This is a genomic window from Rhizobium sp. YJ-22, from assembly GCF_029601685.1.
GTDB lineage: Bacteria > Pseudomonadota > Alphaproteobacteria > Rhizobiales > Rhizobiaceae > Metarhizobium.
Map to the genome: position 1 here is coordinate 210,225 of NZ_JARRIR010000002.1, position 57,671 is coordinate 267,895.

Here is a 57,671-nt window from a genome sequence, read left to right on the forward strand (position 1 = left end):
CGGTGAAGACGGTATCGACATTTTCCGCCTCGACACCGAAGGCGATGAATTTCGAGGCCTTGAGCTGGGCGGCGATGCGATGGTCGAGCAGGCCGCTATCGGCCTCCTGGCCGGCGACGATGCCGGCGATGGCGCGCAATACGTCGAAATCGATCGTGTTGCCGTTGAGGTCCATCGAGATGCTGGGCGCCTGCTTGTCGAGCGCCTGCCGTTCCAGACGGCCGTGCAGGATATCCTGGCCCGCGATGAATTCCAGCCGCTCGAAGCGCTGCAGTTCCGGCGTCAGGCTGACCAGCGCCGAAAATCCGACACTTTTCAGTTTCCGGATCGCCGGATCGACATTGCCCGACAGCCAACTCGCAAGTCCCGAAGGCTGATTGGACGCGACGAGCATCTCGCCACTGAAGGCCGCCTCGGACCCTAACGAAAGCATGCCCTTGGCTTCGATCTGGGTTCGGCCCGGCAGGGTGGCGACGGCATTGTCGACCGCCCAGCCGTCGCCGGCCGGGCGCACGTCCAGCTTCACGTCGCGGATGGTGGTATCGCCGATGACGATGGCCGGCAGGCGCAGATTGGCCTTGCCCGGCACCTGCGGCACGGGAACGGCCGCCAGCGTCTCCATGAACAGGCCCAGCCGCTCCTTGGCGGAAATCGAGGCATTGCGGCCCGTCTTGCCACGCTCGCCCTGATTGCCGAAGCGGTTGACGTCGATCTGCTGGCCCTCGGCGGTCAGCAGGAATTGCGCCTGCTTGCCGGTGTCGAGCGTCGCCTCGCCGGTAATGACGTAAGGGTCGTCAAGCGCGCCGACTTCCATGCGATAGGCCGGAACGCGCATGCTTTCATTGGTCAGTTCGAAGGAGCCGGTCAGGCGCGGCGGCGGCGTATCGGCCTTGTCGCGCTTGACCGCCGCTGCCTTTGACGTCGCCGACATGGAAAACGCGCCCTGATAGATCGGCCGGCTGTCGACCAGCTTCAATTCGCCGTCCAGCTCGATCTCGAAAGGCCGCGTCTGCGGCATGATCTTCGATTTCAGCCGCATGCCGGCGGCACCCGGCTCCGGCTGGCCGCTCACCAGCGAGAAAGCGCCCTTTTCGCCGTCCAGCGCGGCATTGCCCTCGATGCGCCACGGCCCGGCCAGCGATTTCGCCGACATTTCAGCCGAGAGATCGGAAATCAGGCGCGTACGCCCGGACTGATCGTCGATGAATTCGACCCGACCGCCGGTAACATGCACGTTTTCGAGAACGACCGAGCGCGCCGGAATATCGGCGCGGCTGCCGCGCATCCAGTCCAGCGTGCCGTCCTTCAGCAGGCGCACGCGCGCCACCGGCTCCTCGATGCGCATGTCGAAGATCAATGCTTCGCCGGAGAGAAAGGGCGCAAGCTCGGCATCCATGGAAAAACGCTCGACGCGCACCAGCGGCGTGCCGTCCGCTTCCTGGCCGACGCGAACGTCATGCAGGGTCACCGACGGAAATGGCAGCAGCCGGGCATCGACGGCGCCATGCACGACCACCTTCTTGCCGATGATTCGGCTGGCCTGCGCCTCAAAATCCTTGCGGAAATCGGTCCAGTCCACGAAGAGCGGCGCCAATAGCGCTGAAAACAGCACCACGACCAGCAAGCCGCCCAGAAAAACCAGAATCCGCCCTACCACCGCATCCTTACTCCGCTGCGCCCCCCGCAGGCTTTCGCGCACATGCCGCCACTTCGCCGACACCTTAGAGGGTTTCCGCTCTTCTTCGAAAGGCGAAAACGCTCTACGTCCTTGCAATACGCATTTCCGAGCGGAAAACCGCTATCCACTTTTCCTGAAAATGCTTTACCGGCAAAGCGCCGCGCACCAAAGCATGGTTTCAATCAAGATGGAAGATTTTTCCGGGGTTGAAGATATTGTCGGGATCGAGCGCACGCTTGACCTGGCGCATGAGATCGACGGCGCCGCCAAGTTCGCGTTCCAAATAGGGAATCTTGCCCTGGCCGATGCCGTGCTCGCCGGTGCAGGTGCCGTCCATGGCCAGCGCTCGCGTGTTCAGCCGGGCGACGAAGGCTTCGGCCTTGGCAAGCTCGGCCGGGTCGGTATCGTCGATCACCAGGCTGACATGGAAATTGCCGTCGCCGGCATGGCCGACGATCGGACCGGTAAGGCCATGGGCGTTGATGTCGTCCTCGGTCTCGGCGACGCAATCGGCAAAACGCGAGATCGGCACGCAGACATCGGTGGCGATGACATTGCAGCTGGAGCGAAGGCTCTTGGCGGAGAAATAGACGTCATGGCGCGCCTTCCAGAGTTTCGCCCGCGCCTGCGGATCGCTGGTCCAGTCGAACGCACCGCCGCCGCATTCGGCGACGACGGCGGAGAATTCCTCCGATTGCAGCTTCACGCTGTCCTCGCTGCCATGGAATTCCACGAACAACGTCGGCTGCTCGATCAACGACAAGCCGGAATAGGCGTTGCAGGCGCGGATCTGCAGCGCATTGACCAGTTCGATCCGGGCCACGGGAATCCCGAGCTGGATGGTCATGATGACGGCATTGGAGGCATCGCGCAGCGTCGGAAAACCGCACACACCGCCGGCGATGACGGCCGGAATGCCCTGCAGGCGCAGCGTCACCGAGGTCAGGACACCGAGCGTGCCTTCGGCGCCGACGAAGAGCCGCGTCAGGTCATAGCCGGCCGAGGATTTTCGCGCCCGCCGGGCGGTGCGGATTTCTTCGCCGCTGGCGGTCACGGCGGTTACCGAGAGTACATTGTCCTTCATCGTGCCGTAGCGCACGGCATTGGTGCCGGAGGCACGCGTCGAGGCCATTCCGCCGATCGAGGCGTTGGCGCCGGGATCGATGGGAAAGAACAGGCCGGTGTCGCGCAGATGGACATTGAGCTGCTCACGGGTGACGCCGGGCTCGACGGTGCAGTCGAGATCCTCGGCATTGACCGAGAGAATGCGATTCATCTTCGAGAAATCGATGGAGATGCCGCCGGAGGGCGCATTCACCTGTCCCTCAAGCGAAGAACCGGTGCCGAAGGGAATGACCGGCACCTTCAGGGCGGCGCAGCAGCGCACCACCTCTTTCACGTCATCGGCGCTTTCGGCGAAGACGACGCCATCGGGAAGCTGCGGGGGAATATAGGTCAGCGTGTGCGCATGCTGGTGTCGTATCGCCTCGCCGGTCTGGAAACGCTCGCCGAACTGCGCCTTCAGCTTCTCCATTGCCCGGGCGATACCCTCTTCGTTGCGCGTGCCCGCGCGCAGATCCTGCAGCGCCATGTGAACCTCTCCCCTGATAACATGATGAAAATCCCGGCGCATCGGCTGCGCCGGGATGGAGCGGACCGGTGGCGATCAGCCCTGGGTGATCGGGGCGATGGTGATTTCCACGCGCCGGTTCTGGGCCCGGCCGGCGGCGCTGGCGTTGGAGGCGATGGGCTGGCTGGGACCGAAGCCCATGGCCGAGACGCGACGCTGGTCGATGCCCTGGTCGCCGAGATAGTTGGCGACGGAATAGGCACGGCGCTGCGACAGATCCTGGTTATGCGCGAGGCTGCCGGTCGAATCGGTATGGCCGTTGACGTCGATCAGCGTGCGGTTGAACTTGCGCAGCACGACGGCGACCGAATTCAGCGTCGGGAAGAAGGCCGGGCTGATCGCATCCTGATCGGTGGCGAAGGTGATGTTGGAAGGCATGTTGAGAATGATGCGGTCGCCGGCGCGTGTCACCGAAATGCCGGTGCCCTGGAGCTGGGCGCGCAATTCCGCTTCCTGGCTGTCCATGTAATTGCCGATGGCGCCGCCGGCCAGGGCCCCGATACCGGCGCCGATCAGCGCCGCATTGCGCCGCCCGACCGGCGAACCGCCAACGGCAAGGCCGCCGAGCGCGCCGAGACCGGCGCCGATCATCGCGCCGCCGGCGGTGTTCGATACCTTCTGTTCGCCGGTATAGGGATCGGTCGTGGTGCAACCGGACAGATAGACCGCCGCAACGCCAACAATGGCCAGTTTCTTCAGCATCGGTAAGCCTGCTCCTTTGAGAGTCGAATTCAAAACCCTCATAGCATGAATCGCGGCAAATTCATGGGGGAGCGGCAAAATGCCGAACCGCCGTTTTATTCGGCGGCCGCGGCTGGCATTTCCGCATCATTGGCCGCCGTCGTCAGTCGCCCGGCATGGGCCATTTCGGCATGCAGGCGCTGCTCCTCGTCGGCATGCGGCTTGGCGAAACGGGCAATCAGCAGATAGGCGACCGGGGTGACGAACAGGGTCACCAGCGTCGCCATGCCGAGCCCGCCGACGATCACCCAGCCCAGCGCATTGCGCGCCTCGGCCCCCGCCCCATGGGCGAAGACCAGCGGCACACCGCCGAGAATGGTAGCGATCATCGTCATCATCACCGGCCGCAGCCGGATCGAGCAGGCCTTTTCGATGGCGACACGCACGCCCTCGCCATGGTCGCGAAGCTGGTTGGCGAATTCGACGATCAGGATGCCGTTCTTCGCCATGACCCCGACCAGCAGCACGAGGCCGATCTGGCTATAGATATTGAGGCTCGATCCGGTCAGCACCAGCGCAAAGACGGCGCAGGCCAGCCCCAGCGGCACCGTCGTCATGATGATGATCGAGCTCAGCACGCTTTCGAACTGCGCCGCCAGCACCAGGAAGATGATGGCGATGGCGAAACCGAAGGTCAGCGCCATGCTGGAGGAATTGTCCTGCAAGGTCGCCGCCTCCGCCAGCGGCAGGATGCGCGCCCCCGGCGGCAACAACGGCGCGGCGATGCGTTGTGCTTCGGCCAGTGCATCGCCCAGCGCCAGCCCCGGCGCCAGGTCGGCGGTGATCGCCACCGACGACAATTGCTGCTCGCGGGTCAATTGCGGCGCGACGGCGCGTTCATCGAGCGAGGCGATGGTTGCCATCGGCACGATCTTGCCGTCGCCGGTCTTGACGAACAGATTTTCGAGATCGGTCGGATCGTCGATCGGCCGTGTATTGGAGGTCAGAAGCACCGGATAGGCCTCGCCGTCGACATAGACGTCGACCACCGAGCGGCTGTCGAGCAGCGACTGGATGGCGGTGGACAGGCCGGCGATGTTGACGCCCATGTCGGAGGCGCGCTCGCGGTCGATGGCGACCGAAAGCTGGGCCTGCGTCGGCTCATTGGTCAGGCGCGGCTGGCTGAAGCTGGCGTTCTCGTCCATCGCCTGCACGACCTTCTGCGCCGCGGCTGTCAGCTTCTCGTTGTCGCTGCCGAGAATGGCGAATTGCAGGCCGCTGCCGGCGCCGCGAATGCGCAGGCTGTTGGACTGGATGACGTTGACGCGCAGACCCGGCACCAGCGCCGTGGCGGCATTGATGTCGGAGACGATGTCGCTCTGGCTGCGCTCGCGCGCATCCCAGGGGGCCAGCGTCAGCACCATGAAGCCGTTATTCGACTGGTTGTTCATACCCGAGATCGAATAGACGTTGCGGATTTCGCCAGAAGCGCGCAACGGCTCCAACCCCTCCTCCACGCGCTGCATCTGGTCCTGCGTATAGGCGAGGCTGACGCCCTGCGGCGCCGTCACCCGCAGCATGACCATGGCGCGGTCCTCGCGCGGCGTCAATTCGCTGGTCACCATGGTGAAGGCCAGCACCGCCGCGACAGCAAACACTCCACCGACAGCGATCACCACCACCGGCGCGTTGAGGCAGGCGCGCAGCAGGCGCAGATAGATGTCGGAGAACCGATCCCCGATCCAGCCGAGAACGCCGTGATGCTCGACCATCTCCCTGGTCAGCATGCGCGAGGCGAGCATGGGGCAGAGCGTCAACGCCACGATCGACGACAGGCCGACGGAAAAGGCGAGCACGAAGCCGAATTCTCGAAACAGCCCGCCCACCTGCCCCGGCAGGAAGGACAGCGGAATGAAGACAGCCGCCAGCGTCGCCGTCGTCGCGATCACCGCGAAGAAGACCTCGCGCGTGCCGAGAACGGCTGCGGCGCGCGGCTGCAATCCCTGCCCGCGCCGCCGCACGATGTTTTCCAGCACCACGATGGCGTCATCGACCACGAGCCCGGTCGCCAGCACGATGGCGAGCAGCGTCAGGATGTTGATCGAAAACCCCATCAGATAGGTGGCGGCGATCGTGCCGATCAGCGCCACCGGCATGGTGATCGCCGGAATGATCGTCGCCCGCCAGTCGCGCAGGAAGAGATAGATGACGACCACGACGATGATCGCCGAGAGGATCAACGCCAGTTCCACCTCATGGATCGCACCCTCGATGAAGGCGGCGTCATCGCTGGTAATGGCGATATGGACGCCCTGCGGCACGGCGGCGGAGAGCTCGTCGACGGCGGCGCGCACGCCGGTTGAAATATCGAGCGTATTCGATTGCGCCTGGCGGATGATGCCGAGGCCGATGCCGGTAACGCCGTTGGAGCGCAGCGCCGTCGTGCCGTCACGCGGGCCGAGCGTCACGCTGGCGACATCGCCGAGCCGCACCCGGTTCTGGATGATGAGGTTTTCGAAATCCTGCGGCTTGGTGAGGTTGGCGGTGGCGCGCACGACGATATCCTGGGTCGTGCTGGTGATCGAGCCGGCCGGCACATCCATGGAGGCGGTCTGCAACATGGTCGAGAGGTCGGCGACCGTCAGCCCGCGGCTGGCCAGCGCCGTCTGGTCGATATCGACACGAAAAACCTTTTCCTGGTCACCATAGAGCTGGACGTCGGCGACGCCGTCGACGGCGGCGAGACGGTCGGAAATTTGCTTGTCGACGAGCTGCGTCAGATCGTCCATGCTGAGCGTATCGGAGGTGACCGCAAGCCGCATGACCGGCTGCGAATCGGCATCCGCCTTGACGATCTGCGGCGCATCGACATTGTCGGGCAGTTGCGACTGGATGCGGCCGATGGCGTCGCGCACATCGCTGGCGGCGACCGCCAGATCGGTCTTGTCGGTGAATTCCAGCGTCACCCGGCTGGATCCGAAGGAGGACGAGGAGGAAATCGATTTCAACCCGCTGACCCGGGCGACGCCGCCCTCGATGATGCGGGTGATCTGCTGGTCGATGGTCTGGGGTGCCGCGCCGTCCAGCGTGGTGCGCACGGTGATCACCGGCTGGTCGGTATCCGGCAACTCGCGCACCTCGATGCCGAACCAGGCGGCAAGGCCGGCGACGACCATCAGCGTGTTGAACACCAGCGCCAGGATCGGGCGGCGGATGAACAGGGCGGTGAATCCCCCGGATTTTCCTTCCGTCGAGGCGCTCATGGGGTAGCCTCCGCCTGCTGGTTGGACGGCTGGCCGGAAATGCGCACACCGCCATTCTCGCGAATGCGCAACAGGCCTTCGATGGCGATGTTCTCGCCGGTCGCGAGATCGGCCTGCACCAGAACCGCTTCCGGATTGCGCTGGACAATGCCGACCCGGACCTTCTCCGCCTTGGCATCGGCGACGCGCCAAACATAGGAGCCTTGCGAATCCCACTGCACCGACAGCGGATCGACGGCCGGATAGCTCTGTCCGGCAAACTTCATGGCGACAGCGAAGGACATGCCCGAGCGCAGCCGGTCGTCGCCGTTGTCGATACGGGCGCGGACGCGGAAGGTGCGGCTGGCCGGATCGACGCGGTTGTCGATGGCATCGACCACGCCGTGGAAGATCTCGCCGCGATGGGCGATGGCGCTGGCCTCGACCGCGCCGCCAAGCGCGATCTGGCTGATGAATCGCTCCGGCGCCCAGAAATCGACGAGGATCTCCGAACGGTCGTCGAGACCGACCAGCGTCGTCGCGCTCGTGACATTGTCACCGATGCTGACCGGTACGATGCCGACGATGCCGTCAAAAGGCGCAGTGACAGTGCGGCGCTTGAGGTTGAACTCGGCCGTCTCGAGCGCCAGCTTCGCGGTATCGCGAGCGATCTCGGCGTTGGAGACGTCGAGGCGCGAGACGGTCGACTTGATGTTCTGATAGATCTTCAGCTTTTCTTCGGCATTCCTCAGCGCCACGCGCGCCTGGTCGCGGGCGATCACCTGCTCGTCGCTGTCGAGGCGCATCAGCACCTGCCCCTGGCTGACCTTGTCGCCGGACTTGATGCCGATCTCAACGATGGTGCCGGAGACCTGCGGCGTCACCGTCACCGAGCGGATCGCCTCGCCGCTGCCGATGGCGTTCAGCCGGTCGTTGACGATGCCCTGGCTCACCGTGCGCACGACCACCAGCGGCGTGCGGTCATCGCCATGCGCCTTGTGGCCGGCGCCGCCGGTTGCCGCCTCGGGCTTTTCCCGCGGCGCGACGGCGGCGATCATCGCTTTCGGCAAGCCGAGCTTTTCCAGCGTCGCAGCCGAACCCGGCGCGAGCCAGACCCAGGCGAGAACCCCGCAACAGAGGACGACGATGCTGGTCAGAAGCTGTTTCCAGATATGCATTCAATTCTCCAAGCTTCCGCGACCGGAAGAAACAGGCAAAAGACGGTCGCGGCAATAGCAGCGTATTATGGTGCCGGAATGATAGACGGCAAAGCAAGGGCTGTCGCCTTACGGAATTGTAATGTCGTCACGACTTGAAATCGGCCTGCGTCATCGCATCAAGTTTGCGTGAAGTCGTCCGCCAGCCAGACATGGTGTTTCGCCTTCGATCTTCGCGCCGTTATCGGGCATTACGGAATGAAAGAAGAACATGCGTTCTGGCCTTTCGGAACCGAATCACTACATTACGCCGCATGACCAACGGTTTTGACGATATTCCCTTCTTCGACGAGGAGCCGGACGCACCGCCGCACAAGGCAGCGCCTGCTCAGGGCGTCGGCACGCCGAGCGGCATCGCCGCGCGCGCCATGGCAGCGCGCGAACCGGCGCGCCCGCAGGGCGCCTATCTCTCCGGCCTCAATCCCGAGCAGCGCCGCGCCGTCGAGACCATGGACGGCCCGGTGCTGGTGCTGGCGGGAGCCGGCACCGGCAAGACGCGGGTGCTGACCACCCGCATCGCCCATATCCTGGCGACCGGCAGCGCCTATCCTTCCCAGATCCTCGCCGTCACCTTCACCAACAAGGCGGCGCGCGAGATGAAGGAGCGCATCGGCGTTCTCGTCGGCGAGATGGTCGAGGGCATGCCCTGGCTCGGCACCTTCCACTCCATCGGCGTCAAGCTTTTGCGCCGCCATGCCGAACTGGTGGGCCTCAGCTCCGATTTCACCATTCTCGATACAGACGACGTCATCCGCCTCATCAAGCAACTCATCCAGGCCGAGGGGCTGGACGACAAGCGCTGGCCGGCGCGGCAATTCGCCGGCATGATCGACGGCTGGAAGAACAAGGGCCTCGGGCCCGCCGATATTCCCGAGGGCGACGCCCGCGCCTTCGCCAACGGCAAGGGCCGCGAACTTTACGCCGCTTATCAGGCGCGGCTGAAGACGCTGAACGCCTGCGATTTCGGCGACCTGCTGATGCATCCGATCCATATCTTCCGCACCTATCCCGACGTGCTGAAGGATTATCACAAGCGCTTCCGCTACATTCTCGTCGACGAGTATCAGGACACCAACACCGCGCAATACATGTGGCTACGCCTGCTGGCGCAGCGGCCCAAGGGCGTGCCGCAGAATGTCTGCTGCGTCGGCGACGACGACCAGTCGATCTATGGCTGGCGCGGCGCGGAGGTGGACAACATCCTACGCTTCGAGAAGGATTTTCCGGGCGCTGCCGTCATCAAGCTGGAGCGCAATTATCGCTCCACCGCCCATATCCTCGGCGCGGCCGGCCATCTGATCGCCCATAACGAGGGCCGCCTCGGCAAGACACTGTTCACCGACCGCCTCGACGAAGGCGACGACAAGGTAATCGTCCACGCCGCCTGGGATTCGGAGGAAGAGGCGCGCGCGGTCGGCGAGGAGATCGAGCAGCTTCACCGCAAGCAGCACAATCTCAACGACATGGCGATCCTGGTGCGGGCCTCCTTCCAGATGCGCGAATTCGAAGACCGGTTCGTCACGCTGGGGCTGAATTACCGCGTCATCGGCGGCCCGCGCTTCTACGAGCGCCAGGAAATCCGCGACGCCATGGCCTATTTCCGCCTCGTCTGCCAGCCGGCCGACGACCTGGCGCTGGAGCGGATCATCAACACGCCGAAGCGCGGCCTTGGCGATGCCGCCGTGCGCGCCGTCCACGACCATGCCCGCAAGCGCGGCGTGCCGATGCTCGCCGCCGCCGGCGAACTGATGGACACGGACGAGATGAAGCCGAAGCCGCGCAAGGCGCTGTTCGATGTCGTCACCGATTTCCGCCGCTGGCAGAGCCTGCTCGAAACCACCTCGCATACCGAACTCGCCGAGCAGATCCTCGACGAGAGCGGCTACACCGCCATGTGGCAGAACGACAAATCGGCGGAAGCGCCGGGGCGGCTGGAGAACCTCAAGGAACTCATCCGCTCGATGGAGGCCTTCGAGAGCATGCGCGGCTTCCTCGAACACGTCTCGCTGGTGATGGATGCCGAGCAGAACGAGAATCTCGACGCCGTCTCGATCATGACCCTGCATTCGGCCAAGGGACTGGAATTCGACACCGTCTTCCTGCCCGGCTGGGAAGAAGGCCTGTTTCCGCACCAGCGCGCATTGGATGAAGGCGGTCGCGCCGGGCTGGAGGAAGAACGCCGCCTCGCCTATGTCGGCCTGACGCGCGCCAAGCGCCGCTGCCATATCTGGTTCGTCTCCAACCGGCGCATCCATGGCCTGTGGCAATCCACCCTGCCCTCGCGCTTCCTCGACGAACTGCCACCCGCCCATGTCGACGTCGCCGCCGGCGATACCTCCTATGGCGGTTACGGCGGGCGCGGCGGCTACGGCCAGTCACGCTTCGACAAGGCGGCCGATCCTTTCAGCAATTCCTATTCGACGCCGGGCTGGAAACGGGCGCAGGCCAACCGCTCCGAGGCCACCCGCGACAATTGGGGTACGCGCTCCGGCCATGCGGTCGAACGGATCGGCTATGGCGAAAGCGGCCCGCGCGGCCGCACCATCGAGGGCGAACTGGTCGCCAAGTCGACCAGCGAGACGCCGTCGCAATTCTCGGTCGGCGACCGGGTCTTCCATATGAAATTTGGCAACGGCACCGTCGCCACCATCGAAGGCAACAAACTGACCATCGATTTCGACCGTGCCGGCCAGAAACGGGTTTTGGAAGGGTTCGTCGAGCGGTCGTGAGCCCGCTTGATTTTGCGGCAATCTACCCACAATCGTCATCCTCGGGCTTGTCCCGAGGATCTGCCTTCATTAGCCAAACAATTGAGATATCAGACAATCTCTGATGTTTGCAGATGCTCGGGACAAGCCCGAGCATGACGGTGAAGAGGGGTGGTGCCAGTCCAGGCGAACCGCAAGGCCCGCCTGGAAAATCATCAACGCATGCGCCGTTCCGAGGAAATACCGCCGGACTTGCGGTCGTCGGCGGAAGCGGTCAACCCACCCCAGGCGGACATCTTCGGGACGATGATCATTGTATCCACCTGGCCGCTCTGGAAGGCGCGCAGGAAGCGCTTGTAGTCGGCGAAGGCGACGCAGCCGTGCGAATCGCCACGACGACGCAGCAGGTAGCTATGGGCCAGCAGGCCGACACGACCCTTCGGCGCGATGCCATTTGTCGGCGTCAGGCGAATGGCGGCCACCCCGTGGAACAGGCTTTCGCGCATCGACAGCTTGTAGGTGCCGGGCGGGGTCGGCCCGCGCATCGTCACATGGGTGTATTTCGGATTGTCGCGCATTTCGCCGATGCCGGAATGGGCTTCCAGCTTCTCGCCGTTCGGCATATGCACCACACCGGCGGAAATGTCGTAATAGGCCACCTTGCCGCCGCGACGGCGCGGGAAGGTGGGGATCAGCGACCGGCTCGAATCGTCATCCTCTTCCAGCGCCGAAGTCGGCTTGGCATAGGCAAGTTCGGTCGTCTTGGCCGGCTTGCGCTCCTCCGGTTCCGGCTTGGCCAGTGCGACGCGCAGTTCCGGTTTGGCGGCCGGCAGCGGAATCGATGCGGGGAGCGACTCGGTGGCTTCGGCAGCGGCGGCCTCGCGTTCCGCCATGACATAGCTGAAGGGCTTCGGCAGCGAACTGGCCTGCGCTGCGGTCGGCTCGACGAGCGCGCTGGCCAGGACCGGCTGGGCAGCGGCCTTTGCGTCGGCGGCTGCGAGAATCGCATCGTCCTTGCCGCGTGTCAGCGCCGCCATGGCCTTTGCCGGCTCGGCGGGGCGCGGCGGCGCGGCAGAGGCCACCATCGTCGACTTGGTGTGGAAAGCGCGAATCGCCTGCGCCGTCAGGCCATGGGCCTTGGTGGTCCCGGCCTTGTCCGGCGTCAGGCGGGCAAGCATGGCCATGCGTTCGCGCGAGGAGCGGATCGCCTCATCCGTCAGCCCGCTCTGGGCGATCTGGTCGACCAGCGGCAGCGGCGCGCGCGAAAATTTCGTCGGGCGGATGTTCCGCTCGCCGGGTTCGCCCCGCACGATCGGATTGAGCGCCAGCCTGGTTTCGAAACGGTTCCGGTCGCCCGATGCCGCCGCCGTGGTCAGGCTGTTCATCGTCGCCAGCGTGCCGACGATCCAGCAGACTGTGGCGGCCCCAACGCCGGTTACGACGAGGCCACGGAGGAGAGCGCGGGAGTTGCGCCGACGCGCCGGCTTTGCCTGGAACGACAAGGCGCGATGATTGGTCTGTGTGACGGCAGATACCATGTTACTCAATACCCAAACGCAAAACTCGATCCGGCGTCACCAGACATAGCCAAAAGGCCGGGAGCGGCAGCGAGCGAAGTGAAAGCTCTTCGCATCGGCTGGTGTGATGGTAAGGATGACAAACTATGGTAACCAATTCCTTTACGTTGTCCCGAAGCGGGCAATGGCCTTGCGGAAAATTTACTATGTCTCGTCAAAGTCTTTGCCTGGCAGCGCGGCAGAGCAGCCGCGACGGCACAAGCGGGAGCGCGCCCGGACAGCCTATGCTGGCGCGGACGAATTTCCTGTGGCGAGAACGGCAGATTCCCCCGGCCCCGCGCGCAAGTCCGACCCGGCGCGTAGACGCCGCACGTTCGGGACATTGCGTAAAATCAATACGATAGAATGGTTTCGCGGTTCACACGAAGCGCGAATGCCCCCTGATCGTCCTCAAAGCGTCTTCATGCAATCCCGATGCAAAACCGCTGTCGCGCTTTTGCTGGAATCGCTCCGGCATGATGGACGGCTCTCCGAACCGTCGGCGGCACCGGCAGTCCCACAGAAATATGGAAAGACTGCGGCAGAACGGTCACGCGAGGGAAAAAAGTTAACGCCGGCGTAAACCGGCATCACTTTCTCACTTGGCAATCGCAGGTGCTTGGGACAGCCAGTCGGTGCGCGATTCGTAGGCCGCGGCCATGTGCAGCACGGCGAGATCGGCGCGCGGGCGACCGATGATCTGGATGCCCGCCGGCAGCCCGTTGCTGCCGAAACCGGCCGGCATGGCGGCGACCGGCAGGCCGAGCATGCTCGGGCCGATGACCACTTCCATCCAGCGATGATAGGTATCCATCGCCTTCCCGCCAACGGTCTTGGGCCAGTCGAGCGTCACGTCGAAGGGGAAAACCTGCGCCGTCGGCAGCACGAGGAAATCATACTCCTCGAACAGGCCGCACATATAGCGATACCAGTCGCTGCGCACCGAGGAGGCTGCGAAGACCTGCGCAGCGGTCAGCGCATTGCCGTTTTCCACCTCCCAGATCATTTCCGGCTTCATGTTCGCCCGTCGCGCCGGGTCGGCATAATCGGCGGCCTGGCCTCCGGCGACAAGGAAATGCCGCAGCGTGCGCCAGCTATCCCAGACGCGGGCCATGTCGAAGCGATGGGTGACATCGCCGACGCGGCAGCCGATCGTGCGGAACACCTCGAGCGAATCGCGGCAGAGATCGAGCACCCCGTCCTCGAAAGGCAGGTAGCCGCCGTAATCGCCGAGCCAGCCGATACGGGCGCTGCTCATGTCGACATCGGGATCGAGGACGAAAGCCTCGTCCGACAGCGAATGCGGATCACGAATGTCATAGCCGGTCTGCACCGCAAGAAGGGCTGCGACATCGGCGACGTTGCGGGCCATCGGGCCGTTGACGGCGAGCTGGCCGAGGAACAGTTCGCGGCCCAGCGCCGGCACGCGGCCATAGCTCGGACGATAACCGACGACATTGTTGAAACCGGCCGGATTGCGCAGCGAGCCCATCATGTCGCTGCCGTCCGCCACCGGCACCAGCCGCGCCGCCAGCGCCGCCGCCGCGCCGCCGCTGGAGCCGCCGGCGCTCTTGCCGGTGTCGTAGGGATTACGGGTCGGGCCGAAGACCGGGTTGAAGGTATGCGAGCCCAGGCCCATTTCCGGCGTATTGGTCTTGCCGATGATGATCGCGCCGAGCGCGCGGATGCGCTCCACCTGGATATCGTCGAAATCCGGCACGAAATCGCGGTAGTTTTCCGAACCGAAGACGCAGGGAATGCCCTTGGCCGGCGCCAGATCCTTCACCGCATGCGGCAGGCCATGCATCCAGCCCTGCGAGCGGCCGGCGTCCAGTTCCGCGTCGCGTTCACCCGACTCGCGCATCAGTTCCTCGGCGTCGCGCAGGCTGACGATCGCGTTGATCTTGGGGTTGATGCGGCCGATGCGCTCCAGATAGGCCGCCATCACCTCGCGGCAGGATACCGTGCGATCATGAATGGCGCGGGACAATTCGAGGGCGGAAAGATCGGTGATCGCGGTCATGTCTGGTATCCTCGCTGCATGATTTCGTTCCCGCCCGAGCCTTAGCAGAGTTGAGCGGTTCCGCGAAAGGCCAAGCTTGATCCGGCGGCGCGAACTTGGCATCCTGCCGGCACGATCTTGCAAAGGGAACAGGCATTTGAAAGCGCTGCTGCTCATCGACATCCAGAACGGCTTCTGCCCCGGCGGCAACCTTCCCGTCGCGGAAGGCGACCGGGTCGTCGCCGTCGCCAACCGGCTGATCGACAGCGGCCGGTACGACCTGATCGTCGCCTCGCAGGACTGGCATCCGCCCGGCCATGGCAGCTTCGCCTCCGCCCATCCCGGCAAGCAGCCCTTCGAGATGGGCGAACTCTCCGGCAAGCCGCAGATGATGTGGCCGGATCATTGCGTGCAGGGCACGCGTGATGCCGAATTCCACCCCGGCCTGCATGTCGACGACGTCGACTACATTCAGCAGAAGGGTCAGAACCCGGCCGTCGACAGCTATTCCGCCTTCCGTGACAATGACCAGGCGGCATTGACCGGCCTTGCCGACTACCTCAGGGACAAGGGCGTCACCGAACTCGACCTCTGCGGCCTGGCGACGGATTACTGCGTGAAGTTTTCGGCCCTCGACGCAGCCGACATGCTGCCCGGCGTCAAACTTCGCTTCATCGCCGATGCCAGCCGCGGCATCGCGCCTGAAGGCGTCGCGGCGGCAATCGCCGAAATGCGCGCCCGTGGCATCGAGGTGATCAACAGCGATACCGCGCTCATCTCCTGATCCAACACGCGCCAAGCGGTTGCCTTTTTGCACTGCACAGTGTAAAAATCCCTCGCTTTTTAGGGAGGAAAGGCGTTGGCGGCATAGTTTATGCCGCAGTGCGATAAGACAGGAGCATGTCTGTGCGCGCCCGTCGAGGCGGGCAGGCTCCGGGGAGGCAGTATGGACATCATTCGCGGCATCGCCGCTCTGCGCGAGCGGCTGGCCGAACACCGTCGCGCCGGCCGCCGCATCGGGCTTGTGCCGACCATGGGATATCTCCATGTCGGCCATATGCAGCTCGTCGCCCGTGCCAAGGCCGAAAACGACATCAGCGTCGTCTCCATCTTCGTCAATCCGCTGCAGTTCGGCGCGAATGAGGATCTGGCGCGCTATCCGCGCGATCTCGACCGCGATGCCGCCATGCTGCGGGAGGCCGGCGTCGATTTCCTCTTCGCCCCCGACGTGCCCGACATGTATCCGAGGCCGATGGAAACCGTCGTCGACGTGCCCACGCTCGGCGCCGAGCTGGAAGGCGCGGTGCGGCCCGGCCATTTCGCCGGCGTCGCCACGGTCGTGACCAAACTGTTCAACATCGTCCAGCCGGACAGCGCCTATTTCGGCGAGAAGGATTACCAGCAGGTCGCCGTCATCCGCCGCATGGTCGAGGATCTGGCCCAGCCGGTGCGGGTCGTGCCGGTGCCGACCGTGCGCGAGGCGGATGGCCTCGCCTGCTCTTCCCGCAACGTCTATCTGAGCCCCGAGCAGCGCCGCGCCGCCGTCATCGTGCCGAAGACGCTGATCGAGGCCGAACGCCTTTATCGCGAAGGCCTGCGCGAAGTCGCCGCCTTCGAGGCGGCGCTGCGCGCCTTCATCGCCGCCGAGCCGCTGGCCGGGCCTGAAGTCGTCGCCATTCGCGACCCTGAAACGCTGAAGCCGATGGAGACCATCGGCGAGCGCCCGGCGCTGTTGGTGCTCTACATCCGCATCGGCCAGACCCGCTTGCTCGACAACGGCCTGATCGGCGCCGCCCAGAACATTCTCGGAAAGGCCGCATGACATGAGCGCAGTCGGACGCCAGAAGCGGGTCTCGCCCGCCGCCATCACCGCGCTCAAGGGCGAGCGCCCCATCGTCTGCCTCACGGCTTATACGACGCCGATCGCACGGCTGCTGGATCCGCATTGCGACCTGCTGCTGGTCGGCGATTCGCTCGGGATGGTTCTCTACGGCATGGAGTCCACCATCGGCGTCACCACCGAGATGATGATCGGCCATGGCAAGGCGGTGATGCGCGCAGCCACCCATGCCTGCGTCATCGTCGACCTGCCCTTCGGCGCCTACCAGGAGTCCAGGGAACAGGCCTTCCGCACCGCCGCCCGCATCATGATGGAAACCGGCTGCGACGGCGTGAAGCTGGAAGGCGGCGAGGAAATGGCCGAAACCGTTGCCTTCCTCGTGAAGCGCGGCATTCCGGTCTTCGGCCATGTCGGGCTGATGCCGCAGCAGGTCAGCGCCACCGGCGGCTATCGCTCGCTCGGCCGCACCGAAGACGAAAGCGACAAGATCCGCCGCGACGCCGCCGCCATCGGGCAGGCTGGCGCCTTCGCCATGGTCATCGAAGGCACGGTGGAGCCGCTCGCCCGCGAGATCACCGCAAACGTTGCCGTACCGACCATCGGCATCGGCGCTTCGCCCGCCTGTGACGGCCAGGTGCTGGTCTGCGACGACATGCTCGGCCTGTTCAACGACTTCAAGCCGCGCTTCGTCAAGCATTTCGCCTCGCTGGCGCCGCTGGTCTCACAAGCCGCCGAAGACTATGCCCGCGAGGTCAGGGGCCGCACCTTTCCCGCAGACGAACATACGTTCAAGCTGAAACGCTGACGCCTCTCGGCACAATCCCCGGTAAGCACGGCAAGCCGCTCCCCGCCGTTCCGGCAGGGAGCGGCCGTGTGCTGCTGTCGGCGAAAAATGCTGTATGGCGCAAAAACAAGCACATCGCTCAAAACTTAGACAGAAGCTTACAAAAGCGGTTGCGCTGGCGCAATAATAGGCACATAAGTTCGCAAATTGTGCAACTTCCGTATTCCGAGTCCATAAATAGATCGGAGACATAACCAAAAGCCGCCGCTTTTCAACGACGCGCTCGCCTTGAAGCGGCAGCCGTCGAGAGAAATCCTGCGGCCTGAACGAAAGGGGTGCCGGATGGCGACCGTTGACGAAAAGCTTGAACCGATCCTTGCCCAGGTCTTGCACCGCAACCCGGCGGAACCCGAGTTCCACCAGGCCGTGCGTGAGGTTCTGGAAAGCCTTGGCCTCGTCGTCTCCAAACATCCCGGTTATCTCAGCGATGCGCTGATCGAGCGCATCTGCGAGCCGGAGCGCCAGATCATCTTCCGCGTGCCGTGGGTGGACGATAAGGGCCAGGTGCGCATCAACCGGGGTTTCCGTGTCCAGTTCAACTCGGCGCTCGGCCCCTACAAGGGCGGCCTGCGCTTCCACCCCTCGGTCAATCTCGGCATCATCAAGTTCCTCGGCTTCGAGCAGATCTTCAAGAACGCGCTGACCGGTCTGCCGATCGGCGGCGGCAAGGGCGGCTCCGACTTCGATCCGAAGGGCCATTCGGACGGCGAGATCATGCGCTTCTGCCAGTCGTTCATGACCGAGCTCTATCGTCACCTCGGCGAGTATACCGACGTGCCGGCCGGCGATATCGGCGTCAGCGGCCGTGAGATCGGCTGGATGTTCGGCCAGTACAAGCGCCTGACCAACCGTTTCGAGGCCGGTGTCTTCACCGGCAAGGGTCTGAGCTATGGCGGTTCGCTGGTGCGTAAGGAAGCGACCGGCTATGGCGCCGTCTACTTCACCCGCGCCATGCTGTCGCGCAAGGGCACGGATTTCGAGGGCAAGAAGGTCACCGTCTCGGGTTCCGGCAATGTCGCGATCTACGCCATGGAACAGGCGATCAATTACGGCGCCAAGGTCGTGGCCTGCTCCGACAGCAGCGGCTATCTTGTCGACGAGAATGGCATCGATCTCGGTCTGGTCAAGGACATCAAGGAAATCCGCCGCGAGCGGCTTTCCGAATACGCCCGCACCCGCCAGACTGGCGTGCACTTCATCGCCTCCGGCAAGGGCTCGATCTGGGATGTGCCCTGCGACGTCGCCCTGCCCTGCGCCACGCAGAACGAACTGTCCGGCAAGGATGCCCGCACGCTGATCGCCAACGGCGTCATCGCGGTCGCCGAAGGCGCCAACATGCCCTCGACGCCGGAAGCGGTGCGCGCCTTCCAGGAAGCCGGCGTGCTGTTCGGCCCCGGCAAGGCCGCCAATGCCGGCGGCGTCGCCACTTCGGCGCTGGAAATGCAGCAGAACGCCAGCCGCGATAGCTGGAGCTTCGAGACCGCCCGCGAACGCCTCGGCCAGATCATGCAAGGCATCCATGACCGCTGCGCAGAAACGGCGGAGGAATACGGCGCAAAGGGCAATTACGTGCTCGGCGCCAACATCGCCGGCTTCATCCGCGTGGCGGAAGCCATGCGCGCCCAGGGCGTCATCTGATCGCCATTGGTTGACAGCGTATGGAACGGCCTCGGATTCATCCGGGGCCGTTCGGCATTTCAGGCAAAGGGCTTGAAGCGCGAAGCCAGGCAGAGTAATGGCAACGCCTTTAAATGTTTGCGCATTTCCGGACGGAAAACCGCTCCGCACTTCTCCTGGAAAATGCTTCAAAAGGCAAAGCGGATGAGCAGCAATTCGGATTTTGCGGAAGGCCTGCGCGGCGCTTTTCCGATCATGGCTTCGGCCGCGCCCTTTGCGGTGCTGTTCGGCGCGGTGGCGATCGCCAACGGCCAGACGGTGGCCGAGGCCGCGCTGATGAGCGCGACGGTGTTTGCCGGCGCCAGCCAGTTGGTCGGCATCGAGCTGTTCGGCCACAAGGTGCAGCCCTGGCTGATCGTGCTGTCGGTGCTGGCGGTGAATTTCCGCCACATCCTCTATTCGGCAGCCATCGCGCGTTTCATCAGCCATTTCACGCCGCTGCAGAAAATCATCGGCTTCCACCTTCTGACCGACCCGCAATTCGCCCAGAGCGTCCAGCGCGGCGAATCGGGCAAGAAGGTCAGCTTCGCCTGGTATCTCGGTTTCGGCGTGATGATCTTCGTGCCCTGGGTCACGCTGACCGTCGCCGGCGGCATCTTCGGCAGGCTGGTCGGCGATCCCAGGATCATCGGCATCGACGTGCTGCTGCCGATCTACTTCATGGAAATGGTGCTCGGCTTCCGCAGGAAGGCCGGTTTCCTGCCGATCGTCGTCGTCAGCGCGCTGGCTTCGGTGCTGGCTTATCGTTACGTCGGCTCGCCCTGGCATGTCAGCATCGGCGCCGTCGCCGGCGTGGCGCTGGCCGCCTTCCTGCCCTCCGCCACGGCAGGCGCCGAGGAGCCGGTCGAATGAGCACGTTCCTCAATACGGATATGGTGGCGCTGATCCTGATGTGCGCCGTCGCCACCTTTGCGACACGCATCGGCGGCTATATGCTGATGGCGCGGATGAAATCCATCCCGCCGCGCCTCGATGCGGCACTGAACGCCGTGCCGGCGGCGGTGCTGACCACGCTCGTCGCCCCCGCCTTCTATGCCGGCGAGATCGACATCAAGATCGCCATGGCGGTGGCGCTGGTCATCGGCCTGCGCTTTTCCGTCATGCCGATGCTGCTCGCCGGCTGGTGCATCGTGATGGTTTTTCGTCATCTTCTCTAAAAATTCGGACGGTGAAGGTTTCCCCTCGCCGGCCTTTTCATTTCAGATCAGCGGCCGCGTTGCCTGCGCCAGCCAGTCGCGCACATCCTTGCGCTCGATCAGCGGTGTCAGCGCCTCGCGCGTACGGGCGTGGTAGTCGTTGACCCAGTCGATCTCCTCACGGGTCAGAAGCTCAGTGACGATCAAGTCGCGGTCGATGGGGCAATAGGTCAGCGTTTCGAAGGACAGCATCGGCGCATCGCCGCCCTCGACCGCTTCCGCCTCGCGCACATAGATCAGGTTCTCGATGCGAATGCCGAAGCTGCCGGGCCGGTAATAGCCGGGCTCGTTCGAGAGGATCATGCCGGGCAGCAGCTCCTGCGTCGACAGCCGCGAAATCCGCTGCGGCCCCTCATGCACCGAGAGATAAGAGCCGACGCCATGGCCCGTGCCATGGGCGAAATCGGCGCCCGCCTTCCACAGGTTGATGCGCGCCAGCGGGTCGAGATCGCAGCCGCGCGTGCCCTTGGGGAAACGCGCCGTCGAAATGGCGATCATGCCCTTCAGCACCAGTGTGAAGAAGCGCTTGCGTTCGTAATCCACCACGCCGATGCCGACGGTGCGGGTGATGTCGGTGGTGCCGTTGACGTATTGCGCGCCCGAATCGATCAGGAACAGTTCGCCGCCATCGATAGTCCGGTCGGTCTGCGTCGTCACCCGGTAATGCATGATCGCCGCATGCTCGCCGGCGCCGGCGATGGTGTCGAAGGAAATATCCTTCAGCGGGTTTTGCATCGACTGGCCGACACCGGCCCTGATCTCCTCGAGTTGTTTCGTCGCATCGATTTCGGTGACCGAACCGGGCTTGACCTGATCGAGCCAGTGCAGGAACTCGGCCATCGCCGCCCCGTCCTGGAGATGCGCCGCCGCCGAGCCGTTGAGTTCGGCGAGGTTCTTGCAGGCGCGCGGGATTTTCGCCGGATCGTTGCCCTCGACGATCTCGCCGCCTTTGGCGCCAATCAGTTCGACGAGCGCATACGGCGTCAGGTCGGGATCGACGAGAATGCGGGCGCCACCGGCGGATTGCCGTGCCAGGGCGGCTTCCAGCTCGGAGGACGACCGTTGCAGGCAGAGCTGCGCCAGATAGGCTTCCGCCTCGATATTGGTCTTGCGCTTGTCGAGGAACAGGAGCGGTTTGCCGGAAGCAGGCAGAATGGCGCGCGCCAGCGGATGCGGCGTATGCGGCACGTCGCTGCCGCGAATGTTGAAGATCCAGGCGACCGAGGACGGATCGGTGATCAGCACGGCCGAAAGCTCCTTCGCTTCGAGATCGGCCTGGATGGTGGCGATCTTGTCCCTGGCCAGCACACCCGATTCGGAAATGTTCTGGATATGGACCGCGCCGAGCGGTTCGGCCGGGCGGCTGATCCACAGGCGGTCGAGCGGATTGTGATCGAGCAACACCAGCGTCCCGCCGAGTTCGGCCAGCGCCTTTTCGAGGCGGCGCACTTCGGCGCCGGTATGCAGCCAGGGATCGATGCCGAGCCGCATTCCCCTGGCTCCGTGCGCCTTCAGCCAGAGATGCGGCGGCTCGCCGACGAGATCGCCGCCGGTGAACACCGCGCCGTCCACCTGCTGCGCAAGCTGGGTAACGTAACGGCCATCGACGAACACCACCGCCTGTTTGCGATCGACCAGCGCGATGCCGGCAGAGCCGGTGAAACCGGTGAGCCACGACAACCGCTCAGACGAAGCTGGCACATATTCGCCCTGATATTCGTCGGCGCGCGGCACCAGAAACGCATCGATGCCAAGCGTATCGAAGCTTGCCCGCAGCGCCTCGACGCGTTCGCGCCCATATTGCGGCGTTGACGTGACTTCGAAGGATTGAAACATGGCGGCCATCCCGGTTCGCATGAAAATGTCGTCCACTTCTACTCTCCCGGCGCACCTCGAAACAAGGGATGCGCCCGGCGCATTTCCAGGAAATATAGGCGGCGGTTTTGCCGCCGGGACGACGACCCGCCCAGGCTTCCCGTTTCGGGCGAGAAACTAAGGCAACCGAACAACGTCCAATAATCGACATATGCGGATGCCGCATGGCACCCATGAGCAATCGGCTCTGTTTCGGTTTTTGAAAATAAGTATAGTGCCGGCCAACGAAGCGGTTTCGAACGAAACCAAGTCGAAAGAAAATGAAAGAGCTGCTTGCTCGAAACGAAATGTGTCCGGTCACTCCTCCTCCCTCCTCCGGCCACATTGTCGAGCATCAGACGCCCGCTTGAGCATTCTCCTCCTCCGGCTCGCGGGCACCGATCAGGTCAGACTGATCGAGCAAGGCGGTGCCTCTGGCGCCGCCTTTTGCTTTTTTGGGGGTTCTTGAAGAAGGCCGGATGAAAAAGGCGCGCCTCAGCGCGCCTTGTCCAAATGGATGGTCACCCAGCCGTTGCGCCAGATAGTGCGGATGTGGCGCAGGCGCGCACCATTATAGGCGGCCAGCACCTTCCAGCGCTGCGAAGCGAGAATGCCCGACAGAACGACCGAGCCGCCCGGCGCCAGATGAGTGACGAGCTGCGGCGCCATCTTGATCAGCGGCCGCGCCAGAATATTGGCGATGATCAGGTCGAACGGCCCGGCCTTGTCGAAGGCATCGGAATGAAAGCCAGGCGCCGTCGCAACGGTGATTCCCGAGGCGATGCCGTTGCGCTTGATGTTTTCACGCGCGACGGCGGTGGCGACGGGATCGATGTCGGTCGCCAGAATCGGCACTGGCTTGAGCTTGCGCACGGCAATCGCCAGCACGCCGCTGCCGGTTCCCAGATCCAGCGCATTGCGCACGGTGCGCGAGCGCACCACCCGGTCGATCACCTCGAGGCAGCCCGCCGTGGTGCCGTGATGGCCGGTGCCGAAGGCCTGGCCGGCATCGATCTCGATGGCGATGTCGTTGACGGCGACCTTGTCGCGGTCATGCGAGCCATGCACGAGGAAACGCCCGGCGCGCACCGGCGACAGGCCCTCCAGCGATTTCGACACCCAGTCGATATCCGGAATCACCTCGCGCTCGATGGAAAGATCGCCATGCTCGGCCGAGAGCAGCGCCTGCAGCCGCTCCGAGACCTGCGCCTCATCGTCGAAGGTCATGTAGACGGAGGCTTCCCAGATATCCTTGCGCTCGTCGATCTCGGTGGTGGCGATGGCGAAATCCTCTTCGCCGAACACCTCCGTCATCAGGTCGAGGATCGCCCCGGCCCGCGCTTCCGTCGTCGTCACATACAGGCGAATATCCACGGCAACCTTCTCTCATGCGAAAAAGGCGGCCGATGCAGCCGCCCGAAACCTTGTTTTCCGCGCTTGTCTTAATCCGGAATCGTCCTCGCGTCAAAAGCGCGAATCAGCCCTTCTTCGCCAGGTTTTCCAGCTTCTGGACTGCGGTTTCCGGGTTCTCCTCATAGGCGATGGTGCCGGCGAAGCGCCCGGCGCCATCGAGCAGGAAGACCGAGGCCGTATGGTCCATCGTATAGTCGCCGTTCGGATCCTTCTCGTCGAGCGGAACCTTCTTGGCGTAGACGCGGAACCCCTTGATGACGTCGGCGATCTTTTCCGGCGGGCCGGAAATGCCGACGATGCGCTTGGAAACGTTGGAGACATACTCGCCGATAATCTCCGGCGTATCGCGTTCGGGATCGACGGTGATGAAATAGGCGTTCAGCTTTTTGCCGTCGGGATCGACCTTGGCGAGCCAGCCGTCGAGTTCGAAAAGCGTGGTCGGGCAGACCTCGGGGCAATGGGTGAAGCCGAAGAACACCGCCGAAGGCTTGCCGCGAAACGCCTGCTCGGTGATCGGCTTGCCGTCTTGGGCGACGAGTTGGAACGGCACCCCGTAGGGACCGGCAGCGATGTCCTGGCGCGTTCTGGTCATTTCCAGCGTCAGCCAGCCGAGCACGCCGGCGACGATGACGATGGCGACCCAAATCATGATACGGAAACGCTTGACGGACATTCCGACCCCCTTCGACAGCATGTGATTGCCCGCCTGATATCGGCTGCCCGCGGGTCTTGCAAATCAAGAAGCGCGTGAAGGCCCGGGGAATCGGCATGGTGCGTCAATTTTTAGCGAAAGTTTAAGCAGTCTTTGCCACATTGGTGATCGCGTTGGCGGACCGGAACCGCAATGACATCACGTCGGCCGATCAAGGATCGGCGTTGCGCATGTATCCAGCGACATCGTTTTGCGGCATCGCGGCCGCCAGGTAGTGCGCCATGACGTCCAGGCAGGTTAGACAGTCCCTTTCGGTGCGGCAGCGGCTTCTGACGTTGTCCGGCGCCTCCCTCCTCGGCTTCGGCGCCGTGATCGCCGTCGGCTGGAGCGAAAACGGCATCGTAAACGCCGCGCTCGACCGCGCCACCGCGACCCAGCACGATATCGACCGTGTCACCGAGATGCGCATCGCCAATCTGGACCTCGTGCTGACGGCGATGGATACCATCATCGATCGTGACGATCGCGCGATTTCGCCCGACCGCGCCGAGATCATCGCGAGATCCCTGCAAACCCTGCGCGAGGGCGCCGGCGAGATGCGGGCGGTGGCCAAGGAAATCGGCCAGCCGGATCTCGTCTCGTCCTTCGATTCCGATGTCAGTGAACTGCAGGCGAGCATCGCGGTCGAACTGAAGCGCATGGTCGAGACCGGCGCGCCGGCGCAAGACTATGCAAAACTGGACGACGTGGTCGATGGCGCCGGTGCGCGCATCACGGCGATGCTGCAGACGCTTTGCGTCGAAGGCCGCAAGATTGTCGACCGGCGCGTGGCCGAGGCGACGGCGATATCGTCGCAATCGCTCGCCATCCAGATCGGCTGCGGACTTCTGGCGCTTCTGTCGGTCATAGGCCTGCAAGCCTGGCATGGCGGCCGGCTGCGGCGCGGGATCCAGGGCGTTCGCGACAGCATGCAGAATATCATCGCCGGCGATTACCAATCGCCGGTCGCGGAAATCGAGGCCGGCGACGAAATCGGCGACATGGCGCGCGCGACGGAATTGTTCCGCCGCGCCGCCCTCGAAAAGCGCGACCTGGAAACGAAAAGCCAGGCCGAACAAAGCGAACGCGAACGCGAGCGCCTGGGCCGCGAAGCTGAAAAGGCCGCCGAACACCGCGACGTTCACGCCGCCGTCGAGGCGCTGGCCGGCGGTCTGACCCGCCTGTCGGACGGCGATATCTCCGTGCGCCTCGAGCGACCGTTCCGCGCCGATCTCGAACAGTTGCGCCTCGATTTCAACCGCACCACCGAAAAGCTCAGCGACGTGCTGGTGCAGATCCGCGAAAACGGCTCCTCGATCGAGGCCAACAGCCGCCAGATGCGCGCGTCGGCCGACGACCTCGCCCGTCGCACCGAGCAGCAGGCGGCCTCGCTGGAAGAAACCTCCGCCGCGCTGGAGGAAATTACCGCCACCGTGCGCTCCACCACGACCCGCGCCGAAGAGGCGAGCCTGATGGTCGACGACACCCGCGCCCGCACCGATCGGGGCGGGCGCGTCGTCGGCGACGCCATGGAGGCGATGGAGCGCATCGAGCGCGCCTCCAGCGAGATCGGCACGATCATCAACGTCATCGACGAAATCGCCTTCCAGACCAATCTCCTGGCGCTGAATGCCGGGGTCGAGGCGGCGCGTGCCGGCGAAGCCGGCAAGGGTTTCGCCGTCGTTGCGCAGGAAGTGCGTGAGCTTGCCGGCCGCACCGCCAACGCCGCCAAGGACGTCAAGCACCTGGTTTCGAAATCCAGCGCCGAGGTAAAGACCGGCGTCGATCTGGTGACCGCCACCGGCGATGCGCTGCGCCAGATCGACGACGACGTGCTGCGCATCAACGATCACGTCAAGGCGATCGTCACCTCCGCCCGCGAGCAATCGGTCGGGCTCACCGAGATCAACAGCGCCGTCGGCCAGATGGACCAGGCGACGCAGAAGAACGCGGCCATGGTCGAGGAAACCAATGCCGCGAGCCACGCTCTGGCCAGCGACGCCGAAAACCTGTCGCAACTGGTCGGCCAGTTCCAGATCCGCGACGGCGCCCGCGCCGTTCGCGCCCCGCAGGCGGCAAGCGCCGCCTCGCGTCCAGCACCGTCGCCCGCAAGACGCCTCGCCGGCAAGCTTGCGGCGGCATTCACATCCGGCAGTGCCGTTTCGAGGACGGCCGCCGCTAGCGAAGAGTGGGAAGAATTTTGACCATGTCCAATGCCATCAAGCAGTCGGGATCCTATCTCGAAATCGTCTCCTTCCATCTGGGCGACCAGGAATTCTGCATCGACATCATGGCCATCCGCGAAATCCGCGGCTGGGCGCCGGTAACGCCGATGCCGCATACACCGCCCTATGTGCTCGGGCTCATCAACCTGCGCGGCGCCGTCATCCCGGTCATCGACATGGCCTGCCGCCTGGGCATGAAGATGACCGAGCCTTCCGAGCGCTCGGCGATCATCGTCACCTATGTCGCCGGCAAGTTGGTCGGCCTGCTGGTCGAGCAGGTTTCCGACATGATGACCATCCGCAGCGAAGACCTGCAGCCGCCGCCGGAAGTCATCCCGGATGCGCAGCGCGCCTTCTGCCGCGGCATCGTAGCCCTTGAAAAGAACATGGTCTGCTTCCTCAACCTGGATACGGTCATCGCCGACGAACTGGCCCAGGCCGCTTAAGCGCACAGGCCGACTTTCCCTGCGGCACCGCTCTTCCTCGAAGGCCGCCCTGCCTCATGGCCGGGCGGCCGAAGGCGTTGTCGCCGCCCCTTTCCCTCGTTTCATGGTAAATAAAGTCTGAAGAAGGCGGAACCGGAACGGTTCTGCCGGTGTTTCCTCTGCGATGTCCCCTGATGTCGGAGGATTACGGTCATGAAGACCCTTGCCATTGGCTCCGCTCTTGCACTTGCCGCCACGCTCGCCGCTATCGACCCCGCCCTTGCCGCGGCCGCTGCGAAAGGCCCGCGTCTCGGCTTCGATGTCGCAGCCGTCGAAGACCGGATGATGCCGCCGGAAGCGATGGCGCCCGACATGATGACGACGGGCTCGATCAGCGCCCACCGACCCTTCAGCGTCGTCTTCCTGAACGATCTCGCGCCCACCGACCCGATGCGTCGCACCGTCGAGCAGAATTCCCAAAATCCCGTGCATCGCGCCGCCGCCCGCGGCTTCGTCAGCGCCGACCCGGCGATTGCGGCACAGCTGCGCGCCCAGAGCCTCGACGAGACCAACATCGTCGGCATCGGCAAGGACGGCGACGGCAACGACGTCATCTACGTCCGCTGATCGAAGCAAGCTGGAACGAAATCCGCCCCGAGACCGAGATCTGCGGGGCGGAAACCGATTCCGGCAAATGGGGTATCTTTACCGGTCACAATTTGGGCAAGACATGAACAGACGACGCCAAAGCGTCCTTGGGGCCGCGTGGATGTCTAGGTGATGGTGCCTCATTTTCCCATTTCGGGGAAGCCTCCTAGCGGGATAGGTGCAAAAATGTTTTGGTCTCAACCGACTTTTTTTGGATGTATATCGCCAAGATATCGCATGAATCAGGGTTTCCCCTTCACCCAGTTCACCTGCTGGCCATAAAGCGGCACGGTCGAAATCGCCATTTTCGCCGATCCGTCGGTCAGTTCGCGCGTATGGGCGAGATAGATCAACGTGTCGTTGGTGCGGTCGTAGATGCGATTGACGACCAGCTTCTTCCAGATCAGCGACATGCCCTCGCGAAACACTTCCTCGCCGTCCTTCGATAGATCGATGTCGCCGACTTCGACCGGCCCGGTCTGGCGGCAGGCGATGGAGTTGTTGGACGGATCCTCAAACCAGTTGCCCTTCTTCAACCGGTCGATGACGCTGCGGTCGAAATAGGTGATATGGCAAGTGACGCCCTTGACCTTGGGGTCGGCCACCGCCTCGACGATGATATCGTTTCCGATCCAGTCGACGCCAACCTTGCCCACCACCTCAGCCTTAACAGCCGCCGCGCCGGCGAGAACCGCCGCAGCCACAAACCCCATGCGAACAATCTTTCCGATCATGACATTTCCCTTCCGACGGACTTCGCCCCAGAGATAGGCATTGTCGCGCGTCGCGCCAAGATCAGGCTTCGGCAATGAAGGCGAGCCACTCGTCCTCATCCATGATGCGGATGTCGAATTCGCGCGCCTTGTCGAGCTTCGAGCCGGCACCCGGGCCGGCGACGACGATATCCGTCTTCTTCGACACCGAGCCGGAGACCTTCGCGCCGAGCCGCTCCGCGCCGGCCTTGGCCTCGTCGCGGGTCATCTTTTCCAGCGAGCCGGTGAACACCACCGTCTTCCCGGCGACCGGGCTTGCCGTCGTCATCGGCTGCTCCGCCGCCTCGGGACGCACTTCGCCCAGCAACCGGTCGACCACCTCGATATTGCGCGGCTCCTTATAGAATTCCACGATGGAACGGGCGACGATCTCGCCGATGCCCTCGACGGCGTTGAGTTCGTTCCACGCCTCGCCGGCAAGCGGCGCCGCCTCCTTCATTGCTACCGCAAACGCATCGTAGGTGCCGTAGGAGCGCGCCAGCAGCTTGGCGGTGGTTTCTCCGACATGGCGGATGCCGAGCGCATAGATGAAGCGATGCAGCGCGATGTCGCGGCGCTTGTCGATCGCCTCGAAAAGTTTGCGCACGCTGACCTTGCCGAAACCGTCGATGTTTTCCAGCTTGGCAAGCGACGACTCCTGACGCGCCTTGAGCGTGAAGATATCCGGCGCCGTGCGGATTTGCAGCGCCGGATCCTCGCTCTCGAAGAAGAAATCGATCTGCTTCGAGCCGAGACCCTCGATGTCGAAGGCATTGCGCGAGACGAAATGCTTCAGATGTTCCGTCGCCTGCGCCCGGCAGACGAAACCGCCGGTGCAGCGGGTCACCGAATCGAGTTTGCCGGTCTTCTCGTTGCGCTCTCGCACCGCGTGGGAACCGCACACCGGACATTTCTTGGGAAACTCATACGCTGCGGCATCTTCCGCGCGCTTCTCCAGCACCACGTCCAGCACCTGCGGGATGACGTCGCCGGCGCGCTGAACGACGACGGTGTCGCCGATGCGGATATCGTGGCCCTCGGGGCGGATGCGTTCGCCGCTATTGCCGATGCCTTCGATGTAATCGGCATTGTGCAGCGTCGCATTGGTGACGACGACGCCGCCGACCGTCACCGGCGTCAGCCGTGCCACCGGCGTCAACGCGCCGGTGCGCCCGACCTGGATATCGATGGCCTCGACCGTGGTGAACGCCTGCTCGGCCGGAAATTTATGCGCCGTCGCCCAGCGCGGCGAGCGCGAGCGGAAGCCGAGACGCTGCTGCAGATCCAGCCGATCGACCTTGTAGACGACGCCGTCGATATCGTAATCCAGTTCCGGCCGTTCCAGGCCGATCTCGTGATAATGGGCCAGGATATCGGCCACCGAATGCAGCCGCTTCATCAGCGGATTGACCGGAAAGCCCCACTCCCTGAATTTTTGCACCATGCCGAACTGGGTATCGGACGGCATCGCCGACATCTCGCCCCAGGCATAGGCGAAGAAGCGCAGCTTGCGGCTGGCGGTTACTTTGGCGTCGAGCTGGCGGAGCGAACCGGCTGCGGTGTTGCGAGGGTTGACATAAGTCTGCTTGCCCTCTGCTTCCATCTGCCGGTTGAGCGCCAGGAAATCGCTTTTCGCCATGTAGATTTCGCCGCGCACCTCGACGACCTCGGGCACGCCGGTCGGCAGGCGGTCGGGGATCTCGGCGATGGTGCGAACATTGGCGGTGACGTTTTCGCCTGTCGTGCCGTCGCCGCGCGTCGCGGCGCTGACCAGTCGTCCGTTCTCATAGCGCAGCGACATGGAAAGGCCGTCGATCTTCGGTTCGGCGGTGAAGGCGATGGAATCATCCGGCAGGTGGCCGAGGAATCGATAGACGCTGGCGACGAAATCACTGACATCCTCGTCCGAAAACGTATTGTCGAGCGACAGCATCGGCCGGGCATGCACGACCGGCGAAAAGGTGACCGAGGGTGCAGCGCCCACCCGCCGCGACGGACTGTCTTCGCGCACCAGCTCGGGAAAGCGCGTCTCGATCGCGTCGTTCAGCCGCTTCAGCGCATCGTAATCGGCATCCGAAATCTCCGGCGCATCCTTGCCGTGATAGAGGGCGTCGTGATGGGCGATCTCCCGCGCCAGCCGCGCCAGTTCCGCAGCGGCCTCTTCCATCGTCATGATATCGACATTGGGATTTTCAGCGGACATCGGCGATCACTCCGGACAAAGGTTTCGCGGAAACTTTTAGAGATTATCGCGCCGAAAGGAAGCGGGGAATGGAGATGCCGCAGCGACTAAACAGCATATTGGCGAAGCGTTCAAACACCGCCGGCCAGAAGGCGCTTGGCGGCGGCGCGGGCTTCCTCGGTCACCGATTCGCCCGCGAGCATCCGGGCGATCTCTTCCGTCCGGTCGGAGGGAGCCATGGTGACCACGCGGGTGGTGACGCGGTCGCTGCCGGGCGCGGCCAGCCCCTTGGAAATCTGGAAATGAGTGATGGCCCGAGCCGCCACCTGCGGCGCATGGGTGACCGTCAGCACCTGCACAGTATCGGAAAGCCGCTTCAGCCGCTGGCCGATGGCATCCGCCACCGCGCCGCCGACGCCCGTGTCGATTTCGTCGAAGACCAGCGTCGGCGCCGAGCCGCGATCGGCGAGCGCCACCTTCAGCGCCAGCAGGAAACGCGAGAGTTCGCCGCCCGAGGCGACCTTGGTGATCGGCCCCGGCCGCGTGCCCGGATTGGTCTGCACATGGAATTCCGCCACGTCGATGCCGTCCGCCGTCGCCTGCCCGGCATCGGTCGTCATCTGCACGGTGAAGCGGGCACGCTCCAGCTTCAGCGCCGGCAGTTCCGCCATGACAGCCTCGGACAAGGCTTCGGCGGCTGTGTGGCGCTTGTCGGACAGAGTACGGGCGGCAGCGTCGAAAGCCTCGCGGGCGGCGGCGACCTGCCGCTCCAGTTCGGCCAGACGCTCCTCGCCGGCGTCGAGTTCGGCAAGATCGGCGATCATCTTTTCGGCCAGCGCCGGCAGGCCGGTGACAGGCACCGAATATTTGCGCGAGGCGGCGCGCAATGCAAACAGCCGCTCCTCGACGCGCTCGAGCTCACGCGGGTCGTATTCCGTCTTGCGCAGCGCCGCCTCGATTTCCATCTGCGCGTTGGAGAGCTGGTCGAGGGCCGAGTCGAGCATCTGCACCGCATCTTCCAGAAGGCCCGGCGCCTCATGGCTCTTGCGCTCCAGCCGCCGCACCAGCGAGGCGATATGCGGCACGGGCGAGGCATTGCCGTTCAGGAAATCGCTGGCCTCGGAAATATCGCCGGCAATGCGCTCTGCCTTCTGCATGCGCGAGCGGCTTTCGGCGAGTTCCTCCTCCTCGCCGTCCTGCGGCGAGAGCACTTCCAGCTCCTCGACCGAGGCGCGCAGATAATCGGCCTCGCGAGCGGCATTCTCCACCTTCTCGCGATGCTTGCGCAGGGTGCGCTCACTGTCGCGCCAGGTCCGGTAAAGAGCGGCGACACCGGTCGCCTCGTCGCCGAGACCGCCAAAGGCGTCGAGCAATTGCCGATGTGCATCGGTGTCGATCAGGGCGCGATCGTCATGCTGGCCGTGGATTTCCACCAGCAACTGCCCCGCCTGGCGCATGAGCTGCACGCCGACCGGCTGGTCGTTGACGAAAGCCTTGGTGCGGCCATCGGCAGATTGCTGGCGGCGAAAGATCAGGTCGCCATCGTCATCGATGCCGTTGTCGCGCAGCAGGCGTCGGGCGGCGTGATCCATCGGCACATCGAACACGGCCGTTACCTGGCCCTTGTCCTGCCCATGGCGCACGAGGCCGCCATCGCCGCGCCCGCCGAGCGCCAGCGACAGACTGTCGAGCAGGATGGACTTGCCCGCGCCGGTTTCGCCTGTGAGCACCGACAATCCCGACTCGAACGCCAGGTCCAGCCGTTCGATCAAGACGATATCGCGGATCGATAGCTGGGTGAGCATGGCTTATCCGGCAATCAGGAGCCCAGCAGCAGCTTCTTGCCGGCGCGCGCGATCCAGGAGCCGGAACTCTCGCGCGGCTCGACACCGCCGCTCTGCAGCAGCTTGTAGCTGTCCGCATACCACTGGCTGTCGGGATAGTTATGGCCGAGCACGGCGGCGGCGGTCTGCGCCTCCTGCACGATGCCCATGGCGTAATAGGCCTCGACGAGGCGCGCCAGCGCTTCCTCGACCTGATTGGTATTCGGGAACTGCTCGACGACGACGCGGAAGCGCGAAATCGCCGCCAGATATTCCTTGCGCTCCAGATAGTAGCGGCCGATCTGCATTTCCTTGCCAGCGAGCTGATCGCGGGCGAAGCGGATCTTGGCCTGGGCGTCGTCGACATATTGCGACTTCGGATAGTTCTGCACCACCTTCATCATCGCTTCGATGGTCTTGGCGGCGGCGCGCTGGTCCTGCGTCACGTTGGCGATCTGCTTGGAATAGGACAGGCCGATCAGGTATTGCACGTAATCGGCGTCTTCCGAATGCGGATACTGGCTCATATAGCGATTGCCGGTGGCGATCGCCTCGTCATACTTGCCCTGGCGGTGCTTGACGAAGGTGGACATGACCAGCGCCTTGCGCGCCCAGTCGGTGAAGGGATGTTGCTGGTCGATGGCATCGAACTTGCGGCCCGCTTCAGCCGTATTGCCGGCGCGCAGGTTGGCGAGGCCCTGATTGTAAAGGGTCTCCGGCGGATCGCTCTCGACGCCGAGCTTGGTGATGTCGATATCGGGGTCGGTCTGGCAACCGGAAATGAAGGCAGCCGTCCCCGCGAGCAGCAAGGAAACGCATACCATTCTTGCCGTCTTCTTCATCATCAACGACCCCGTCCGTTTCATTCGGTCTGATCCCACTTGCCGCCCCGATTGCTCCGCGGCACTCAACTGCTGGCGTTTCTAGCCATAAAAGCACCCGGAGAGCAACGCAATGATGAGGCATTAACGCATTTTTATGGCAAGGCAAGCCACAATTGTCCGTTTATGCGGCTTTGCAAATACAGGAAAAGATTTGAAAATTTCCCCCGTGTCGGTCAAGGCGCATGATCCGTGCACGAAAAAAGCCGCCCTGGAGGAAGCGGCTTTGAAGTTCGGGTTTTTATTTCTTATGCCGACCAGGGCGCGAATTCCGGCGCGTTGACCGCCACGAATTCCCGGGCGCCGACTCGCTGGCGAGCCGCCGGCGGCTCGACCACCTCGTAGGCGGTGGGATCGCTGAGCAGCGCCTTCAGCGCCTGGGCGTTCATGCGATGGCCGCCGCGATAGGAACGGTAGCAGCCGATGAACTGGGCGCCGGCCATGGCGAGGTCGCCGACCGCATCCAGCGTCTTGTGGCGCACGAACTCATCGCCCTTGTAGCGCAGGCCCTCGATGTTGATCACGGCGTGATCGTCGGAAATGACGACCGAATTTTCCAGAGAAGAGCCCAGCGCATAACCGGCGGCCCACAGGCGCTCGACATCACGCATGAAACCGAAGGTGCGGGCCCGCGACAGCTCTGCCTTGAAGGTCTGGGCGGTCAGGTCGCCCTTCCAGGACTGGCGGCCGATCAGCGGCGTTTCGAAATCGATCTCCACCTCGAAGCGGGTTCCGTCATAGGGCAGGAATTCCGACCAGGACGCACCCGATTCGATGCGCACCGGCTTGACGACGCGGATATAGCGGCGCTTGACGCCGAGCGTCTTCGTACCGACCTGCTCGATGGCTTCGATGAAGGGCTCGGAGCTACCGTCCATGATCGGCATTTCGGCGCCATGAACCTCGACGACGATATTGTCGATGCCCATGGCGTAGAGCGCGGCCATCACATGCTCGACGGTGGCGATGGAATGGTCAGGCTGAACGCCGAGCACGGTGCAGAGATCGGTATTGCCGACCTGCGAGGACACTGCCCTCACCTCGGCCACAACCTCACCATCCGTCACCCGCTGGAAGACGATGCCCGTGCCGGCCTCGGCCGGGTGGAACATGATCGAGACGGGGGTTCCCGAATGCACGCCGATGCCGTCAAGCCCCACCGGGCTGGCAATCGTCGTCTGAAACCCCAACAATCCTATCGGCATGAAACTGCGCCTTCTCTGCTGCGCGGGCCGCTCGCATCCGTTGCCGAACGCGGGCCTCTCGCTTGTTCCGGTGACGTCGAACCACTGAGTCCGATCGTCTTCATCCTCTACATACGCGGCGGGGAACGACATTCCAAATCACTGTTTCTTTCGATTTGTTACGAATGCACCCAATTGAAAAGAAACGAATTTTTAACGTTTTGGCGAAGGATGAAACACAAGCGCCCGGGCATGGCTGCCCGGGCGCTTCGAAGCGTGGATTCACGGTCGGTCAGTTCGACTGGCGACGCAGGAAGGCCGGGATTTCGAGCTGGTCTTCCTCGCCGCCGATGCGGCCGGAAGCTACCTGGCGACCGTGATCGTCAAGCTGGCCGCGACGCGGCGCGTAGAGGCTGGCTTCCGGCGACAGCGGACGGCGCTGCTGCTGGGGAGCAGCCTGCGCAGGCGCTGCGGCCTCTGCCGGGAATTCCTCCTCGTCGCGACGGTTCAGCGAGCTGGTGATCCGGCGCAGCAGGCCCATCGGACCGCGCTCTTCCGCATGCGCGGCCGGAGCCGACTGAGTGCGATGATCCATTTCGGCCTTCACGACCGGCGGGAAATCCTCGACCTTGGGCATGCGCACCGGCGCTTCCGCGGCGGGGCGGATGACCGGAGCCGCAGGCTCCTGGCGCATCATCGGCTGCTGCTGACCACCCAGCGGCTGGCCAACGCCCGGCGCCGGGGCATGCTGCTGCATGACCGGCGACGGCTGATGATGGACCGGCTGCTGTGCGACCGGCTGCTGCATCAGCGGTGCCGCCGGACGGGCGGCGACAGGCGCGTCCACCGGAGCGGACTGGGCAAACAGCTTGCTCTGCGGGCGGAAGGCGTCTTCCTGCGGCGCCTGCTGCATGGCCGGGCGATGGGCGGCGATATCAAGTTCACGCTCCAGCTCGGCTTCGGCCGAACGGATGGTCTGCGCAACCGGATCGATGGCGGCTTTCGGTGCCTGCATCACGGCGGCAGGCTGAGGTGCGGCCGCTGCCGGAGCGGCGGCCGCGGACGGACGGATAGCGGGCTTCGTCACCTGGCGAAAGTCGATATCCTTGTTGGCTTCCGAGAGAACGCGGTCGATGCCCGTGGCGACGACCGAAACGCGGATGATGCCGTCGAGCGATTCGTCGAAGGTAGCGCCGAGGATGATGTTGGCGTCCGGATCGACTTCCTCGCGGATGCGGGTCGCGGCTTCGTCGACTTCGAACAGGGTAAGGTCGCGACCGCCGGTGATGGAGATCAGCAGGCCTTGCGCGCCCTTCATCGAAGTTTCGTCGAGCAGCGGGTTGGCGATCGCAGCTTCGGCGGCCTGCATGGCGCGGCCCGAACCGGAAGCTTCGCCCGTGCCCATCATCGCGCGGCCCATCTCGCGCATCACCGAGCGAACGTCGGCGAAGTCGAGGTTGATGAGGCCTTCCTTGACCATCAGGTCGGTGATGCAGGCAACGCCCGAATACAGCACCTGGTCGGCCATCGCGAAGGCATCGGCGAAGGTCGTCTTATCGTTGGCGATGCGGAACAGGTTCTGGTTCGGAATGACGATCAGCGTGTCGACCGACTTCTGCAGTTCCTGAATGCCCTGTTCTGCAAGGCGCATGCGCCGTGCGCCCTCGAAATGGAACGGCTTGGTGACGACTCCGACGGTGAGGATGCCCTTGTTGCGCGCGGCCTGCGCGACGACCGGGGCAGCACCCGTGCCGGTGCCGCCGCCCATGCCGGCGGTGACGAAGCACATATGCGTTCCATTGAGGTGATCGACGATCTCGTCGATGCATTCTTCAGCGGCGGCGCGGCCGACTTCCGGCTGCGAGCCGGCGCCGAGGCCTTCCGTGACGTTGATGCCGAGCTGAATGATTCGCTCCGACTTCGCCATGGCGAGCGCCTGGGCATCGGTATTGGCGACGACGAAATCGACGCCCTGCAGCCCGGCTGTGATCATGTTGTTCACGGCGTTGCCGCCGCCGCCGCCCACGCCGAATACGGTAATCCGAGGCTTCAGCTCGGTGATGTCTGGCTTTTGCAGCTTGATTGTCATTTACCCGTTCCTTCTTTATCCGGCCGCATCACCACGCCGGCCAATATGTTTCGTTACCTGCGTCACCTTGCCCGGAACCGGTGTCGGTCCCGGCGCGGTGTCAAAAACTCTCTTTCAACCACTGCCCCACGCGCGCGATCCGGCTATTGCCGCCGCCCAGCGATGACAGCAAACCACCTTGACCCGCATGGGTTTCCATATCGGCGACCTGCGGATAGATCAGCAGGCCGACCGCCGTCGAAAAGGCCGGGCCCTTGGCTGCCGTCGGCAGGCCGGAGACACCCATCGGGCGGCCGATGCGGACATTGCGCGCCAGAATGCGGCGGGCGGCTTCCGAAAGGCCGGTCAACTGGCTGGCGCCGCCGGTCAGGACGACACGCTTGCCGACGATGGGACTGAAACCGGAGCGCTGGATGCGGTCGCGGATCAGTTCCAGCGTTTCCTCGATGCGGGCGCGCACGATGCGCGACACCAGCGCGCGCGGCACCTGGGTCGGCTGGTCGCGGTCGTCCTCGCCGATCGGCGGGATGGAGACCAGGTCGCGCTCGTCGCCAGCATTCGGCAAAGCAGAGGCATGAACCACCTTCAACCGTTCGGCATCCTCGATCCGGGTCGAAAGACCGCGGGCGAGATCGGTGGTGACGTGATGGCCGCCGAGGCTGACGGCATCGATATGCACCAGCTTGCCCTCGGCGAAGACCGAGATGGTCGTGGTGCCGCCGCCCATGTCGATGGCGGCGCAGCCGAGTTCGACCTCGTCGTCGACCAGCGCGGCCAGGCCGCTGGCATAGGGGGTCACGACCATGCCCTCGACCGACAGATGCGCGCGGTTGATGCACAGTTCGAGGTTCTTCAGCGCCGTGCGCTCGGAGGTCACCACATGCATGTCGACACCGAGAACGTCGCCATACATGGAGAGCGGATCGCGGATGCCACGTTCTCCATCCAGCGAATAGCCCGTCGGCAGCGAATGCAGCACGGCGCGGTCGTTGCGCACCGATTGCTGGCAGGCGGCGGTCAGCACGCGCCTGAGATCGCCCGCTTCCACTTCCTGGCCGCCGAGATCGATGGTGGCGGTATAGACGTCGCTAGCGACGCGGCCAGCGGAGACGTTGACGATCAGGCTGTCGACGGTAAGCCCCGCCATGCGCTCGGCCGCATCGACGGCAAGCCGCACGACGCTCTCGACCGCTTCCAGATCGGCGATGACGCCGGCCTTGATGCCGCGCGAGCGCTGATGCCCGATCCCGATCACCTCGACATGATGGGTGCGGTTGGGAAGGATTTCGCTTTCTTCGCGCGGCGTCAGCCGGCCGATCATGCAAACGACCTTGGTCGAGCCGATGTCGAGCACCGTAACGACATGAGACCGCTTGGATGACAGCGGCTTGAGACGCGGCAGACCGAAATGTGAGGATCCGAAGATGCTCATATCTGTTTCTCCGCTTTCTTGATGGCCTTGTCCCGGGCCTGCACGGCCACCTGGCGGCGCTCGGCGGCGCCGGGGGTCAGCTGAATGGTGGTTCTGTCGGGCAGCCGCAGGTCGACGGCGGCGATGTCGCGCTCCAGCAGCTTGTGTTCGGCATCGAACTCGGTGAGCTGCTGCAGGGCGCGCGCCACGTCGGTTTCCGGCAGCTTGACGACGATGCCGTTGTCGAGATGCAAATCCCAGCGACGGCCGGCAACGCGCACGAAAGCCTTGACGCGCTTTTTCATCTCCGGCCAGTCGGCGAACTGCTTTTCAAAGTCGTTGACGGCGCGCTCGGCGTTCTGGCCGACGAACAGCGGCAGCGTCGTGTATTTGTTGTCACGCAAGGGGGCGATGACGGCGCCGCTCTTTTCGATCAGCGACAGTTCCGCGCCATGCTGCCAGATGGCATAGGCTTCCCGCTCCTTCAGTTTCACCTCGATGGTGCGCGGATAGATCTTGCGCACCTCGGCGTCCTGGACCCAGGGCAGGTGGATGAGCTTCTGGCGGGCGGCGTTGATGTCGAGCGCCACCAGCGAGGTGGTGCCATCGAGACCCAGCAATTGCAGGATATCGATTTCCGAGGTCTGGTTGTTGCCCGAAACCTTGACGTCCTCGATGGCGAAGCCGACGGCGGTCGTCGTGGCTTCCGCCAGCGAATCGGCCTGGCCGCCAAGCGACATGCCGTAGAGCCCTGTCGCCCCGAAGAAGACGAAGGTGGCGAGCGTGCCGGTATGGGCGGGAATATGGATGCGCCCGGTGGCAAGGCTCACCATGAAGCGCACCATGCGCCTGAGAGGCCGGGGCAGGACGATCTTGTCGTCCAGCTCGACCGGCAGCGGCGCGGCATAGGCCGGCTGCTGCTTCATCGCCTTTTTGCCGATCAGCGCGAACACGAAGCGTCCTCCACCATCCAACGGAGAAATTTACCAAAGGAAAGGCCCGCATGTTGAGCCATTTCGGGCACCAGGGAGGTGGGTGTCATGCCGGGTTGCGTATTGATCTCCAGCCAGATGACCTCGCCATCGCCTGAGGAGTCGTCGAACCGGAAATCGGAGCGGCTGACGCCGCGGCACCCGATCGCTTGATGCGCCTTGAGAGCCAATTGTTGTATTGTTTGGTAAATATTCGGTGAAATCTGCGCCGGAATGACGTGGCGTGAGCCGCCTGCGGCATACTTTGCGTCGTAGTCGTAGAACTCCTGCGCGACCGGGATGATCTCGGTGACGCCAAGCGGCGTATCGCCCATGACGCCGCAGGTCAGCTCACGGCCCGGCACATAGCGCTCGACCATGACCCGGTCGCCGTAGCGCCATTCGGCGGAGGTGAGGATCTGCGGCGGATGGGTGCGGTCTTCCTTGACGATGACCACGCCGAAGGATGAGCCCTCGCGCACCGGCTTGACGACATAGGGCGGCTTGATCGGATGCTCGTTGCCGATCTCGAAACGGCTCATCACCCGCGCTTCGGCCACGGGAATGCCCGCCGCCTTGGCGACATGCTTGGCCTGCGCCTTGTCCATGGCCAGCGCCGAGGCGAGCACGCCCGAATGCGTATAGGGAATTTCCAGATATTCGAGGATGCCCTGGATGGTGCCGTCCTCGCCATAGGGGCCGTGCAGGGCATTGAAGGCGACGTCGGGGCGCATCTCCGCCAGCACCGAGGCGACATTGCGGTCGACATCGATGCGCGTTACGCGAAAGCCTTCGGCTTCGAGCGCATCCGCACAGGCCGCACCCGAGGACAGGCTCACCGGCCGCTCCGAGGAAAACCCGCCCATCAGGACAGCAATATGCTTTGTCATTCACGCCCCCAAATCATGTCTGCGTTGGCCCTGTCCCCCATCTCCGCGCCTGCGGCGAATCGGGACATTCCGCGCCATGTCCGAGTTAGACGCCATTAAGGTTAATGAAGTGTTTACTTTCGTTAACCGGTGCCGGTTCGGCACAAATATTTCTACGCCACCCTGTCCATGGAATCGGATTCGCTCTCTGGAATCAGAGAGTTGCAGTGCAGGCAAGCATGGCGGCGGATGTGTTCTGGAATGAGGCCTTCACCGCTCTCGCCTCCAATCCGCCCGCGTTTCCCGGCTTTTCCGGAGAAAGAACACCTCCACCCAGGCGCGCCATGCATAACAGCCATGCAAAAATAGCAAATCAGCAAGACTTATTAATACGACCTGTGCATTTCCCGCTTGGTAAAAATCAATTAGGAGGGGGGAAGGCCCATCGACGGCCCTCAAACGTTCCCGATTGGAAAGACAATGACCGACGCGATATCGCGCATATCGCCGACCCCGGACGCATCGAACAAGGTCAATTCGCCTGCACAAGTTCTGATGGCCAGCCTGGTCGGCACGACCATCGAATTCTTCGACTTCTACGTCTATGCCACCGCCGCCGTGCTGGTGTTCCCGACGCTGTTCTTCCCCAACAGCGATCCGACCACGGCGCTGCTCTCCTCCTTCGCCACCTTCTCCATCGCCTTCTTCGCCCGGCCGTTCGGCGCCGTCGTGTTCGGCCATTTCGGCGACCGCATCGGCCGCAAGACGACGCTGGTGGCCGCGCTCCTGACCATGGGCATCTCGACCGTCGTCATCGGCCTCCTGCCCTCCTACGAGCAGATCGGCGTCGTCGCGCCTCTGCTTCTGGCGCTGTGCCGCTTCGGCCAGGGCTTCGGGCTTGGCGGCGAATGGGGCGGCGCGGTGCTGCTCGCCACCGAAAACGCGCCCGAGGGCAAGAAAAGCTGGTACGGCATGTTCCCGCAGCTCGGCGCTCCCGTCGGCCTGTTCCTGTCGTCGGGCATCTTCTGGCTGCTGCTGCAGGTCATGTCGCAGGAGGCGCTTTTGAGCTGGGGCTGGCGCGTACCGTTCATCGCCTCGATCATCCTGATCGTCATCGGGCTGTGGGTGCGCCTGTCGATCACCGAGACGCCGGACTTCCAGAAGGCCATCGACAGCCATGAGCGCGTCGCGGTCCCCGTCGCCGAGCTTTTCGCCAACCACAAGCGCTCGCTGCTGCTCGGCACCTTCGTGGCGCTGGCGACCTTCGTGCTGTTCTATATCGGCTCGGCCTATCTGCTATCCTACAACGTCAAGGTCCTGAAGATCCCATTCCTCGACGCGCTGGAGGTGCAGATCCTCGGCTCGATCGTCTTCGGCATCTTCATCCCCATCGTCGGCAAGCTGGCGGAGCGATTCGGCCGCCGCGAGGTGCTGATCCTGACCACCGTGCTGATCGGCCTCTTCTCCTTCTTCCTGCCCGGCCTGATGACCGGCGGCGAAGGCTCAATCTTCGTCTTCGTGATCTTCGCCATGGCGCTGATGGGCATGACCTACGGGTTGATCGGCACGGCGCTCGCCGCGCCCTTCCCCACCGCCGTGCGCTACACCGGCTCGTCGATCACCTTCAACCTCGCCGGCATCTTCGGGGCGTCGCTTGCACCCTACATCGCCACCTGGCTGCAGGCGAATTACGGCATGACCTATGTCGGTTATTACCTCGGCATTTCCGCCGCGGTAACGCTGGTCTGCATCCTCGCCTCCGGCAAGGATGAGGTCTAAATCGAGCTGGGCCGCGCCTGACGCGCGGCCCTCTCCCTTTCACTCAGCTTCCAGCGATTCTATACTCAGCGCTTCCCTTTCGCATGGAGCGCCTTTTGATTCGCAGACGTGATTTTCTGGCCGGCGGCAGCCTTGTCCTCATGCTCGGCCCGCGCGCCGCCGGCGCGGCCATTCCCGCCACCGACGTCACCTTCCTCGTCATCAACGACGTGCATGCCTGCCGCATGGGCGATGGGCTCAGCCCCAATTGCCTGGAGGAAGGCAAGACCGATGCGAACCTGCTGCGCCACATCGCAGCGCTCAACGCCATCCACGAGAATCGCTGGCCGAGCGAAATCGACGGCAAGCCGACCGGCCTTGCTGGCGCCGGGGAAACCATCGCCAAACCGCTCGGCGTCGTCGTCTGCGGCGACGTCACCGACGATGGCGGCGGACAGACGGCGGAGCCAGGCGAAGGCGCGCAACTGCTGCAATTCTCCCACCGCTACCAGCAGGGCCACGGGCCGGACCGGGTCCATTATCCCGTCTATATCGGGCTCGGCAATCACGACCTCGACCAGGACGGCCGACCACCCAACCTCGACTGGTATCGCAACGAATTGCGCGATTACGTGCGCCTCAATCACAAGCCCAGCGTCTTCTTCAAACCGACCGTCCCTGTCGACAATTACGACGAGGCCTCCGACAATTATTCATGGAACTGGCAGGGCCTGCACCTCGTCCAGATGCAGCGCTTCGCCGGCGACCGCAACAAGGGTGCTGCCGGCGGCCTCGACTGGCTGAAGGCCGACCTCGCCGCCTATGCCGGCGACGGCCGCCCGGTGGTGCTGTTCCAGCACTACGGCTGGGATCATTTTTCGCTGGAGCGCTGGGATCCCGAAAAGAAGACTTTCGATGCCGAAGGCGACGGCCCGCCGCATTGGTGGTCGGATGCCGACCGCGCCGCCCTGCTCGATATCCTAAAAGGCTACAATATCGCCGCCATCTTCCACGGCCATGAGCACGAGACGGCGATGATCTACCAGGCCGCCGGGCTCGATATCGTCAAGGCCACCGCCGCCTATATGGGCGGTTTCGCGCTGGTGCGGGTCACGGAAAAGGGCATGGACGTGGTGCTTGGAACCGCCATGGACGAAACGGGCGGCGTAAAATTTCTCGCCGCCCATCATAAAAGTTTTGCCTGACCTCAGTCGGTCGTCACGCCCTGGAAGGGCGCCACCTCGCGTCCCGGCATGAAGATGCCGAGGCGCTTGATTTCCCATTGCAGCTTGATGCCCGAGGTCTCGAACACGCGGGCGCGCACGGCCTCGCCGAGATATTCAAGATCGTAGCCGGTGGCATGGCCGATATTGATCATGAAATTGCAATGTAGCGACGACATCTGCGCCCCGCCGATCATCAGCCCGCGGCAACCGGCATCGTCGATCAGCTTCCAGGCCGAATGGCCCTCGGGATTCTTGAAGGTCGAGCCGCCGGTCTTCTCGCGGATCGGCTGCACCGTCTCGCGATGGTTGCGCACCGCATCCATCTCGGCGCGGATGACCGCCCGATCCTCGGCATAGCCCTGGAAGACGGCATGGGTGAAGATCAGGTCGGCCGCCGCCTGGCTGTGGCGGTAGCTGTAGCCCATATCGGCATTGGAGAGCACATGCCTGTTGCCCTTGCGGTCGACGGCATGAACCTCGACAACACGCATGGCCGTCTCGACGCCGTTGGCGCCGGCGTTCATGCGAAGCGCGCCCCCGACACTGCCGGGAATGCCATAATAGAAATGCAGCCCGCCGATACCGTTATCGGCCGCCATCGCCGCGACGTTCTTGTCCGGGCAGATCGCGCCGGCGCGGATGCGGTTCTCGCCGGCAAGCTCCACCTGACCGAAGCCCTTGGCCGACAGGCGTAGCACGACGCCGGGAATGCCGCCGTCGCGCACCAGAAGGTTCGAGCCGACGCCGACCACGGTCAGGGGCACCTCTTCCGGCAACACGCTCAAGAAGGTTACGAGATCGTCGACGTCATGCGGCTGGAACATCAGCTCGGCCAGCCCGCCGGCCTGGAACCAGGTGACCCGATCCATCGGCGCGTCAGGCGTCAAGCGTCCTCGAAGCTGGCTGACCTTGTCTCCGAGAGAGGCCAGAAGTTTTTCCCCATTCACCTGTTTCATGCGGACTGTCCCGAAATGCCTTCCAATTCCCTGGGCAGCGCAGCCGCCCATTGCGTGATATTACCAGCCCCCAACAAAACCACGAAATCACCGGGCTTAGCAATGCCCGCGACGATCGGAGCCAGATCCTGCGGTGTTTCCAGGTATCGGGCGTCGCGATGTCCGGCGGCCTTGATGCGCGAGACCAGCGTCTGCGAATCGGCTTCGGGAATCGCATCCTCGCCCGCCGAATAGACCGGCGCGATCAGGATACTGTCGGCATCGTTGAAGCAGGCGGCGAATTCCGCCATCAGGCTCGACAGGCGGGTATAGCGATGCGGCTGGTGGACGGCGATGATGCGCCCGCCCGTCGCCTCACGCGCCGCCCGCAGGACGGCCTTGATTTCCACCGGATGGTGGCCGTAATCATCGAAGACTTTTACGCCGTTCCATTCGCCGGTCAGCGTGAATCGCCGCTTGACGCCGCTGAAAGAGGCAAGCCCCTTGCGGATATCCTCATTGGAAATGCCGAGCCGGTTGGCGACGGCAATCGCCGCCGTCGCGTTTGAAACATTGTGGCGCCCGGGCATCGGCAGCACCAGATCCTTGAGTTCGAACACCTTGCCGGTACGGCGGCGGCGGATCTCGACGTCGAAGGTCGCTTTGGTACCCTCGATGCGCACATTCATGAAGCGCGCATCGGCCTGCGGGTTTTCGCCATAGGTGATGACCTTTCGATCCTCGATGCCGGCCACCAGCGCCTGCACTTCCGGATGGTCGAGGCACATGACGCCGAAACCGTAAAACGGCACGTTTTCCACAAATTGACGGAAGGCGGCGCGCACGGCGTCGAAATTTCCGTAGTGGTCGAGATGCTCGGGATCGATATTGGTGACCACGGCGACGTCGGCCGGCAGCTTCAGGAAGGTGCCGTCCGATTCGTCGGCCTCGACCACCATCCATTCGCCCTCGCCCATGCGGGCATTGGTGCCATAGGCATTGATGATGCCGCCATTGATGACAGTCGGGTCGAGCCCGCCGGCTTCCAAGAGCGTGCCGACCATCGAAGTGGTTGTCGTCTTGCCATGCGTGCCGCCGATGGCGATGGCATTGCGGAAGCGCATCAGTTCCGCCAGCATTTCGGCGCGGCGCACGATCGGCAACAGTTTTTCACGCGCGGCGATCAGTTCGGGATTGTTCTTGCGGATGGCGGTCGAAACCACCACCACCTCGGCATCGCCGAGGTTTTCGGCCTTGTGGCCGACGAAGACTTCGATGCCCTTGTCGCGCAGGCGCTGCACATTGGCGCTTTCGGACTGGTCGGAGCCCTGCACGCGATGGCCGAGATTGTGCAGCACCTCGGCGATGCCGCTCATCCCGATCCCGCCGATGCCGATGAAGTGGACAAGGCCGATGGCCTTCGGCATTTTCATGCGCGCGCTCCCTTGAACTGTGTAATCGATTGCCCGGCGGCGACGGCCTCGACCATGTCGGCGAGAACCTGCGTCGCCTGCGGGCGCCCGGCCTTCTTCGCCGCCGCGGCCATGCGCGAAAGCTTGTCCGGGTCATGCATGCAATGCTTGATGATGGAAGCCAGACGCTCCGGCGTCAACTCGGCCTGCGGGATCACCTTGGCCCCGCCATGGGCGGCCAGCGACGCGGCATTGGCCGCCTGGTCATGATCGAGTGCATAGGGATAAGGCACCAGCACCGAGGGGCGGCCGATGACGGAAATTTCCGAGACGGTCGAAGCGCCGGAGCGGCAGATCACCAGATGCGCGGCCGCGATGCGCTGCGCCATATCGGTGAAGAAGGGCGAAATATCCGCCGGCGCGCCGAGCTTGGCAAAGCAGCTCGTCACCTTGTCCTTGTCTTCCGGCCGCGCCTGCTGGGTCAGCACCAGCCGGCTGCGATCCTCGTCTTCGAGCAGGCTGACGGCATTGGGAATGGCGGCGGAAAAATATTGCGCGCCCTGGCTGCCGCCGAACACGACCAGCCGGAAAGGCTCGCCGGGGCCGGAAGGCGCATAGGCCGTTTCCGCCGCCTTCAGCACTGCCGGGCGCACCGGATTACCGGTCGTGACAATCTTGTCGGCGAACGGACCTTCGCCTTCGGGAAGAAAACCACCGGCAATCGCCTTGACGCGCTTGGCCAGCGCCTTGTTGGCGCGGCCCATCACAGCGTTCTGCTCGTGCAGCATCGAGGGCACGCCGAGACCGGTGGCGGCGAGCAGCGGCGGCAGGGTTGGATAACCGCCGAAGCCGACGACGATGCGCGGCTTGATCCGAGAAATCAGCCGCCGGGCGGCGCGCATGCCGGTCCACAACGTCCACAGCGAGCGCGCCACGGCAATCGGGTTCTTCGAACCGATGGTGGCCGAGGGCACGACGTGGATCTCGTCGGCGGGAAATTTTCCGGCAAACCGTTCGGCGCGGCTGTCGGTGACCAGATGCACCGCATAACCACGCGCCTTCAGCTCATGCGCCAAAGCTTCCGCGGGAAAGACATGGCCGCCCGTTCCGCCGGCGGCGAGGAGGACGATACCTTTTGTCATACATTATCTCCGGATGTGCCCGTCATTCGGCAGGAACGCCCTGCTGCATGCGGAACAGGCTCCGCTCCTGCGCGCGCCGCTCCGGGCGGTGGCGGGTCAGCGCAAGAATGAAGCCAGCCGTGACACATATGGCGATCATCGACGATCCGCCATAGGAAATAAGTGGCAGGGTCATGCCCTTTGCCGGAAGAAGCTCGAGATTCACCCCGACATTAATCATCGACTGCATGCCGATCTGCAGCACGAGACCGGCAACGGCGAAGCGGTTGAAGTCGTCGCGCTCGTTGAAGGCATGCTTGAGGCCGCGCAGCACGACAAAGGTGAAGATCGCCACCAGCACCATGCAGAACAAGATGCCGAATTCTTCCGCCGCCACCGAGAAGATGAAGTCGGTATGGCTGTCGGGAATGATACGCTTGACGATGCCCTCGCCCGGTCCCTGGCCGAACCAGTCGCCGCGGATGATCGCCTCGCGGGCGGTGTCCACCTGGAAGGTGTCGCCCTCGCCGGTCAGAAACTTGTCGATACGCGACGCAACGTGAGGGAAGATGTAATAGGCGCTGAACAACCCGCCGACACCGCCGACGCCGAGCAGGATGATCCAGATCCACGGCATGCCAGCCATGAAGAACATGCCGCCCCAAACAGCACTTGTCAGGATCGTCTGCCCGAGGTCAGGCTGGGCGACAAGCAGCGCCGCGACGATGCCGTAGAGAATGATGGCGAAGAGATTGCCGGGGATTTCCGGCTGGCGTGCATGTTCGGAAAACAGCCAGGCGCAGACGACGACGAAGGCCGGCTTCATGAATTCGGAGGGCTGGACGCCGAAGCTGCCGATCGAGAACCAGCGCCGCGAGCCCTTGATCTCGACGCCGAAGAACAGCGCCAGGATCATCATCGACAGCGATACAATGAGCAGGATGACCGCCGTGCGCCGCACCTGGCGCGGCGTCAGGAAGGACAGGCCGACCATGATGATAACAGACGGCACCAGGAAGGCCGCGTGGCGCTTGACGAAGTGGAAGCTGTCGAGGCCGATGCGCTCGGCCACCGGCGGCGAGGCCGCGAAGGACAGCATGAAGCCAATCCCCATCAACAGCACGAAGGTGGCGAGAAACACCCGGTCAATCGTCCAGAACCAGTCCGCGACAGGTCCACGCTCGGCTCGGCTTACCATGTCATTTGCCTCCGGATTCGGTGTCGATCAGCATGGTGATGCCGTCCAGCGCCTTGACGTGGCTGACGAAGGCATCGCCCCTGACCTCGAAATTCTTGTACTGGTCGAAGCTTGCGCAAGCCGGGGAGAGCATCACGGCGGATGCGCCCTTGGGATCGCCGGCTGCATCCGCCGCCGCATGGGCGACCGCGCGCTCCAGCGTGCCGGAGATCTCGTAAGGCACCGCCTGCCCCAGCGTCGCCGCGAACTCCGCCGCCGCCTCGCCGATCAGATAGGCCTTGACGATGCGCGGGAAGAAGCCGGTCAGCGTCGTGATGCCGCCGGCCTTGGGCAGGCCGCCGGCAATCCAGTAGATGCGCTCGTAGCTCGACAGAGCGGGGGCCGCCGCATCGGCATTGGTCGCCTTGGAATCGTTGACGAAGACGACTTCGCCACGCTTGCCGACCGGCTGCATGCGATGCTTGAGCCCCGGAAACGAGGCGAGCCCGGCGCGGATGTCCTCGGCCGAGATGCCGACCGCGAGGCAGGCGGCAATCGCCGCTGCCGCATTCTGGGCGTTGTGGCTGCCACGCAGCGTCTGGATACCGGCGAGATCGGCAATCTGCGACGTCGCGCCGGTCTCGGCACGGATGATACGGCTGCCCTCGGCATAGAGACCGTCGGCCAGCACCTGCCGCTGCGAAATGCGCACCACCTTCGTGCCCGCACGCTCGACGCGATCCGCGATCAGCGCGCAATAACTGTCGTCGACGCCGATGACGGCGATGCCGCTGCCGGCGACCAGCCGTTCCTTGACATCGGCGTAATGCTGCATCGTGCCGTGGCGGTCGAGATGGTCAGGGGTGAGGTTGAGCAGGATGCCGGCGGAAGGGTTCAGCGTCGGGGCGAGATCGATCTGGTAGGACGAGCATTCGACGACGAAATAGCGCTCGGCCTTGGGCGGATCGAGCGTCAGGATCGCCGTGCCGATATTGCCGCCAAGCTGGGTGTCGCGGCCGCTGGAGCGCAGGATGTGGGCGATCAGCGCCGTCGTCGTGGATTTACCGTTGGTGCCGGTAATCGCGATGAACGGGCAATCGGGCGCATGCGCCCGGCGCTCGCGCACGAACAGCTCGACATCGCCGATGACCTCGACGCCCGCCGCCTTGGCGAGGTCGACGGTCCAATGGGGTTTCGGATGGGTCAACGGCACGCCGGGCGACAGCACGAAGGCGGCGAGCTTGCTCCAGTCGATGCCGCGCAGATCGGCGGTCGCGATGCCTTCGGCCCCCGCCTTGGCGACGCTGTCGGGATTGTCGTCCCAGGCGGTCACCTCGGCACCGCCGGCGACCAGGGCTCTCGCCGTCGCCAGCCCCGAACCGCCGAGGCCGAAAAGCGCGACCTGCCTGCCCTTGAACGTCGTTACCGGGATCATTTTCGATCTTACCGCAGCTTGAGGGTCGAAAGGCCGACCATGGCGAGGCCGACGGCGATGATCCAGAAGCGGATCACCACCTGGCTTTCCGTCCAGCCCTTCTTTTCGAAATGATGGTGGATCGGCGCCATCAGGAAGACGCGCCGGCCGGTGAGCTTGAAGAAGCCGACCTGGATGATGACCGACAGGGTTTCCATGACGAACAAGCCGCCGATGATGACCATGACGATCTCATGCTTGGTGGCAACCGCGACCGAGCCGATCAGGCCGCCGAGCGCCAGCGAACCGGTATCGCCCATGAAGATGGCGGCGGGCGGCGCATTGAACCACAGGAAGCCGAGGCCCGCGCCGATGACCGCGCCAAGGATGACCGCGAGTTCGCCGGTGCCGGGCACGAAATTGATCTGCAGGTAACCGGCGAACACCGCATTGCCAGCGAGATAGGCGATGACGCCGAACGAGGCGGAGGCGATCATCACCGGCACGATGGCGAGACCGTCGAGGCCGTCGGTCAGGTTCACCGCATTGCCGGCGCCGACGATGACGAAGCCGCCGAAGATGACGAAGAACACGCCGAGATTGATGAACAGATCCTTGAAGAAGGGAAAGGCGACCGAGGTCGCGAAGCTCGCCCCATGCGCCGAACTCGACATCGACGTATGCATCATCGCGTAGACGGCAATGGCGGCGATCACGAACTCGATGCTGAGGCGTGCCTTGCCGGAAAAGCCCTTGTCGCTCTGCTTGGTGACCTTCAGATAGTCATCATAGAAACCGATGGCGCCGAAGCCGAGCGTCACCAGCAGCGTCGAGACGACGTAGACGCTGGAGAGATCGGCCCAGAGCAGCGACGAGCCGACGATGCCGGCGAGAATCATCAGCCCGCCCATGGTCGGCGTGCCCGCCTTCTTGAAATGCGTCTGCGGCCCATCGGCGCGGATCGGCTGGCCCTTGCCCTGGCGGATGCGCAGCGAAGCGATGATTCGCGGGCCGAACAGGAAGACAATGAAGGCGGAGGTAAAGAGGGCGGCTCCGGTGCGGAACGTGATGTACCTGAAAAGGTTGAAGATTTGAACGTGGTTCGCCAGTTCCACAAGCCAGATTAGCATAAAAGCCCTTTCTCACGCCCGTTTTAAGGTTGGGGCTGCGTGTCCAAGAATGCCGGATACTTGTCAAGCAGCGCGGCGACGATCTTGCCGAAGCCGATCCCGAGCGAGGATTTGACCATCAGCACATCGCCCGGCCCGACGGCCCGCACGACGAAATCCGCCAGATCCTCGGTCGCCAGCCGGTATTCGACGCTGATGGTCGGCGGCAGGGATTCGCGCAGATGCATCATCTCCGGCCCGGCGAGCCAGACATGCTCGATACCGCCCGCCAGCAGCGGCGATGCGAGATCGGCATGCACCTGCTCGGCGAATTCGCCCATTTCCAGCATGTCGCCGAGGATGGCGATGCGCCGCCCCTCGCCTTCCGGCTGCGCCGCCGACAGCAACGCGACCGCCGCCCGCATCGAGGCGGGATTGGCATTGTAGCTTTCGTCGATCAGCGTGAAGAAGCTGTCATGGCCGATGGCGAGCTTGTGGCGCTGGCCGCGCCCCTTGACCGGCTTCAGATCCTGCAGCGCAAGCGCCGCCTCGGCGAGATCGGCGCCGGCCAATTGCGCGGCGCCGAGCGCTGCCAAGGCATTCTCGGCAATGTGGCGGCCGGGAGCGCCGATGACGATTTCCATCGGCTCGCCGTCGAGGCTGGCCAATACCGTGGAGCCTTCCGCCGTGCCGTCGAAATCGGCAAGCTGGAAATCGGCTTTCGCGTGCTGTCCGAAGGAATGCACATGCGCGACGCCGGCCGCATGGGCGGCGGCTTCGAGGAAGTCGTATTGTTCGTTGTCGCGATTGAGGATGGCGTGCCCGTCCGGCTCGACGCCCTCGAAAATCTCCGCCTTGGCGGCGGCGATTTCCTCAAGACCGGAGAAATTGCCGAGATGGGCGGCGGCGATGGTGGTGACGATGGCGACATGCGGGCGCACCATCTTGACCAGCGGCCGGATTTCGCCGGGATGGTTCATGCCGATCTCGAAGACGCCGAAATCGGTATCGGCCGGCATGCGCGCCAGCGTCAGCGGCACGCCCCAGTGATTGTTGAACGAGGCGACGGCGGCATGGACCTTACCCGAGGGCTCCAGCACATGGCGCAGCATTTCCTTGGTGGTCGTCTTGCCGACCGAGCCGGTGACGGCGATGATTTTGGCCTGGCTGCGGGCGCGCGACGCCACGGCCAGACGCCGCAGCGCCTCCAGGACGTCGTTGACGACGATCATCGGCGTGGTCAGCAGGTGGCCGAGACCGGCAAGCCTGCCTTCGGCGACGACCAGCACCGTCGCGCCATTGGCGACGGCGAGGCCGGCGAAGGTGTGGCCATCCACCCGGTCACCCTTGATGGCGAAGAACGCGTCCCCCTTGGAGATCGAGCGGCTATCGATCGAGATGCCGGTAATACCCTGCGGCGGCATGCCGATCGGGCGGCCAGCCATCGCGGCGATCATCTCGTCGGTCGTCCAGAGCCAGGTCAATGCTTCATCTCCTCCAATGCCTTGCGCACTTCATGATGGTCGGAGAACGGCAGGGTCAGGGAGCCCACCGTCTGGCCTTCCTCATGCCCCTTGCCGGCCACGATCAGCGTATCGCCGCTGGAAAGCAGCGAGACGGCGTGGCGGATGGCGGCGGCGCGGTCACCGATTTCGGTCGCCGAAGGCGCGGCGGCCATGATTTCCGAGCGGATGACATCCGGCACTTCCGAGCGCGGATTGTCGTCGGTGACGATGACCACGTCGGCGAGCCGGCAGGCGATCTCGCCCATGATCGGACGCTTGCCCTTGTCGCGGTCGCCGCCGCAGCCGAAGACGACGATCACCCGGCCGGTGGTGAACGGCCGGACCGAGGTCAGCACGTTTTCCAGCGCATCCGGCTTGTGGGCATAATCGACATAGGCGAGCGCGCCGTCGCCGGTCTGCCCGACCAGTTCGAGGCGGCCCGAAGCTCCCTGCAACTTGCCGAGTGCCGCCATGGCAACGGCCGGCGCAACGCCCGTCGAAAGGGCAAGGCCGGCAGCCACCAGTGCATTGGCGATCTGGAAATCGCCGGCCAGCGGAATATGCACTTCATAGATCTCGCCGCCGTGATGCACCTCGGCCATCTGCTTGTGGCGGAAATGCTCAACGCGCTTCAAGGTCAGATAATCGCCCTTGCGGCCGACCGTGCGCACGTCGTGGCCGGCGGCGGTGGCGACGCGGATCGCCTCCTCGGACCACGGGTCGTCGGAGAAGATCACCGCCGGCGCGCCCTTGGGCAGCAGGTCGGTGAACAGCCGCATCTTCGCCGCCATATAGTCTTCCACCGTCGGGTGGTAATCCATGTGGTCGCGGCCGAGATTGGTGAAGGCGCCGGCGGCGAGACGCACGCCGTCGAGGCGCGACTGGTCGAGGCCGTGGCTGGAGGCTTCCATGGCGGCATGGGTGACGCCCTCGCCGGCCAGTTCCGCAAGCAGCCGGTGCAGCGATACCGGATCCGGCGTCGTCAACGCGCCGTAATCGTTGCGCTCCGGCGAAATCACGCCGGTCGTGCCGATCTGCGCGGCGGCAAGGCCGGCATGCGCCCAGATCTGGCGGGTGAAGGAGGCGACCGAGGTCTTGCCGGCCGTACCGGTAACGGCGACCATGATTTCCGGCTGCGCGCCAAAAAAGCGGGCGGCGGCCAGCGCCAGAAAGCGGCGCGGATCGGAGACGACCAGCACCGGCACCGTGACACCCTCGACCGGATGGCCGGAGACGACGGCGACCGCGCCGCGTGCAACGGCGTCGCCGACATAACGCGCGCCGTCCGCCTTGGTGCCGGCCAGCGCCACGAAGAGATTGCCGGGTTCGACCGCGCGGCTATCGGCCGTCAGGCCGGAGATGTCGAGGCTGCCCGCTTCGCCCGACAGGGAGGAATCGAGTTCCGGGAATGCCTGCCCGGCCAGATCGCTGAGTTTCATCGGCCTAACTGTTCTTTCCTTGCGCCCACGTACCCCACGCGAATCGCTGACTTATTCTTCTCCGCTCAATACGACTCCAGCAAGGCCGTGCCGTTGGCGCCGAATTGCGGCTCGACGCCGAGGATGGGGCCGGCCCGGCGGATGATGTCCCGCACCATCGGCGCTGCGGTGAACGAGGCGATGGTGCCGCCCTCGCCGGCATGGGGCTCGTCGCAGAAGGTCAGCACAATATATTGTGGATTGCGCATCGGGAAGGCGGCGAGGAAGGCGTTGAAGTTCAGCGAACTGCTGTAGCGGCCGTTGACGACCTTGTCGGCCGTGCCGGTCTTGCCGCCGACGTCGAAGCCCGGCACGCGGGCATTGCGGCCGGAACCGTTGACGCCGTTATATTCGAAGAGATAGCGCATGTCGGCGCTGGTCTTGTCCTTGATGACCGTCTGCGCCACCTCGTCGGCCTGTTCGCGGGTGCGCGGCAGGAAGGTCGGCTGGATCAGTCGGCCACCATTAATCAGCGCGGCACCTGCCACCGCCGTCTGCAGCGGCGTCGTCGAAACGCCGTGGCCGAAGGAAATGGTGATCGAGTTGATCTTCTTCCATTCGCGCGGCTGCGACGGCATCTTCACTTCCGGCAGTTCGGTCTGCATCTTGGTCAGCAGGCCCATCCTGGTCAGGAATTCCTTGTGCGCCTCGATGCCGACGACGTCGGCCATCTTGGCCGTGCCGATGTTGGAGGAATACTGGAAGATTTCCGGCACGCTGAGAACGCGGTGCTTGCCGTGGAAGTCCTTGATGGTGAAGCCGCCGATGCGGATCGGGAAACGGGCGTCGAAGCTATCGGAAAGCTTCACCTTGCCCGAATCGATCGCCATCGCGGTGGTGAAGGACTTGAAGGTCGAGCCCATCTCGAACGTGCCGTTCGACATGCGGTTCAGCCAGCCTTCGGCGGCCCCTTCCTGCGGGTTGTTCGGATCGAAATCCGGCGCCGAGGCCATGGCCAGCACTTCGCCGGTATTGGCGTCGAGCACCACGGCGCCCGCACCCTTGGACTTGTAGTTGACCACCGCATTAACGACGATCTCGCGCACGATCGCCTGCACGCGCAGGTCGATGGAAAGTTTCACCGGCTCCAGCGGCGTATCGCTGGTCATGCCGACGGCGGCGAGATCGGCAAGCCCCTGCGTGTCGATATAGCGTTCCATGCCAGCGACGCCGCGATTGTCGATATTGACGTAACCGACGACATGCGAGGCGGTCGGCCCGCCCGGATAGAAGCGGCGCTTTTCCGGCCTGAAACCGATGCCGGGAATGCCGAGCGCGAGAATCTGGCTCTGCTGCTTCGGCGTCAGCTGGCGGCGCAGCCATTGGAAATGCGATTTGGACGACAGCTTGCGATAGGTGCCCTTGACGTCGAGATCGGGCAGCACCGTCGCCAGCATTTCCACCGCCTCGTCGGGATCGACGATCTTGTGCGGCTCGGCGTAGAGCGAGACGGTGCGGATGTCGGTCGCCAGCACCTCGCCGTTGCGGTCGAGGATGTCCGGCCGCGAGGCCATGAAACGGTCGGCCGGCAGGATGCTGGAAACGACATCCGGCGAAGCGATACCGTATTGCACCAGCCGCCCGCCGATGACCACGTAGACCATGGAGAAACCGACCATGAGAATCGCCACGCGGCTGCGCGTCTGGCGGTTCTTCTTCTTCATCGTTCCCTGAAAGGCGGCTCCCTGTGGCCCACCGGCGCGGTTATGGCCGCCGGCGGAAAAGTGAGCCTTGCTCTTCAGCACCATGATCCGGGATAAAAAGGACATCAGGGCTTCACCGATCCAGTTACGATTTTATCAGCGGGTTTGCGGCCATTCTCGGCCGTCTTCTTTTGCTTGGCAGCCTTGCCGTCCTTGTCGCCCTTGTCGTCGGCGACTTCCACCGCCGGCAGTTCGTCGCGCAGCATCGGCAATTCGATGGGCTGGACGAGCTGGGTGGGATCGGTGGGGGCAAGCTTCAATTCGCCGTCATAGGTCTTGATCAGCTTTTCCAGGCGGTTAGGCTGGGTCAGCAGCGCCCAGTCCGCGCGCAACAGGTCGATCGTGTCCTTTTCCAGCTTGATCTCGGATTCGAGGCGCTTGACCTCTTCGAGCTTCAGCTCGGCGCGGTGCTTGATCGAATAGGTGACCGTCGCCGTGGCGGTCATGACGCCGATCAGGATGAAATCGAAGGTCTTCAGCATCGGTTTCAGCCTCCCAACTTTTCAAGACTGGCGAGATCGGGCAGATCGAAAATGGACATGTCGGCCTTTTCGGCCGGTGCCGCCGTGCGTTGCCCGACCCGCAGTTTTGCCGAACGGGCGCGCGGATTGAGCTCGGCTTCCGCCTCGCTTGCCGCCACCATGCCCTTGCCGACGGGGTCGAAGGTCGCGGCGCGCTCGACCGGCATCGGCATGTGGCGCGAGCCGCCGGCGCGGCCGGAACGATCGACGAAGAATTTCTTGACGATGCGGTCTTCCAGCGAATGGAAGGTGACGACGACCAGACGGCCGCCCGGCTTCAGCACCCGCTCCGCCGCAAGCAGCGCCTGCGCCAGCTCGCCCAACTCGTCGTTAACGAAGATGCGCAGCGCCTGGAAGACGCGCGTCGCGGGATGGATCTTGTCCTTGGCCTTGCGCGGCGTGACGATCTCGATCAGCCCGGCCAGATCGCGGGTAGTGCGGAAGGGTTCGTCGGCACGCTTTTTCTCGATGGCGCGCGCGATCCGCCCCGCCTGCTTCTCTTCACCGAGAAAACCGAAGATGCGGATGAGGTCAGAAACCTTGGCGCGATTGACGACATCGGCGGCCGAAACGCCGGACGCCGACATGCGCATGTCGAGCGGGCCGTTCTTCTGGAAAGAAAAGCCGCGATCGGCTTCGTCGATCTGCATCGAGGAGACGCCGATATCGAGAACGATACCGTCGAGGCCTTCAGCCGGCGCAAGCTCGCCAAGCCGCGAGAATTCGGAATGGACCAGCGACAGGCGGCCGTTGCTGGCTTGCACCAGCGCCCGGCCGCCTGCGATCGCCGTCGGATCGCGGTCGAGCGCGATCACGTTTGCCCCGGCTTCGAGGATGGCGGCGGTATAGCCGCCGGCCCCGAAGGTTCCGTCGAGGATCAGCTTGCCGGCCTGCGGCGCGAGCGCCTCGAGCACTTCCGCCAGCATGACCGGAATATGGCGAACCAGTCCGCCTTCGGCATCAGAATTCGTTCCTCCGCCAAGATTCGCCGTCATTCCGCATCCCCGTGTTACACCGTCGGACGCGTCCCTCTCAGTCTGCGTCCCTCTCGCGCCGCCGCCTGCACTTCCGCAAATGCGGGCGGATGCCATAGCTGAAAATGATCCGCCCGGCCCACGAAGGTCACTTCGGAGACGATCCCGGTAAAATCCCGGATGAAGTCCGTCACCATCATGCGCCCTTCGGAATCGAGCTTGATGAAGACCCCGCCCCCGTGGATGAGGAGCGACATCTCGTTCGCTTCCGGCGAGAAGGGATCTTCCGCCGCAATCTGCCGCTCGAACCGGTCGAGCAAATCCGGACCCCCGGCGCTGATCGCCGGAAACACGAAATCCTGGAAGCAGTAGAGCTCCTGGATATTCCGCTGAATCAAGACCGAACGAAATACCGAGGGCACGGAGACCCGGCCCTTGGCGTCGATCTTGCTGGTCACGTTGGAAAGGAAGCGGTTCATGATTCGATACAGCCGTTTCCCGTAAACGAAGGCGCCGCATCCGCCCCCGCGATATCGCCAGACTGGACGCGACCGGACCTGCGCCAAGGGTCTCATTCCCTTGGGCTTTTCCTTTCGGAAACCGTGCCGTCTGTATTTCCGGCCGGGTGTCAAATCGCATCTGAGCAATGTAGATTTGGGATACCATGGGACCATATGGGCGTCAATGGGAAGCGGCCGCGGGCGTCCCCGTAACCTGCATCGTTTATAAGCTGTTAAGTTTAATGAATCGTTATGAATCCGGGGATGGGCAACCCTGCCCGCACGGCATCAGACAGCCCACCGGGATAAAAATATCCCTGTTATTCCAGCATCTTGGCCGAAATATTCGTAACTTCGGAAATTCAACGGGGAAAATTGCCAGTTGGCCTGTAAGCCGGGTTCTGTATGGCTCCGGCTTTCACCGGAACGTGGCAGCCATTCCTCTGGGACAGGACTTGCGCCCTGCCTCTCGCAACCCACCCGGATGACGGGCCTGGAAACCGGCTGTGACGCGCGAACGCGCCCGTGTCATCCCTATTCGGTCTTGCTCCCGGTGGGGTTTACCGTGCCGCCGCTGTTGCCAGAGGCGCGGTGGGCTCTTACCCCACCCTTTCACCCTTACCCCGCCAGCTTTGCCGTCCGAAAACGGGACGGAAAAGCAGGCGGGGCGGTTTACTTTCTGTGGCACTTTCCCTGAGGTCGCCCTCGCCGGACGTTATCCGGCACCGTGTTTCCTTGGAGCCCGGACTTTCCTCACCCTACCGCCTTTCGGCATTGGTAAAGCGCGGCTGCCCGGCCAACTGGCAGCCGGTGCTTAAACGAGCGAGAGCCGAATTGCTACCGAAATATCGGGCCTCACCGGAATCGCGGTGAAAAATCGACGCCGGCATAGGCGGCATCGGTTACTCCGCCTTGAAGGATCGTCTCGGCGCCCAGCCGTCCGATCTCGTCCGAACTCTTCGCCGCCGCCCCGCAGCCGCCGGTGACCAGCGCGATGCGCGGCGAAGCCGAAAAGCCGATGGCCGGCAGCCCGGTCGGCGTGAAGCTCGTGACGCAGGAGCCGGTGGAAACCGAACGGATGGAAACGCCGTTCAAAAGCCCCTTCGCCACCCGCAGCAGGTGTGTCCTGGCGCTTTCGCGTCCCTCGCC

44 protein-coding genes and 1 other RNA gene (2 of these 45 cut by a window edge) are annotated in these 57,671 nt (G+C 64.0%); 12 read left to right on the top strand and 33 right to left on the bottom strand.

The features are described 5' to 3' along the window. The 5 genes from P7F60_RS05620 to P7F60_RS05640 form a co-directional block, all read right to left on the bottom strand. Nucleotides 1-1,720 carry the 5' portion of an AsmA-like C-terminal region-containing protein gene (locus P7F60_RS05620; protein ID WP_277916733.1) on the bottom strand. 2,072 nt of this gene lie to the left of the window's left edge, so only the first 1,720 of its 3,792 coding nucleotides appear in the window; its start codon is at nt 1,718-1,720; its stop codon lies beyond the left edge, outside the window. 136 nt (nt 1,721-1,856) lie between these two features. Then, nucleotides 1,857-3,269, bottom strand: coding sequence for an FAD-linked oxidase C-terminal domain-containing protein (locus tag P7F60_RS05625; protein WP_277916734.1), 1,413 nt, complete (start codon nt 3,267-3,269; stop codon nt 1,857-1,859). 75 nt (nt 3,270-3,344) lie between these two features. After that, on the bottom strand, nt 3,345-4,010 hold the full coding sequence (locus tag P7F60_RS05630) for an OmpA family protein (RefSeq protein ID WP_277916735.1): 666 nt from the start codon (nt 4,008-4,010) through the stop codon (nt 3,345-3,347). Between the two features lie 95 nt (nt 4,011-4,105). After that, nucleotides 4,106-7,252, bottom strand: coding sequence for an efflux RND transporter permease subunit (locus P7F60_RS05635; protein ID WP_277916736.1), 3,147 nt, complete (start codon nt 7,250-7,252; stop codon nt 4,106-4,108). Further along, complete coding sequence (locus P7F60_RS05640) at nt 7,249-8,409, bottom strand: efflux RND transporter periplasmic adaptor subunit (protein WP_277916737.1); 1,161 nt, start codon at nt 8,407-8,409, stop codon at nt 7,249-7,251. Before P7F60_RS05640 ends, P7F60_RS05635 begins: the two co-directional genes overlap by 4 nt. Before the next feature lie 293 nt (nt 8,410-8,702). Between P7F60_RS05640 and P7F60_RS05645 the strand changes: the two genes are divergently transcribed. Further along, nucleotides 8,703-11,177: a UvrD-helicase domain-containing protein gene (locus P7F60_RS05645; RefSeq protein WP_277916738.1), complete on the top strand. Its 2,475-nt coding sequence runs from the start codon at nt 8,703-8,705 to the stop codon at nt 11,175-11,177. Nucleotides 11,178-11,371: 194 nt separating this feature from the next. Here P7F60_RS05645 and P7F60_RS05650 read toward each other — a convergent pair whose 3' ends face one another. Both P7F60_RS05650 and P7F60_RS05655 read right to left on the bottom strand, forming a co-directional pair. Then, the gene (locus tag P7F60_RS05650) at nt 11,372-12,694 is read right to left on the bottom strand and encodes a DUF2778 domain-containing protein (protein ID WP_277916739.1); all 1,323 of its coding nucleotides are present in this window, start codon (nt 12,692-12,694) and stop codon (nt 11,372-11,374) included. 616 nt (nt 12,695-13,310) lie between these two features. Beyond that, the gene (locus P7F60_RS05655; RefSeq protein ID WP_277916740.1) at nt 13,311-14,735 is read right to left on the bottom strand and encodes an amidase; all 1,425 of its coding nucleotides are present in this window, start codon (nt 14,733-14,735) and stop codon (nt 13,311-13,313) included. Nucleotides 14,736-14,871: 136 nt separating this feature from the next. Between P7F60_RS05655 and pncA the strand changes: the two genes are divergently transcribed. From pncA to P7F60_RS05685, 6 genes are all read left to right on the top strand, one after another. After that, nucleotides 14,872-15,498, top strand: coding sequence for a bifunctional nicotinamidase/pyrazinamidase (gene pncA / locus P7F60_RS05660; protein WP_277916741.1), 627 nt, complete (start codon nt 14,872-14,874; stop codon nt 15,496-15,498). A gap of 162 nt (nt 15,499-15,660) precedes the next feature. Beyond that, nucleotides 15,661-16,536, top strand: coding sequence for a pantoate--beta-alanine ligase (gene panC, locus P7F60_RS05665; protein WP_277916742.1), 876 nt, complete (start codon nt 15,661-15,663; stop codon nt 16,534-16,536). A gap of 1 nt (nt 16,537) precedes the next feature. Continuing rightward, on the top strand, nt 16,538-17,359 hold the full coding sequence (gene panB, locus P7F60_RS05670) for a 3-methyl-2-oxobutanoate hydroxymethyltransferase (RefSeq protein WP_277916743.1): 822 nt from the start codon (nt 16,538-16,540) through the stop codon (nt 17,357-17,359). 321 nt (nt 17,360-17,680) lie between these two features. Further along, nucleotides 17,681-19,036, top strand: coding sequence for an NADP-specific glutamate dehydrogenase (gdhA, locus tag P7F60_RS05675; RefSeq protein ID WP_277916744.1), 1,356 nt, complete (start codon nt 17,681-17,683; stop codon nt 19,034-19,036). Between the two features lie 183 nt (nt 19,037-19,219). After that, the gene (locus P7F60_RS05680; RefSeq protein ID WP_277916745.1) at nt 19,220-19,927 is read left to right on the top strand and encodes an AzlC family ABC transporter permease; all 708 of its coding nucleotides are present in this window, start codon (nt 19,220-19,222) and stop codon (nt 19,925-19,927) included. Further along, the gene (locus P7F60_RS05685; protein WP_277916746.1) at nt 19,924-20,232 is read left to right on the top strand and encodes an AzlD family protein; all 309 of its coding nucleotides are present in this window, start codon (nt 19,924-19,926) and stop codon (nt 20,230-20,232) included. The genes P7F60_RS05680 and P7F60_RS05685 overlap by 4 nt, the downstream gene beginning before the upstream one ends. Nucleotides 20,233-20,274: 42 nt before the next feature. On the opposite strand, the gene P7F60_RS05690 is transcribed toward P7F60_RS05685, so the two are convergent. The 3 genes from P7F60_RS05690 to P7F60_RS05700 form a co-directional block, all read right to left on the bottom strand. Further along, a complete protein-coding gene (locus P7F60_RS05690) occupies nt 20,275-22,107 on the bottom strand; it encodes an aminopeptidase P family protein (RefSeq protein ID WP_277916747.1) in 1,833 nt (610 codons plus the stop codon). A 513-nt stretch (nt 22,108-22,620) separates the two neighbouring features. Then, on the bottom strand, nt 22,621-23,499 hold the full coding sequence (locus tag P7F60_RS05695; protein WP_277916748.1) for a 50S ribosomal protein L11 methyltransferase: 879 nt from the start codon (nt 23,497-23,499) through the stop codon (nt 22,621-22,623). A 103-nt stretch (nt 23,500-23,602) separates the two neighbouring features. Next, the gene (locus P7F60_RS05700) at nt 23,603-24,211 is read right to left on the bottom strand and encodes an SCO family protein (RefSeq protein ID WP_277916749.1); all 609 of its coding nucleotides are present in this window, start codon (nt 24,209-24,211) and stop codon (nt 23,603-23,605) included. Between the two features lie 260 nt (nt 24,212-24,471). Here P7F60_RS05700 and P7F60_RS05705 point away from each other — a divergent pair, with 260 nt between their 5' ends. The 3 genes from P7F60_RS05705 to P7F60_RS05715 all read left to right on the top strand — a co-directional run bounded on the left by P7F60_RS05705 (nt 24,472) and on the right by P7F60_RS05715 (nt 27,506). Further along, entirely contained in the window at nt 24,472-26,433 is a 1,962-nt protein-coding gene (locus P7F60_RS05705) for a methyl-accepting chemotaxis protein (protein ID WP_277916750.1), read from the top strand. A gap of 2 nt (nt 26,434-26,435) precedes the next feature. After that, the gene (locus tag P7F60_RS05710; RefSeq protein ID WP_277916751.1) at nt 26,436-26,900 is read left to right on the top strand and encodes a chemotaxis protein CheW; all 465 of its coding nucleotides are present in this window, start codon (nt 26,436-26,438) and stop codon (nt 26,898-26,900) included. Nucleotides 26,901-27,092: 192 nt separating this feature from the next. After that, nucleotides 27,093-27,506 carry a hypothetical protein gene (locus P7F60_RS05715; RefSeq protein WP_277916752.1) on the top strand — a complete coding sequence of 138 codons (414 nt, stop codon included), beginning with the start codon at nt 27,093-27,095 and terminating at the stop codon, nt 27,504-27,506. Nucleotides 27,507-27,769: 263 nt separating this feature from the next. On the opposite strand, the gene P7F60_RS05720 is transcribed toward P7F60_RS05715, so the two are convergent. The 9 genes from P7F60_RS05720 to P7F60_RS05760 form a co-directional block, all read right to left on the bottom strand. Then, the gene (locus tag P7F60_RS05720; protein WP_277916753.1) at nt 27,770-28,261 is read right to left on the bottom strand and encodes a CreA family protein; all 492 of its coding nucleotides are present in this window, start codon (nt 28,259-28,261) and stop codon (nt 27,770-27,772) included. A gap of 61 nt (nt 28,262-28,322) precedes the next feature. Continuing rightward, nucleotides 28,323-30,482 carry an NAD-dependent DNA ligase LigA gene (ligA, locus tag P7F60_RS05725; protein ID WP_277916754.1) on the bottom strand — a complete coding sequence of 720 codons (2,160 nt, stop codon included), beginning with the start codon at nt 30,480-30,482 and terminating at the stop codon, nt 28,323-28,325. Nucleotides 30,483-30,592: 110 nt separating this feature from the next. After that, a complete protein-coding gene (recN, locus tag P7F60_RS05730; RefSeq protein WP_277916755.1) occupies nt 30,593-32,266 on the bottom strand; it encodes a DNA repair protein RecN in 1,674 nt (557 codons plus the stop codon). A gap of 14 nt (nt 32,267-32,280) precedes the next feature. After that, nucleotides 32,281-33,150, bottom strand: a complete 870-nt coding sequence (locus P7F60_RS05735; protein ID WP_277916756.1) for an outer membrane protein assembly factor BamD — start codon at nt 33,148-33,150, stop codon at nt 32,281-32,283. Between the two features lie 263 nt (nt 33,151-33,413). Next, on the bottom strand, nt 33,414-34,370 hold the full coding sequence (lpxC, locus tag P7F60_RS05740; RefSeq protein WP_277916757.1) for a UDP-3-O-acyl-N-acetylglucosamine deacetylase: 957 nt from the start codon (nt 34,368-34,370) through the stop codon (nt 33,414-33,416). A gap of 271 nt (nt 34,371-34,641) precedes the next feature. Beyond that, nucleotides 34,642-36,438 (bottom strand): cell division protein FtsZ, encoded by a 1,797-nt coding sequence (ftsZ, locus tag P7F60_RS05745; protein WP_277916758.1) that lies wholly within the window; start codon nt 36,436-36,438, stop codon nt 34,642-34,644. Between the two features lie 100 nt (nt 36,439-36,538). Then, nucleotides 36,539-37,870, bottom strand: coding sequence for a cell division protein FtsA (ftsA, locus tag P7F60_RS05750; RefSeq protein WP_277916759.1), 1,332 nt, complete (start codon nt 37,868-37,870; stop codon nt 36,539-36,541). Next, on the bottom strand, nt 37,867-38,802 hold the full coding sequence (locus tag P7F60_RS05755) for a cell division protein FtsQ/DivIB (RefSeq protein ID WP_277916760.1): 936 nt from the start codon (nt 38,800-38,802) through the stop codon (nt 37,867-37,869). Before P7F60_RS05755 ends, ftsA begins: the two co-directional genes overlap by 4 nt. Next, nucleotides 38,790-39,710 (bottom strand): D-alanine--D-alanine ligase, encoded by a 921-nt coding sequence (locus P7F60_RS05760; RefSeq protein WP_277916761.1) that lies wholly within the window; start codon nt 39,708-39,710, stop codon nt 38,790-38,792. The genes P7F60_RS05755 and P7F60_RS05760 overlap by 13 nt, the downstream gene beginning before the upstream one ends. Nucleotides 39,711-40,169: 459 nt before the next feature. On the opposite strand from P7F60_RS05760, the gene P7F60_RS05765 reads away from it, so the two are divergent. After that, entirely contained in the window at nt 40,170-41,468 is a 1,299-nt protein-coding gene (locus tag P7F60_RS05765) for an MFS transporter (protein WP_277916762.1), read from the top strand. 140 nt (nt 41,469-41,608) lie between these two features. Further along, the gene (locus P7F60_RS05770; RefSeq protein WP_277917186.1) at nt 41,609-42,652 is read left to right on the top strand and encodes a metallophosphoesterase; all 1,044 of its coding nucleotides are present in this window, start codon (nt 41,609-41,611) and stop codon (nt 42,650-42,652) included. Nucleotides 42,653-42,654: 2 nt separating this feature from the next. Here P7F60_RS05770 and murB read toward each other — a convergent pair whose 3' ends face one another. The 14 genes from murB to P7F60_RS05840 all read right to left on the bottom strand — a co-directional run. Further along, nucleotides 42,655-43,629 carry a UDP-N-acetylmuramate dehydrogenase gene (murB, locus tag P7F60_RS05775; RefSeq protein ID WP_277916763.1) on the bottom strand — a complete coding sequence of 325 codons (975 nt, stop codon included), beginning with the start codon at nt 43,627-43,629 and terminating at the stop codon, nt 42,655-42,657. Beyond that, nucleotides 43,626-45,041 (bottom strand): UDP-N-acetylmuramate--L-alanine ligase, encoded by a 1,416-nt coding sequence (gene murC, locus P7F60_RS05780; protein ID WP_277916764.1) that lies wholly within the window; start codon nt 45,039-45,041, stop codon nt 43,626-43,628. Before murC ends, murB begins: the two co-directional genes overlap by 4 nt. Next, entirely contained in the window at nt 45,038-46,162 is a 1,125-nt protein-coding gene (murG, locus tag P7F60_RS05785) for an undecaprenyldiphospho-muramoylpentapeptide beta-N-acetylglucosaminyltransferase (RefSeq protein WP_277916765.1), read from the bottom strand. Before murG ends, murC begins: the two co-directional genes overlap by 4 nt. 22 nt (nt 46,163-46,184) lie before the next feature. Further along, nucleotides 46,185-47,339: a putative lipid II flippase FtsW gene (gene ftsW / locus P7F60_RS05790; RefSeq protein ID WP_277916766.1), complete on the bottom strand. Its 1,155-nt coding sequence runs from the start codon at nt 47,337-47,339 to the stop codon at nt 46,185-46,187. Nucleotide 47,340: 1 nt separating this feature from the next. Next, a complete protein-coding gene (murD, locus tag P7F60_RS05795) occupies nt 47,341-48,753 on the bottom strand; it encodes a UDP-N-acetylmuramoyl-L-alanine--D-glutamate ligase (RefSeq protein ID WP_277916767.1) in 1,413 nt (470 codons plus the stop codon). Between the two features lie 8 nt (nt 48,754-48,761). Continuing rightward, a complete protein-coding gene (gene mraY / locus P7F60_RS05800; protein WP_277916768.1) occupies nt 48,762-49,862 on the bottom strand; it encodes a phospho-N-acetylmuramoyl-pentapeptide-transferase in 1,101 nt (366 codons plus the stop codon). 23 nt (nt 49,863-49,885) lie between these two features. Next, nucleotides 49,886-51,325 carry a UDP-N-acetylmuramoylalanyl-D-glutamyl-2,6-diaminopimelate--D-alanyl-D-alanine ligase gene (locus tag P7F60_RS05805; RefSeq protein ID WP_277916769.1) on the bottom strand — a complete coding sequence of 480 codons (1,440 nt, stop codon included), beginning with the start codon at nt 51,323-51,325 and terminating at the stop codon, nt 49,886-49,888. Next, on the bottom strand, nt 51,322-52,785 hold the full coding sequence (locus P7F60_RS05810) for a UDP-N-acetylmuramoyl-L-alanyl-D-glutamate--2,6-diaminopimelate ligase (RefSeq protein ID WP_277916770.1): 1,464 nt from the start codon (nt 52,783-52,785) through the stop codon (nt 51,322-51,324). Before P7F60_RS05810 ends, P7F60_RS05805 begins: the two co-directional genes overlap by 4 nt. A gap of 65 nt (nt 52,786-52,850) precedes the next feature. Then, nucleotides 52,851-54,593, bottom strand: a complete 1,743-nt coding sequence (locus P7F60_RS05815; RefSeq protein WP_277916771.1) for a penicillin-binding protein 2 — start codon at nt 54,591-54,593, stop codon at nt 52,851-52,853. Further along, a complete protein-coding gene (locus P7F60_RS05820; protein ID WP_277916772.1) occupies nt 54,593-55,009 on the bottom strand; it encodes a hypothetical protein in 417 nt (138 codons plus the stop codon). The genes P7F60_RS05815 and P7F60_RS05820 overlap by 1 nt, the downstream gene beginning before the upstream one ends. Nucleotides 55,010-55,014: 5 nt before the next feature. Continuing rightward, nucleotides 55,015-56,043: a 16S rRNA (cytosine(1402)-N(4))-methyltransferase RsmH gene (gene rsmH / locus P7F60_RS05825; protein ID WP_277916773.1), complete on the bottom strand. Its 1,029-nt coding sequence runs from the start codon at nt 56,041-56,043 to the stop codon at nt 55,015-55,017. 14 nt (nt 56,044-56,057) lie between these two features. Further along, complete coding sequence (gene mraZ / locus P7F60_RS05830) at nt 56,058-56,501, bottom strand: division/cell wall cluster transcriptional repressor MraZ (RefSeq protein WP_277916774.1); 444 nt, start codon at nt 56,499-56,501, stop codon at nt 56,058-56,060. 395 nt (nt 56,502-56,896) lie between these two features. After that, nucleotides 56,897-57,326: RNase P RNA component class A (gene rnpB, locus P7F60_RS05835), an RNA gene on the bottom strand. Nucleotides 57,327-57,377: 51 nt separating this feature from the next. Next, nucleotides 57,378-57,671 carry the end of an FAD-dependent oxidoreductase gene (locus P7F60_RS05840; RefSeq protein WP_277916775.1) on the bottom strand. Its footprint extends 897 nt past the window's final position, so the window shows 294 of its 1,191 coding nt (coding positions 898-1,191); its start codon lies off the right edge, out of view — the gene reads right to left on this strand; it ends in the stop codon at nt 57,378-57,380.

What these genes read in the sequence shown, in the direction of transcription:
- P7F60_RS05700 (WP_277916749.1), bottom strand. Translation starts at nt 24,211, where the DNA reads ATGTCCGTCAAGCGTTTCCGTATCATGATTTGGGTCGCCATCGTCATC.
- recN (WP_277916755.1), bottom strand. Translation starts at nt 32,266, where the DNA reads ATGCTCACCCAGCTATCGATCCGCGATATCGTCTTGATCGAACGGCTG.
- murB (WP_277916763.1), bottom strand. Translation starts at nt 43,629, where the DNA reads ATGAAACAGGTGAATGGGGAAAAACTTCTGGCCTCTCTCGGAGACAAG.
- P7F60_RS05650 (WP_277916739.1), bottom strand. Translation starts at nt 12,694, where the DNA reads ATGGTATCTGCCGTCACACAGACCAATCATCGCGCCTTGTCGTTCCAG.
- panB (WP_277916743.1), top strand. Translation starts at nt 16,538, where the DNA reads ATGAGCGCAGTCGGACGCCAGAAGCGGGTCTCGCCCGCCGCCATCACC.
- P7F60_RS05720 (WP_277916753.1), bottom strand. Translation starts at nt 28,261, where the DNA reads ATGATCGGAAAGATTGTTCGCATGGGGTTTGTGGCTGCGGCGGTTCTC.
- P7F60_RS05770 (WP_277917186.1), top strand. Translation starts at nt 41,609, where the DNA reads ATGCTCGGCCCGCGCGCCGCCGGCGCGGCCATTCCCGCCACCGACGTC.
- mraY (WP_277916768.1), bottom strand. Translation starts at nt 49,862, where the DNA reads ATGCTAATCTGGCTTGTGGAACTGGCGAACCACGTTCAAATCTTCAAC.
- P7F60_RS05625 (WP_277916734.1), bottom strand. Translation starts at nt 3,269, where the DNA reads ATGGCGCTGCAGGATCTGCGCGCGGGCACGCGCAACGAAGAGGGTATC.
- P7F60_RS05630 (WP_277916735.1), bottom strand. Translation starts at nt 4,010, where the DNA reads ATGCTGAAGAAACTGGCCATTGTTGGCGTTGCGGCGGTCTATCTGTCC.
- murD (WP_277916767.1), bottom strand. Translation starts at nt 48,753, where the DNA reads ATGATCCCGGTAACGACGTTCAAGGGCAGGCAGGTCGCGCTTTTCGGC.
- lpxC (WP_277916757.1), bottom strand. Translation starts at nt 34,370, where the DNA reads ATGCCGATAGGATTGTTGGGGTTTCAGACGACGATTGCCAGCCCGGTG.
- P7F60_RS05655 (WP_277916740.1), bottom strand. Translation starts at nt 14,735, where the DNA reads ATGACCGCGATCACCGATCTTTCCGCCCTCGAATTGTCCCGCGCCATT.
- P7F60_RS05690 (WP_277916747.1), bottom strand. Translation starts at nt 22,107, where the DNA reads ATGTTTCAATCCTTCGAAGTCACGTCAACGCCGCAATATGGGCGCGAA.
- panC (WP_277916742.1), top strand. Translation starts at nt 15,661, where the DNA reads ATGGACATCATTCGCGGCATCGCCGCTCTGCGCGAGCGGCTGGCCGAA.
- P7F60_RS05735 (WP_277916756.1), bottom strand. Translation starts at nt 33,150, where the DNA reads ATGAAACGGACGGGGTCGTTGATGATGAAGAAGACGGCAAGAATGGTA.
- rsmH (WP_277916773.1), bottom strand. Translation starts at nt 56,043, where the DNA reads ATGACGGCGAATCTTGGCGGAGGAACGAATTCTGATGCCGAAGGCGGA.
- ftsA (WP_277916759.1), bottom strand. Translation starts at nt 37,870, where the DNA reads ATGAGCATCTTCGGATCCTCACATTTCGGTCTGCCGCGTCTCAAGCCG.
- ftsZ (WP_277916758.1), bottom strand. Translation starts at nt 36,438, where the DNA reads ATGACAATCAAGCTGCAAAAGCCAGACATCACCGAGCTGAAGCCTCGG.
- ligA (WP_277916754.1), bottom strand. Translation starts at nt 30,482, where the DNA reads ATGTCCGCTGAAAATCCCAATGTCGATATCATGACGATGGAAGAGGCC.
- P7F60_RS05685 (WP_277916746.1), top strand. Translation starts at nt 19,924, where the DNA reads ATGAGCACGTTCCTCAATACGGATATGGTGGCGCTGATCCTGATGTGC.
- P7F60_RS05705 (WP_277916750.1), top strand. Translation starts at nt 24,472, where the DNA reads ATGACGTCCAGGCAGGTTAGACAGTCCCTTTCGGTGCGGCAGCGGCTT.
- P7F60_RS05810 (WP_277916770.1), bottom strand. Translation starts at nt 52,785, where the DNA reads ATGAAACTCAGCGATCTGGCCGGGCAGGCATTCCCGGAACTCGATTCC.
- P7F60_RS05710 (WP_277916751.1), top strand. Translation starts at nt 26,436, where the DNA reads ATGTCCAATGCCATCAAGCAGTCGGGATCCTATCTCGAAATCGTCTCC.
- P7F60_RS05715 (WP_277916752.1), top strand. Translation starts at nt 27,093, where the DNA reads ATGAAGACCCTTGCCATTGGCTCCGCTCTTGCACTTGCCGCCACGCTC.
- gdhA (WP_277916744.1), top strand. Translation starts at nt 17,681, where the DNA reads ATGGCGACCGTTGACGAAAAGCTTGAACCGATCCTTGCCCAGGTCTTG.
- murG (WP_277916765.1), bottom strand. Translation starts at nt 46,162, where the DNA reads ATGACAAAAGGTATCGTCCTCCTCGCCGCCGGCGGAACGGGCGGCCAT.
- P7F60_RS05815 (WP_277916771.1), bottom strand. Translation starts at nt 54,593, where the DNA reads ATGTCCTTTTTATCCCGGATCATGGTGCTGAAGAGCAAGGCTCACTTT.
- murC (WP_277916764.1), bottom strand. Translation starts at nt 45,041, where the DNA reads ATGAAAATGCCGAAGGCCATCGGCCTTGTCCACTTCATCGGCATCGGC.
- P7F60_RS05645 (WP_277916738.1), top strand. Translation starts at nt 8,703, where the DNA reads ATGACCAACGGTTTTGACGATATTCCCTTCTTCGACGAGGAGCCGGAC.
- P7F60_RS05640 (WP_277916737.1), bottom strand. Translation starts at nt 8,409, where the DNA reads ATGCATATCTGGAAACAGCTTCTGACCAGCATCGTCGTCCTCTGTTGC.
- mraZ (WP_277916774.1), bottom strand. Translation starts at nt 56,501, where the DNA reads ATGAACCGCTTCCTTTCCAACGTGACCAGCAAGATCGACGCCAAGGGC.
- P7F60_RS05760 (WP_277916761.1), bottom strand. Translation starts at nt 39,710, where the DNA reads ATGACAAAGCATATTGCTGTCCTGATGGGCGGGTTTTCCTCGGAGCGG.
- ftsW (WP_277916766.1), bottom strand. Translation starts at nt 47,339, where the DNA reads ATGGTAAGCCGAGCCGAGCGTGGACCTGTCGCGGACTGGTTCTGGACG.
- P7F60_RS05765 (WP_277916762.1), top strand. Translation starts at nt 40,170, where the DNA reads ATGACCGACGCGATATCGCGCATATCGCCGACCCCGGACGCATCGAAC.
- P7F60_RS05635 (WP_277916736.1), bottom strand. Translation starts at nt 7,252, where the DNA reads ATGAGCGCCTCGACGGAAGGAAAATCCGGGGGATTCACCGCCCTGTTC.
- P7F60_RS05820 (WP_277916772.1), bottom strand. Translation starts at nt 55,009, where the DNA reads ATGCTGAAGACCTTCGATTTCATCCTGATCGGCGTCATGACCGCCACG.
- P7F60_RS05680 (WP_277916745.1), top strand. Translation starts at nt 19,220, where the DNA reads ATGAGCAGCAATTCGGATTTTGCGGAAGGCCTGCGCGGCGCTTTTCCG.